Below are 57671 nucleotides of genomic sequence, written 5' to 3'. Positions count from 1 at the left end.
GCGTCAGCTACACCACCGACCTGCCGGCCAACGCCAAGCGCAAAGTGTTGCGCCGCAGCCTGCCCAAGTTATTGCGCGCCGACAGCGTACCCGGCCCCTTGAGTCTGGACGACTTCTGCGCCCGCCCCCATGCGCTGGTGTCGTTCGCCGGTGACCTCAGCGGCTTCATCGACGAGGAACTGGAAAAACTCGGGCGCAAACGCCATGTCGTGCTGGCCGTGCCCCAGTTCAACGGCCTGGGCACCCTGCTAACCGGCACCGATATCGTCGCCACCGTGCCGGACTACACCGCCGAAGCCCTGACTGCAGCGGGCGGCCTGCGCGCCGAAGACCCGCCATTGCCGACCCGCAGCTTTGAACTGCACATGGCGTGGCGGGGTTCGCAGGACAACGATCCTGGGGAGCGCTGGTTGAGGTCGCGGATTCAGATGTTTTTTGGGGATCCGGACAGCCTCTGACATCCTGTATGCCCCGATCCAAAGCCATCTGTATCTTTCGGCAGAGACCTCAGGTCGGTAGGCTTCGGTTCCCCCTGAATGACTGAGGCGGTCATGGAACTGACAGCGATTCCCTTTGGTACTACCGACTGGTCAAAAATCGACCCCATCGCTCATCCGGGAGAAACCGGTACGGCCTACTGGCGTACCTGCCAGTTCGGGACAATCCGGGTTCGTATGGTGGAGTACACGCCGGGTTATCTGGCCGATCATTGGTGCCGCAAGGGCCATATCCTGCTCTGCCTAGAAGGTCAACTGGAGACCGAGCTGGAAGATGGCCGTGTATTCACCCTGCAGGCAGGCATGAGCTATCAGGTAGGCGACAATGCGGAGGCACATCGTTCATCAACGGTTGTCGGGGCCAGATTGTTCATCGTGGACTGACTCGCTGGAGCGGACTTGTCCCGGGCGGCGTTCCGACGATGGTTGTTAACGATGACGTTCGCGGCCAGACACCAGCGGTGTCTGGCTAATTCTCGCGGGCAAGCTCGCTCCTGCAAGGTGTGGCGGCGCGTGGTCAACGTCCGTTCATTTGCGGGTCGTCATCCGGGTCATCGGCAGCGCCGGTCGTGCCGGCCTCGGGGTGTTCAGTCGACACCGAGTCAGCGGCTTCGACATCCGACATGTCTTCCTCAACGCCCGCATCGTCATCGGCCTCCAGCGGGATCTCGTACTCATTGAGTAAAGGATCATGACCGGTCTCGTTATCGGTCGTGCGGGTCACCTCTTGCTGAGAGCGATTGCCCGGTGCGTTTTCGTCAATGTCCATGGGGTTCTCCTTATCGATAGTTATCGTCTGTCGTCAGACAGCGGTGTCTGCTCGTCGGCCTCGGGAGTCACGCGCTCGGCGGGATCTCGCCGATCCTCCGGACGATCACTCGACGGACTCTTCAACGGGTCGTATTTATCGGGATCGTCCGGATCAAGCGTCGGCTCATCCGTGCCGGGTTCAGGCTTGGATGGCACGGAGCCTTGCGGCTGGTCCTGGAAACTCGAATCGGTAGACATAACCACCTCACCTCTAAGCCCGGACGATCCGGGTCGTACTGTTTTGAAGGCGGCCAACGCGCAAGGTGCGTTCGAATGGATGAACGGACATGAACGCCTGGCCGGCTCAGGCCCCCGGGTTCGTCACTTGAATAAACACCGCCCAAACGCCCAGCAACACCCAGAACGTGGCAAAGATCCAGGGCGTGCGCACCGAAAACAGCAAGGCCTTCTTGTACCCCTTGTGCGTGGATTCGCGCTCCGTGAACAGCGGTGATTCGTCATACGCCAGGCCCATCACCGGCTCGCTGCGCAGCAATTCGCTCTGCTTGAAATACCAATGGTCGATGATGTCGTAGGCCGCACGTATGCCCGGCCAGGCGTTGAGCGAACTGAGCACGCCCAGCAGCGCGAGAAACGGCGGCACGACGAGCGTGAACAGCTTGCCCCATTCCGGATTGAGGTTGGCCATGCAGGACGCGAACGCAATCACCAGAAAGGATTGAGCGGCAAGATAGGCATCCGTGCGGTTGGCCAGGATGGTGGTTTCGTAGTGAATTTCCTTTCTGTAGAAATCCAGGCGTTCCTTGGGCGAGCCGAACATGCGGGCGTTCTGTTCGGTCAATTCGCTATCGCTGGTTTGCGAAGTCAGTATTCTGGGCACGACAGGGACCTCCTGCGGTGCGGACACTCGATATTCATGGCGCTGCGGTGCATGTCACCCTCCTCTGTCAACAGAATTTAGGTGGGTGACGTCGCCACAGGTTCAATGATTTGGATGGTTGACCGATAGCGCCGTTGCTGCTGCCGCAGTGATCGTCATCCCGCGTGGCTCCCGCACCTCAGTCGCCAACGAACGCCGCGATATGCCGGGCGGCAGCCACGGGGTATTGCATATGGGGACCATGGCCGGTACGCGGGAATGTCACCAGTTGCAGTGTGGGCAACTGACCGCTGAGGGCGTACCAGTTCTCCACCGGAAAGGCGATGTCGTGGTCGGCCCCCAGGTGCAGGATGGGGATGCTCGTGCTTTTGAGCACCTGCAAGACCGCGTCTGCCGGGAACATCGGATTCTTCGGCCCCTGGCCCAGTTGCTGCCCCGCCCACTGCACCGGTACTTCGGGGCTGCGCCCCTGCTTGCGCAACGCCAGCCGAAGGCCAGCCTGTTCAGCGCTGCTGCGGCTTTGCGCCTGCGAAGGCTCGAAGAACAGGCTGACGAAGTCGTCGAAGTCGTTCTCGCGGTGGGCCAGTTCGTGGAACAGCGGATCTCCGGTCTTGACCAGTTGGCCCGGCGGTGTGGTTGCCAGGAGGATCGCGTGACTGACCAACTGAGGAGCCATGGCCAGTACCACCTGTGCCGCCATGCCGCCCAGGGACCAGCCGCCAATGACCACCCGACCAAGGCCCAGCGCCTGGATCAGATCGATCGCGTCCTTGGCCAATGACGCCGGGTTGTAACTCGGCTCGCCGGTTGAATGCCCCAAACCGCTATAGTCGAACACCGTCACCTGAAAGCCCCGGCTTGCCAGGTTATCCAGAAACAGCGGGTCCCAGTCGTCCATGGTGCCGCGAAAGCGCACCATCAGCAGCAATGGGCGCCCATTGCCAAAGGTGCGATAGGCCAGGGTTCGCCCCGCGCTTTCGATGAATTGCGTAGTGGCGGCAAGGCTGAGCGAAGAATCGGTCATGGCGGTGATTTCCTGGTGAGCGGCAGGCCATCATCGTGCCGCCCGTTGACCGCAAAACAAACGACATATAGGGTCGTGATTCCAGACATCAGGCGATATGCGGACATGCATCGAATTGGCTACCTGCTGACAGAAGGCTTCCAGGTGATGGCACTGGGCACCCAGACGGTGTTCGAGTTCGCCAATGTGGTCGCCAAGGAGCAGGTCTATCACCTGACCAACTACTCCATCGAAGGTGGCCAGGTACGTTCCTCGGTCGGCGCCATCGTCGAGACCGAGCGGGCCGACGAGCATGCCAGCGCCGATACCTGGATGGTTTCCGGCGTGGTCAACCCGCTGGTAAAGAGCGCCAGCGAGGCACAGTTGCAATTCCTGCGCAGCATTGCCGGGCGCAGCCGACGCACCGTCGGCCTGTGTACTGGCTCGTTCGTGCTGGCCGAGGCCGGGCTGCTCGATGGTCGGCACGTGACGACCCACTGGGCCTACGCCGAAGCCATGCGCGAGCAATTTCCCACCGCGCGGGTGGATGTGGACAGAATCTTCATCGAGGACCGGGGTGTCTGGACATCGGCGGGGCTCACGGCAGCGATGGACCTGGCCCTGGGGATCGTCGAAAGCGACCTTGGCCCGGAACTGGCGAACAAGGTCGCCAGGGTGCTGGTGATGTATCACCGGCGCAGCGGCGGTCAATCGTAGCATTCGCAGATGCTGGCACTGGCCCCCAAGTCGGACCGGGTACAAACCGCCCTCGAATACGCCCGCGCCCACCTGACCGGCGACCTGACCGTGGAAACCCTGGCCGCCATCGTGCACTTGAGCCCCCGTCAATTCACCCGCGTCTTTCTTGCCGAAACCGGCCTGTCGCCGGCCAAGGCCGTTGAACAACTGCGCGTGGAGTCCGCCAGGTACATGATCGAACGTGGGCGACATTCCCTGGAAGTGGTTTCCAGGGAGACCGGTTTTCGTGATCGACGGCACCTGCGCGAAGTCTTCATTCGCACCCTCGGCGTGTCGCCACAGTCACTGCGCCAGGACGCCCGCAAAGACGCTCGCGGTGCTGAAGAGGATTCGCCAGTCTAAGGTGCAGTGGCACCCACATCGCCAGCGCGGAGAAAAGCCTTGGTGTGCATCCCGCCTCCAGATCAAAAAAGAACGGCACACCGGTTCAAGCCGGCGTGCCGAAGGAAGTCATGCTCAATCGCCGTAAATGTCGAAGTCGAAGTACTTCTGGCGAATTCTGTCGTAGGTGCCATCGGCCCGGATCGCCGCCAGGGCCTGGCTGAAGCGGCCCGCGAGCGGATCGTTCTTGCGCACGGCAATGCCGATGCCGGTGCCGAAGAATTGCTCTTCGGTGAAGTTGGGGCCGACGAACTCGTAATCCTTGCCTTCCGGGCGCTTGAGCAGGCTTTCATCGATCACCACCGAACTGGCCATGGTCGCGTCGAGGCGCCCGCCCAAAAGGTCGAGGAAGATTTCGTTCTGCGAGCCGTAGCGCACCACTTCAGCACCCGCCGGGGCGAATTTCTCGGTGACGTAGCGATCGAAGTTGGTCGCGCGCTGCACGCCAATGCGCTTGCCCTTGAGTTGCGCCGGAATGTCGCTGATGCCGCTGCCCTTCTTGAACACCAGGCGTGCCGGAATCCGGTAGTAGCGATCGCTGAAGTCCACCGATTTGAGGCGTTCCGGAGTCATGGACATCGAAGAGATCACCGCGTCGACTTTCTTCACCTTGAGCGCCGGAATCAGGCCGTCGAATTCTTGCTCCTTCCACTCGCACTGGACTTTCATTTGCGCGCACAAGGCCTGGCCGATGTCGTAGTCGAAACCGACGATCTGGTTATCGGGGGTTTTCGACGCGAACGGCGGATAAGCCGCTTCGATGCCCAGGCGCAGCGGCTGCTCTGCCGCGTGCAGGTGGCCGGCCAATGCCAGCAGTGAGATGAAACCCGCCTTCAATACAGCATTTTTCACGTTCATTCATGGCTCCAGATGCGATGTTGTTTGTGTCGGGCGCTCCGCAAAGGAAGGCGCCCGTTATGGCAGCGGCAATGTGAACAAACGGAGATGGCGGCTCTGATGGCCCCCTGCTCCGTCGTTGCGCCAGGCAGGGCCCGGCGCAACGGGGTCGAGCAAAATCAGACGGCGGCGGTGACAATCAACTCCAACAGAATCTCGGGGTCATCGAACATCACCTGGGCGGTGGCGCGGGCCGGCGTCTGCGCGGCATCGACCCAGGCACTCCAGGTTTCATTCATACCTGCGAAATCGGCGCTCATGTCTTTCATCCAGATCTGCACGCTGAGCAGGCGGCTCTTGTCACTGCCGGACAACGCCAGCAATTGGTCCACCCGCTGCAGCACCTGGCGCGTCTGGCCACGGATGTCCTGGCTGCAATCGGCGGCGACGATGCCGCTCAGCCAGGCGACGCCGTTGTGCACGACGCTGCGGCTCAGGCGTGGGTTGCTTTCGATGCGTTGGATAAGGCTCATACAGGCTCCTGGTTCAAAGGTGTCTCGGTGGACAGTTCGGCAAGGGTGATGGGTTTGAGAGGGGATCGAATGCGGTAGTAGCCGACGTCTGCGGCCGGCACCTGGCGCTGCGCGGCAATGATTTCGGTGACGCTCAAACCACACTGGCGACCCTGGCAAGGTCCCATGCCGCAGCGCCCGAAGGCCTTGGCCTGATTGGGCCCCAGGCACCCGAGTTCGACGTATTGGCGAATCGAACCGGCGCTGACTTCTTCGCAGCGGCAGACAATCACCTCGTCGGCCGGTACGCGGTTTTGCCGCTGTGGGCGGTACAAGGCATCGATCAGCGGCCGGGCTGCTCGCTGGCGGCGCAACGCCTGGCGATGAGGTGCAGCCAGTTGCCGCGCCTGTCTCGCGTCGAGCTTTCCCGAGCGGGCGGCGATCGCCAGCCCGACCAACCGGCCTTCGATTCTCGCCACCTGTGCCCCGCCGATGGCACCGCCGTCACCGGCGATGTAAATGCCTGGCAGGCTGGTTTCACCCTGGCGGTCACGGCGGGCGATCCAGCACAATTGCTGTTTACACCAATCGTGCTCCAGGCGCAGCGACCAACTGATTTGCGTATTGGGCACCACGCCTTGATGCAGCAGAATCAGCGATGCGGGCAGGGTCCAGTCGCGGCCGCCCGTGACGAAACTCAATGCGTTCGCCTTCGCCTGCCCCTCGATGCGCAAATCCCGCGCAGCCCGAAAATGCCTCACGCCGGCGCGCTTCAGTTCGGCCAGCAGTTGCAAGCCCTTGAGCATGTCGCGCCAGCCGCGCAAGGCGCCCGGAAGAGTGCGCCAGGCATGCAGAAGATCGCCGTGGCTGCTGGTGTCCACCAGCGCTTCTATTGCAACGCCGGCGCGCAGGTATTGCACCGCCAACAGGTAAAGCAACGGTCCGCATCCGGCCAGCACCACCGGGCCTTGCGGCACCAGCGCAGCGTTTTTCAAAAGGATCTGTCCGGCACCGGCGGTCATCACGCCCGGCAAGGTCCAGCCTGGAATCGGCATCGGACGCTCGAACGCTCCGGTGGCGATCAATACCTGCCGGCCCTCGAGGATGCGTGCACGGCCCTCGATGAGAAAATGCACCTGGCGCTGCGCGGTCACCTGCCAGACGGCCGCGCCGGGCAGGTATCGGGCCGAGCTTTGCAGAAATTCCCCGACCAGAGCCGCACCCGCTGCATAGTCGTCACCCAATACCAGGCGAGTGCGTGCGTCCGCCTGCTGGATGTTGCGATAGATCTGCCCGCCCGGGCTGCCCTGTTCATCGAGGACCACCACTGACAGACCGCACTCCGCCGCCTCAAGGGCCGCACTCAGGCCCGCCGGCCCGGCGCCGATCACGATGAGATCGACCCTTTGCTCATTCATCAGTCACCTCCACATCTGCGCCCAGCACATCGCGGGCTCCGCGCTGACGCTGCACGCGCATGCCCGCTCGAACCGGCAGCAGGCAGGCCTGGCAGTTGGCTTGCCCATCGACCTCGACCAGGCACTCGAAGCACACGCCCATCATGCAAAAGGGTGCGCCGGGCCGGCCGGTGACCGCGCTTTCGCGGGTATGGGTGACGCCGCTGCCGAGCAATGCGGCCGCCAGTGACACATTGGCAGGCACTGATAACGACACGCCTTCGAATTCGATTTGCACGGTGTCGTGCGCAGGGCGAAGGGTCCGGAACAAAGGGTCAGCCAGCATGACGCACCTCCTGTTTGCCGTTGAAACGTGCCAGGCTGAACGCCGCCAGCGCCGGGTCGTCGAACTCTTCGTCAATCCACGGCGCCAGGCGCAAGGCGTGGATCGCGGCCAGGGTCACGCCGCTGTGGCAACTGACCACCACGGCCCCGGAACAGGCGGATGAGGTTTCATAAATGGGATAGCCGTCAGCGCTCATCACCCGCAGCGCCCCCCAGGCCCGAACCAGCCGCACCTGCCCCAACCGTGGGAAACAACGCACCGCACGCGCGGCGATGGTCGCCATCACCTCGCTGCCGGTACCGTCATCCAACCCGCTGGATTCATGGGAGTCCCCCAGTTGCACCGTGCCTTCGTCGGTCTGGCGCACATAGGTGGTGGGGTAATGCAGAAAAGGCTTGAGGCGTTCGGTGACCAGGATTTGTCCGCGATTGGGACTGACCGGCACCCCGATCCCCAATTGCGCGCCCAACTCGCGATTGCCGAGGCCGGCGGCCAGCACCAGGCGCCCGGCGTACCAGCGTTGGTCACCCGCGTGCAACTCGAAACCGGAGGCACGCTGGCCAATGGCGCTGACCCGATGACCGTTGATGATCCTGACCCCGCGCGCCCGGCAGGCGACGTACAGCGAACGCAGCAGCTTGAGCGGATTGACATGCCCGTCCATGGGCGAATAGCAGCCGCCCACCACGGTCGGTCCCACGCCCGGCAGACGCGCCCGCAGTTGCTCGCCATCGAGCAATTCGAAGGGATAGTCACCGTGCAGGGCGTCGCGCAACCAGAACAGCCGACGGCTTTCCTCGGCCATTTCCTCGTTACTCAGACACAGCTGGAAACCACCGGGTTGGCGCAGATGCAGGTCGATGCCGGTGTCGGCTTGCAACGCAGCGGCAAAGCGTGGCCACAACGCCACCGCTTCACGGGTCCATTGCGCATAGGGACTCATGCCGTAGCCCTTGCCCTGAACCCAGAGCAGACCGAAGTTGCCGCGGGCCGCGCGCAAGGCATCGTCGCCTTCGTCGAGGACACTGACCTGGCGACCCTGCAAAGCCAGCCCATACGCAATGGACAACCCGACCAGGCCACCGCCAACGATCATGACATCAGTTTTTTGCATGAGCTCCACTGTCGCCCTTTCAACGCCAAGCATTCCGCCACGGCGCAGGCATTTCGCCTGGATGATCTTGATGCGGTCGATGCTAAAGAGCTGACAGGTGCTTGAAAAATGCTTTATTTTGGCAAGGCCATGTCTTTTTGTTATGGCTTTTCCCGAAGGACATCACCATGAATCTTCGCCAGCTGGAGGCCTTCCGCGCCGTCATTCTTGGCCAGACCGTCACCCGCGCCGCCGAAATGCTGCACATTTCCCAACCGGCGGCGACGCGCTTGATTGCCAGTCTCGAGGAAGACATCGGCTTCAGCCTGTTCGTGCGCGCCAAGGGCCGTCTGCAACCCACCGCCGAGGCGATGACGCTGTATCAGGAAGTGCAGCGGTCACTGCTCGGCGTCGAACGCATCGCGCGTACGGCCCAGGAAATCCGCAGCCTCAAGCGCGGCTCATTGCTCATCGCCTGCGCGCCGGCCATGGGTCTTTCGTTCCTGCCCCGGGCCATCGCGGCCTTCATGGCCGAACATGAACAGGTGCAGATATCGCTGCTGGTGCTGGCATCCCGCGAAGTGGTCGACCTGGTGGTCGGCCAGCGCTGCGACCTGGGCATCATCGTCCTGCCCAACACCTACCCCAGTCCGCGAGCGGAGAAACTGCTGGCCACGCGCATGCTCTGCGCCCTGCCGGCCAACCATCGCCTGCGGAAAAAGACCACGATCCGCCCGGAAGACCTGGAAGGCGAGGCATTCATTTCCTACCCGCAATCCATCGGTTCGCGCCAGCACATCGACTCGATCTTCGCCGCTTACGGCGTGGAGCGCGAACTGCGTCTGGAAACCCAACTCTCCCTGCCCATGTGCGCCTTCGTCGAACAAGGCCTTGGCGTGGCGCTGGTCGACGCCATCAGCGCAGTCGAGTACCGAGGCAGCGGCGTGGTGTTCAGGGCGTTCGAACCGGCGATTGAAATGGATTTCAGCATGCTGCTGCCCGTCCAGGGGCCGGCGTCGAAGCTCCAGCTGGCATTTCTTGAGCACATGCAGGACTTCATCGCCCGAGAGGTGCCGCAGGACTATCGTTTCTAACTGTCTCATCGGTGGCTGAACTAGAATCAGACTTTCGCGCGCACGTCGGTCCAGTCACACGCGTGTGCGGTCAGTCGCAAAGGGAACCCAGATGCTCGGACGCAGCAAACCAGAGCCCGGAACGGATGTTTTCACCGAAGGCTCACCGTTGGAATCCGTGAGAGCCGGAGCGACCTTCCGCCTCATTGTCAGCTTCATGCTCGCGGTCATCCTGGCGTTCCTGGCCGTAGAAGGCTGGCGGACATGGCGTGACTATCGCTCGGCGTTCGCCTCCGCCCGCGACTCCGTGACCAACCTGGCGCGCGCCACGGCGCAGCATGCCGAGGACGCCATACGCCAGGTCGACGTGCTGACCACAGCGCTGGCTGAACGCGTGGAAGGCGACGGCCTGCAGAGTCTCGATGCGGCGCGCATCCACAAGTTGCTGGTCCAGCAATCGAAGATCATGCCGCAGTTGCACGGCCTGTTCATTTACGGCCCGGATGGCCAGTGGATCGTCACGGACAAGGAGGTCACGCCAGACCCGGCGAACAACGCCGACCGCGATTATTTCCAGTATCACCGCACCCACGACGATCGTAACGTGCGCGTCGGCGATGTGGTCAGGAGCCGGTCGACCCAGGACTTGATCATCCCGATTTCCCGGCGGCTGAATAACCCCGACGGTTCTTTCGCCGGCGTCCTGCTGGGCACGATCAAGGTCAGCTACTTCGTCGACTATTACGGTGACTTCAAGATCGACGACAAGGGCGCGCTGGTTCTGGCAACGCGCAGCGGGACCATCCTGGTACGCCGCCCTTTCATTGCCTCGGTCGTGGGTCAAAGCCTGGCGAACAGCGAGATCTACAAACGCTATTTACCCAACTCCGATGAAGGCATCGCCGAAGTCAGGGCTATCGTGGACGACACCGAACGCCTTTACGGCTATCGGGCATTGACCACCTACCCACTGGTGGTGGAGGCCGGGCTGTCCAGGGAGTCGATCATCGCGCCCTGGCGCCGGGACCTGATCAAAACCGGTTTGGTGCTGTTTTCGCTGATGGCGGTGTTCACCGTTTTCGGCTTGATCGTCTTGAGTCAGCTGCGTCAACGGATGGTCATTTCCAGGGAGCTGCGCCAAGCCCATCAGTCCATGCGCGAGATGGCACTGACCGACAGCCTCACGGGCTTGGGCAACCGGCGACGCCTGGACACTGCGCTGCCACATGAAATCCGCCTGGCGCAACGACAAGGGTTACCGATTTCGCTGATCATGATCGATGTCGATTACTTCAAGCGCTACAACGACCGATACGGCCATGCCGGCGGCGACGACTGCCTGAGCGCGGTCGGCGGCGCCATTCAGCAGGCAGTCAAACGACCCGGCGACCTGGCGGTCAGGTACGGCGGTGAGGAATTCACCGTGCTGCTTCCCAATACCGGAAGCGCCGGTGCCGCCCAGGTCGCTGAAGATATCTTGCGCGCCATACGATCCCTGAACATCGAGCATTCCGAGCATCCATTGGGCAAGGTCACGGCCAGTGCCGGTATCGCCACCCAGTTTCCGGGCATCGAGGATGTCACGTCGGCCAGCTTGCTCAAATCGGCAGACGCTTCCCTTTACGCCGCCAAACAAAGCGGACGCAATTGCTGGCATGCCACGGATGACGCGTACTTGCCGACTTAGAAATACCTCACATGACTTTGGTCGGCCTGAACATCGATTTCAACTTCAGCGCCCATGATCAGCGGGTAATGGTCGGGAATATGCCCTGCAGGAAAAGCGAATACCCGGGGAATGTCATATTTGGATAACACTTGACTGATCACACGATAAGCCGACTCGTCAAAGTCAGACTTGATACCGCCTATATCGCGCATGGAACCCACAATGACGCCTTTTAATTTCGCCAGGGCCCCTGCCGTTTCCAATGTCTGCATCTGCCGATCGATTCGGTAATAAGCATTTTCACCAATATCCTCGATAAACAGAATGGCGCCTTCATAGTCGAAGTCGTAGCGCGTCCCAGAGAGGGCCCCGACAATGGTTTGATTACCGCCAACCAATCGTCCCCTGGCCTTGCCCGTTTTATTCAGGGCATGGGAATTAATGGAATAGGTTGGCATTCGACCTTGCAAAATATCGAACACCTTGTCGTAGCTGGACGGAGGCGGTGCAACGCCGTTACTCAGGGTTCGCACGACATTGGGCCCATGGATCGTGGCGATGGAATGACGATTGAACAAGCTGTGCAGGTAAGTAATGTCGGAATAACCAATCAGCCACTTCGGCCTTTGGCAAATGGCATTCATCTTCAGCCCGTCCAGCAACTGCACACTTCCATACCCGCCACGAGTGGCCCAGATCGCGTCGATATCCGGGTCATCGCAGGCCCATTGCAGGTCTTCCAGTCTCTGCGCGGGTGTTCCCGCGTATGCATAATGATTGTCAAACTTTTCAAAACAGTTTCTCGACAATACAGGCACATAGCCCTGCGCTTTGATCATGGGAATAACGTGATCCAGAAAGGCTGGATTGGTCAAGTAACCTGCTGGCGACAAGATGGCTATCTTACTTCCGCGCTCAAGGGCTTTTGGCAGTTTAAAACAACTCATGGGGATTCTCTTGAAGAACAAAAAATCACCCTACCAGAACTATTAAATCTGGCACTGCCGCTTTAATAACAGGTCATTACCAGACGATTCCAAAGTTGTCTGTGTCTCTCAGGCCACCTCATTCAGATTAGCCACTTGCCCGGCAATCCAGGCCTTGCAGTGTGCAATCTGCATGGCGGTGTGTTCCGGATTGCGCAGCAGGCTGTCCAACCGGATGACCTGGATATTGGTCAGGCCGATGGTCGGCAAGACGTACTCCAGGTACGGCGTCAGGAAATCCTGCTGGGCGTAGGGACCGCTCACCGGGCCTCCGCTGGTGACGATGATGAACACGGGCCGGTCCGCCAGCAGCCCCTGCTTGCCGGTGCTGGATCGCGCGAAGGTACGCTGCGGCCGAAGAATCTGGTCGATCCACGCCTTGAGCACGGCCGGCACGCCAAAATTGTGCATGGGTGTCGAGATGACCAGCACTTTGGCCGCTTCCAGCTCTTCGATGTAGGCGTCCGACTCCCCACTGGCCGAGCGCGAATCGAGAGGCAGCAGGTTGTCCGCTGCGAACCGAGAATCGGGCACCGGCGGTGCATGGCGTCCAATATCCCGCTCGACCACCGAGAGATGACTGAATTTATGGGTGATCTGCTCGGTCAGGGCACGTCCCATGGCGGTGCTGGTCGACAATTCGGCCCGCGGGCTTGCCGTGACGTGCAACAGGTACTCAGGCGCCTTCATGCGTGATCTCCCAGCGGTTTGATAAAACGGGTAGCCAGGTTGGTCATCCCGCAGCGCGTGTAGAACCGTTGTGCATCGTGATTCACCAGGGCAGTGTCGAGCACCAGGTGGTCGCACTGCGAATCCCGCGCTATCCCCGTCAATGCGTCCAGCAATCGCTTGCCCAAACCGGCGCCGCGCAGCGTTGCATCCGTCACCAGGTCGTCCACGTAGAGAAACCTGCCGTGAATCAGGTTTTCCTGAAGGCGAAACCCGGCCAGGCCCTGAGGGACATCGTCATGCACGAGCAGCAGTACGCGGTATCCACCCGCAGCCTGGCGCTTGTAGGCGTCCAGCCATTGCCCGGGGTCAGTCAGGCGCGGCCGCAGTTGCCGAATCAAGTCGTAGGCCGCGAGTATGGCGGCGTCATTCGAGCATTCCCTGACACCCTCGACTCCATCAAAACCAGTCATGGTTCGCGTCATCTTTCAAGCCTCGGTACGTGGAAGAGGCTTTATTCTTGCCTTGAACTGGACCAAAGTATTGATCCATTTCTGCACTATCATATTGATCCACCTTCGAGTGCCGCCCGTGAAGAAAACGTCCTCCGCTCAAGTCACCTGGTCACTGACACTCGCCGCTCGCAAACCTGACGAGACATTGCAGGACTGGCTGTACAGAACCCTGAGGCAGGACATTCTCGACGGCCGTCTGGCACGCGACTTCGTCCTGCCCAGCACGCGCTTTCTTGCCGCGCAATATGGCCTGGCCCGGGGCACGGTGCAGGCGGCCTACGCCCAACTGCTAAGCGAGGGTTATCTGGTCACCTCCCAGGGCAGCGGCACCAAGGTCAGCCTGAGCTTGCCCGACGATCTGTTGGTCAAGGCCAGCCCCGCGCCGGCAGACACTGCCGCTTCCCCTGCTCCACCCCCGGTGCCGCTGACCCGTTGGGCGGCGCAACTTGTCGAACAGGAACCGGCATTTCCCCTGTCCGCGCCCTCGATCAAACCGGCGTTCGCGCCCCACACCTGCGATGTCGCGCAATTTCCTGTCGACACCTGGCGGCGCCTGCACATGCGGCACCTGGGGTCGGTGCTGCCAACGGTCCTGTCCGCTCGGCCCGCACAAGGGTTGCCCGCGTTGCGCCAAGCGATTGTCGAGCACCTGGCGATCGCCCGGGGCGTCGCCACTTCGCCGGACAATATCGTGATCGTCAGCAGCGTCCAGCAGGCACTGGATATCTGCTTGCGCCTGATCATCAATCCGGGTGACTCGGTGTGGATGGAAAACCCCGGTTACCCGGGGGCCCGGCAGATCATGCAAGGCGTTGGTGCCAACATCATCGACGTGGCGGTCGATGATGCCGGAATGGATGTGAGCGGAGGCATGCGCCTGGCGCCAGACGCGCGGCTGGCGTACGTGACACCCTGCCGCCAGGCACCCACGGGCGTGGCCTTGTCGGCGGAACGACGCCTCACGTTGCTGAGCTGGGCCAGGGAGCATGGCGCCTATCTCTTCGAGGATGACTACGACAGCGAATATCGGTTTATCGCCAAGCCGATCCCCGCGCTCAGGAGCATGCCCCAGGCAGACAGTCACGTCATCATGACCGGCACCTTCAGCAAGTTGTTGTTCCCCGCCATGGGCCTGGCATATGTCGTTCTGCCACCGCAGCTGGTTCAGGCCTTCACCCGGGCACTGTCGTTGACCTCACGCAGTGCGAACGGCCTGGCGCAGGCGGTGTTGGCGGACTTCATCTCGGAGGGGCACTTCGGCCGGCATATCCGCCGGATGCGCAAGGTGTACACCACCCGCGCCAAGGTATTCGAGGATATGGCGAAGCAGCACCTGCATGACTTTATCGAGGTCCCGCCGATTCTCGCCGGGCTGGATGTCACGGCGCGATTGAAATCCCTGTCCGAAGCGCAGGCGCTCTCTGTGCTCGACGCGGCGAACGTCGCCGCGTTTGCGCTGAGCCGCTATGGCCAGGGCCCGCACGTGCCGCCGGGGCTGGTGATGGGGTTCGCGGCCTACACGCCAGAGCAGATCACCGCGCAGATGATCGCGATTGCCCGGCAGTTGGAGAGTTGATCTCAGGCACCCCAGATTCCAGTGTGGGAGCAAGTCTGCTCCCACAGGGGCTTCAGCGAGCATGGCAATTGCCGTCACTCGAAATGAATACGCAGCCCCGCCATGGCCAGGATGATCGTCACGGCCAGCAATGCCGAGAACACGATGCCTGCGACCAATACCCGAGTGGCCGTCGTTTCATTGACCCGGTGCGCAATCATCACCCCACGCAACCCGCAGAACGCATGGGCGATGACAAAGAACACCGCCAGCAGGTAGTACGGCAGCAGGCGTATGTTCCAGGCATCGTGCAACAGGCCGGCCGGCGCGCCCACCGCAAAACCCCAGTCGGTTTCGATATTGAAGTAGCTGCGCGCGAGGTAGAGCACGGCATTCACATGACTGATCACCGCAAAGATCAGGAAAACCCCGCCAGCGATCTGAAACGAGCGAATGGCATCCGCCGGGCGCCGGGTCATGCGCCAGGCCATGTAGCCGCCGCTGATCACCAGGAACAGGAAGCTGGCGATGAGCAGTGGCTCGATCAATGTCGAGCGATAGACCACCCGCAGGACTTTCATCACCGCCAGATGAGCGTCTGGCCCAATCAGCCCGACCAGGTGGTTACTGAAGTGGAAGCACAGATACACCACCGCCAACGCTGCCGCCACGCCGTGCCAGCGCCGCATGTTGGCGTGGGACGTTTGCGATTCGGGCTGACGCCGCAACGGCGTGCGATCGGCGAACGCAATCATCACCATCAACGCCGCCCACACGAACGTGAGAAAGCCAACATCCCAGGTCGGATGCCCCAATAAAAGAAACAGCACGCCGGTCAGGGTGAACATGGGCGCAACGGCCACCGAGAGGAAGGCAACCCGGCGAGCCAGCACCTCGGCGGCACTGGGCTGGATCAGCTTGCCCAATCGAGTGGCGGTCAATAAACCCCACAGCGGCAACACAATGGCGACCAGCAACATCAGTCCGGCACCCAGCCAGCTCCCAAAGCCGCCCCCCTGGGAAATCGAGACACGCATCGCGTCGTAGCCCATCAACAGGTACGGGTACAAAAGCGCGACAATGGGCCCCACAAACCAATCGGTGCGGGCGCTGACTTGCTCCAGTGTGTATGCCGGCAGGTCTTTGGAGGACTGGGCCATCGGATAATCCTTGAACGTTGGAAGAATCCGCATGATCCCCACTGACTGGACCAAAGTATTGATCCATTACGCCGATATCGCACTGGTCCACTTCCCCAGCGCGCTCAGAGCGGCCAGGGCCGACTGATGCGTTCTGCGCAATACTGAATTTCCATCGACCGCATTGATGTCGCCACCCCTGACGTGCATGCTAGAGGGCTGAGCGCAGGCTTATATCATTCCGAATGATAGTTACCTTCGCTTCGTTCGATTCGTGCGACAGCCCTCCCGCCACTCATCATCCGCCCATTCTCAATACATTGGCGGATGCATCCATGGAACAATCACTCAAACATTTGCGCTTCCCCCTGGCCGTCCTGGCCGTGCTGGTGATGAGCGCCTGCGGCAAGGCCCCCGAAACTGCGGCGACCATGCCTGCAGCCAAGGTCAGCGTTGCCAAGGTGCTGGAACAACCGGTCAATGAGTGGGATGAATTCACCGGGCGCCTCGAAGCGCCGGAAACCGTCGAGATCCGTCCACGGGTTTCCGGTCAGATCGACGATGTCGCGTTCACCGAAGGCGCACTGGTCAAGAAAGGCGACCTGCTGTTCCAGATCGACCCACGCCCCTTCCAGGCTGAGGTCCGCCGCCTCGAAGCACTGGTTGCCCAATCCCGCGCCAACGCCACCCGCAGTGAAAACGAAGCCCAGCGCGGTGAGCGCCTGCGCACCAGCAACGCAATCTCTGCCGAGTTGGCCGATTCCCGTACCAGTGCCGCCCAGGAAGCCCGCGCTGCCGTTGGCGCCCTGCAAGCGCAATTGGACCTGGCCAAGCTGAACCTGAGTTTCACCCGCGTCACCGCGCCGATCAGTGGCCGCGTCAGCCGTGCGGAAATCACCGCCGGCAACCTGGTCACCGCCGACACCACGGCCCTGACCAGCGTGGTCTCCACCGACAAGGTCTATGCCTACTTCGACGCTGACGAGCGTGTATTCCTCAAGTACACCCAGCTCGCTCGCCAGGGCAAACGTGGTGCGACCACCCCGGTTTACCTCGGACTGTCCAACGAAGACGGCAACCCGCACCTGGGCCAGATGAACTTCGTCGACAACCAGGTCAACCCGAAAACCGGCACCATCCGGGGTCGTGCGGTGTTCGACAACAGCGACGGCAACTACACCCCGGGCCTCTATGCACGCCTGAAACTGGTGGGCAGCGGCACCTACAATGCCATGCTGATCAACGACGAAGCGGTCGGCACCGACTTGGGCAAGAAGTTCGTGCTGGTGATCGATGGCAACAACAATACGGCTTACCGCCCGGTTGAACTGGGTCCGAAAATAGAAGGCCTGCGTATCGTGCGCAGCGGCCTGAACAAGGACGACACCATTATCGTCAAGGGCTTGCAGCGGGTCCGTCCGGGTTCGCCGGTCACCCCGGAAGTGATCCCGATGGCCAGCGAACAAACCCTCGCGGCCCTCGCTCAACAACGACAAGCGCTGGAAGCCAGCAACCTGCCCCAGGTCGCGCCTGCCAAGGCCGCGCCGGGTTCGGCTGTGAAGCTGGCTGCTGCGTCTCCACGCGGTTAAGGGATAACGACTCCGATGAATTTTTCCAAGTTCTTCATTACTCGGCCGATCTTCGCAGCGGTGTTGTCGCTGCTGATCCTGATCGCCGGTGCCATCTCGCTGTTCCAGTTGCCGATCAGCGAATACCCGGAAGTCGTGCCGCCCACAGTGGTCGTCCGTGCCAACTTCCCCGGCGCCAACCCAAAAGTCATCGGTGAAACCGTGGCCGCTCCCCTGGAGCAAGCCATCACCGGGGTCGAGAACATGCTGTACATGTCTTCGCAATCCACCGCTGACGGCAAGATCACCCTGACCATCACCTTCGCCCTGGGCACCGACCTGGACAACGCGCAGGTTCAGGTGCAGAACCGTGTGACCCGGACCGAGCCCAAGCTTCCCGAAGAAGTGACACGTATCGGTATCACCGTGGACAAGGCATCGCCCGACCTGACCATGGTCGTGCACTTGACCTCGCCGGACAAACGCTACGACATGCTCTACCTGTCCAACTATGCCCTGCTCAACATCAAGGATGAGCTGGCGCGCCTGGGCGGTGTCGGCGATGTGCAACTGTTCGGCATGGGTGATTACTCGCTGCGGGTCTGGCTCGACCCGAACAAGACCGCTTCGCGCAACCTGACCGCCACCGACGTGGTCACCGCCATCCGCGAGCAGAACCGCCAGGTGGCTGCCGGCCAACTGGGCGCGCCCCCTGCCCCGAATGCCCAGAGCTTCCAGCTGTCGATCAACACCCAGGGCCGTCTGGTCTCTGAGGAAGAGTTCGAGAACATCATCATTCGTGCAGGCGACAACGGCGAGATCACCCGCCTCAAGGACATCGCCCGCGTCGAGCTGGGGTCCAGCCAATACGCCCTGCGTTCGCTGCTGAACAATCAGCCGGCAGTGGCGATCCCGATCTTCCAGCGCCCAGGTTCGAACGCGATCGATATTTCGAACCAGGTCCGCGGAAAAATGGACGAGTTGAAGAAGAACTTCCCGCAAGGCATGGACTACAGCATCGTCTATGACCCGACGATCTTCGTGCGCGGCTCCATCGAAGCGGTGGTTCACACCCTCTTCGAAGCGCTGATCCTCGTGGTCCTGGTGGTGATCCTGTTCCTGCAAACCTGGCGCGCCTCGATCATTCCGTTGGTGGCGGTGCCGGTATCGTTGATCGGTACCTTTGCGGTGATGCACCTGTTCGGCTTCTCGCTCAATGCCCTGTCGCTCTTCGGTTTGGTACTGGCCATCGGTATCGTGGTGGACGACGCCATCGTGGTGGTGGAGAACGTCGAACGTAATATCGAGCTGGGCCTGGAACCGTTCGAGGCCACCAAAAAAGCCATGAGCGAAGTGACCGGTCCGATCATTGCCACGGCACTGGTGCTGTGCGCCGTGTTCGTCCCTGCCGCGTTCATCTCCGGCCTCACCGGGCAGTTCTACAAGCAGTTCGCCTTGACCATCGCGATCTCCACCGTGATTTCGGCCTTCAACTCGCTGACCCTGTCGCCAGCGCTGGCCGCCGTGCTGCTCAAGGGGCATGACGCACCCAAGGACCGCTTCTCCCGGATTCTGGACAAGTTGTTCGGTGGCTGGTTGTTCCGCCCCTTCAACCGATTCTTCGAAAAAGCCAGCCATGGTTACGTTGGCACAGTGGCCCGCGTGATTCGCAGCAGCGGCATCGCCCTGTTGCTGTACGCAGGCCTGATGGTGCTGACCTTCTTCGGTTTCTCCAGCACCCCGACCGGTTTCGTACCCGGCCAGGACAAGCAATACCTGGTGGCCTTCGCCCAACTGCCGGACGCCGCGAGCCTGGACCGTACCGAAGACGTGATCAAGCGCATGTCCGACCTGGCCCTGAAACAGCCAGGCGTGGAAAGCGCCGTGGCCTTCCCGGGCCTGTCGATCAACGGCTTCACCAACAGCCCGAACGCCGGCATCGTGTTCGTGACCCTCAAACCCTTCGACGAGCGTAAAGACCCGAGCATGTCCGCCGGTGCCATCGCCGGCGCCCTGAACGGCCAATACGCCGGTATCCAGGAAGCCTACATGGCGATCTTCCCGCCACCGCCGGTCCAGGGCCTGGGCACCATTGGTGGGTTCCGCCTGCAGATCGAAGACCGGGGCAACCTGGGCTACGAAGAACTGTACAAGCAGACCATGAACGTCATCGCCAAGAGCCATAACGTTCCGGAACTGGCCGGCCTGTTCACCAGCTACACCGTGAACGTGCCCCAGGTCGATGCCGCCATCGACCGTGAAAAAGCCAAGACCCACGGCGTGGCCGTCAGCGACATCTTCGACACCCTGCAGATCTACCTGGGTTCGCTGTATGCCAACGACTTCAACCGCTTCGGTCGTACCTATCAGGTCAACGTTCAGGCCGAGCAACAGTTCCGCCTTGAAGCCGACCAGATCGGCCAGTTGAAAGTGCGCAACAACAGAGGCGAGATGATCCCGCTGGCGACCTTCATCAAGGTCACCGATACCTCGGGTCCGGACCGCGTGATGCACTACAACGGTTTCATCACCGCTGAAATCAACGGCGCCGCCGCCCCTGGCTACAGCTCCGGCCAGGCCGAAGCCGCGATCGAGAAACTGCTCAAGGAAGAACTGCCCAACGGCATGACTTACGAGTGGACCGACCTGACCTACCAGCAGATTCTGTCCGGCAACACCGCGCTGTTCGTGTTCCCGCTCTGCGTACTGCTGGCGTTCCTGGTACTCGCCGCGCAATACGAAAGCTGGAGCCTGCCGCTGGCGGTGATCCTGATCGTACCGATGACCCTGCTGTCGGCCATCACCGGTGTGATTGCGTCGGGCGGCGACAACAACATCTTCACCCAGATCGGCTTGATCGTACTGGTGGGGCTTGCGTGCAAGAACGCGATCCTGATCGTCGAGTTCGCCAAGGACAAACAGCTCGAAGGCCTGAACCCGCTGGCTGCGGTGCTGGAAGCTTGCCGCCTGCGTCTGCGTCCGATCCTGATGACCTCCTTCGCGTTCATCATGGGTGTGGTGCCTCTGGTGTTCTCCAGCGGTGCCGGTGCCGAAATGCGTCATGCCATGGGCGTGGCGGTGTTCTCCGGAATGCTCGGGGTGACCTTCTTCGGTCTGTTGCTGACGCCGGTGTTCTATGTGTTGATCCGTAACTTCGTGGAGCGTGGCGAAGCCCGCAAAGCGGCCAAGGCGCAAAAAGTGCCATCGCAACTGGAGGCGCATTGATGAGCCTGAAAGCCTTCCTGCCGAGTCTGCTGGTACTGGCGCTGAGCGCCTGTGCCGTCGGCCCGGACTACAAGACCCCGGCCACTGACCCGGCCAACATCACCACCGCGACCGACGGCGCGGCCGGTCAGAAGAACTTCGACCGCTCGCGGTTCGAAGGCATCTGGTGGCAGCAGTTCGACGACCCGACCCTCAACCAGTTGGTGACGCAGTCCCTGCAAGGCAACCGTGACCTGCGCGTCGCCTTCGCCCGCTGGAAAGCGGCCCGGGCGATTCGCGATGACGTCAGCAACGACGCCATGCCGACCATCACCAGCCGCGCCAGCAGCGACCTGGGCAAAGGTCAGATTCCTGGCCAGACGACAAGCCGGGTCAACAGCGAACGCTATGACCTGGGGCTGGACATGGCCTGGGAACTGGACCTGTTCGGACGCATCCAGCGCAACCTGGAGTCCAGCGACGCCGAGCAGCAGGCTGCCGAAGCCGATCTGTACCAACTGCAAGTCACCATGATTGCCGAACTGGTGGACGCCTACGGTCAACTGCGCGGTGCGCAACTGCGCGAAAAGATCGCCCTGGCCAACCTGAACAACCAGCAGGAATCGCGCAAGATCACCATCAGCCTGCGTGACGCCGGTGTCGGTGATCAACTGGATGTCGAGCGCGCCGATGCGCGCCTGGCAGCGGTCGAAGCCAGCGTGCCGCAATTGCAGGCGGAACAGGTTCGGCAGAAAAACCGGATCGCCACCCTGCTGGGTGAACGCCCGAACACGCTGAGCGTCGACCTCGGTCCGAAAGACCTGCCGGCGATTGCCAAGGCCTTGCCGATCGGTGATCCGGGCGAACTGCTGCAACGTCGCCCGGACATCCTCAGCGCCGAACGCAGACTGGCCTCGGCCACCGCGCGCATCGGCGTCGCCAAGGCCGACCTGTTCCCCCGGGTCAGCCTCAGCGGCTTCCTCGGCTGGACCGCCGGACGCGGTTCGCAGATCGGCTCTTCGGCCGCCAATGCCTGGGCCCTCGGCCCGAGCATCACCTGGGCCGCGTTCGACCTGGGCAGCGTGCGCGCGCGTTTGCGTGGAGCCGATGCCGAGGCCGAAGGCGCCCTGGCGACCTATGAACAGCAAGTGCTGCTGGCGCTGGAAGAATCGGAAAATGCGTTCAGCGACTACGGCAAACGCCAGCAACGCCTGATTTCGCTGATTCGTCAAAGCGAATCCAGCCGCGCGGCAGCCGACCTGGCGCAGATTCGCTATCGCGAAGGCACGGCCGACTTCCTCGTCCTGCTCGACGCACAACGCGAGCGCCTGGCGGCTGAAGACAGCCAGGCCCAGGCGGAAATCGACTTGTATCGCGGCATCGTAGCGATCTACAAGGCCCTTGGCGGCGGTTGGCAACCGGAGACGGTCGCCAGCAAGTAACCGAGCTCTTTTGGTTGGCAGCAATCAACCAAATTTTGGCCCCGCACCTCATTCGGTCGCGGGGCTTTTTTGTCTCACGGAATGCTCCGCGATGGTCGTCAATGATGACGCGGGTTGTCTGACAGCCAGCGGTGTTTGTGCCTCCATCGCGAGCAAGCTCGCTCCTACAGGGGGGTCAGTTTTCCTCGACGCTGACGGTGGCGGTTGTTCCGGCCCGCAACTGGTCCTTGCCGGCGTAGTCGGCATCGATGCGAATCCGCACCGGCACCCGTTGCGCCAGTTTGACCCAGGTGTAGCTGGGGTTGATGTTGGCCAGCAGGCGGCCGCCGGGCAGGTTTTCTCGGTCGGCGATGGCGAAGGCGATGCTTTGTACGCTGCCGCCGAAACGTTCGCCGCTCATCAGTTGGATATCGACCCGGTCACCTACGGCGATCCGCGGCAACTTGGTTTCCTCGAAATAACCGCTGACGTAGAACGAATCGCTGTCCACCAGCGCGACCAACGGACCGCCCGCCGTGGCGTAGTCGCCCTGACGGGTCAACAGGTTGGTGACATAGCCGCTGACCGGCGACTCCACTCGGGTGCGCTCCAGGTCGTGTTCGGCCTCGGCCAGCGCGGCGATGGCCAGTTGCACGTTGGCCTGGGCGAAGCTCAGGTTGGCCTGATTACGCAGCAGATCCGCCTGGGCCACCGAGACGTCGGTATTGGACTTTTCCCACTCTTCGCCGGAGATCGCCGCGCCCTCCTTGAGCGTTCGACGCCGACGCTCTTCGCTTTGACGCTGCTTGAGCAAGGCCTGGCTCGCCACGATGGCGGCGTCCGACTGGCCCAACGAAGCCTTCGCCACCTCCACCGAACGTTTGGCATGCTCCACCGCCAGGGCATAACGTGATGGATCGATTTCCAGCAATAGCTGCCCCTTCTGCACATGCTGGTTGTCCTGCACCGCCAGGTTGACGATGCGACCCGCCACATCCGCAGACAAGGTCACCACGTCGGCCCGCACCCGCGCATCACGGGTCCAGGGTGCCCGGGTGTAATGCTCCCAGGCGAACCAGCCGAGTACAAAGGCCAACACCACAATGACCACTGTCGTGAGTCGGGCAAGGATCTTGTTCAATGCATCACGCTCCCATCAACAGAATCAGAGTGGCACACACACAGGCGTACAACGCCCCTTCGAACAGGGCTTCATGCCAGACGAACTGCAACACCCCCAGGCGCCGAAGAATCCAGTCCAATAGCAGGAAAAGCGGCAGGCCGAGCAACAGCGCCTGGGCAATCGGCGGCAGGTAGACCCCACCTATTTCCAGATCAATGGGCAAGAGCAGGTACTCCTTGCGGCGAGGCCGATTCGAAATGACGACGGTGGCGTTGCAGGAACGACACCACGATCAACAGCGCGACGCGCATGCGGAACACCGACCACAGTTGTTCGTGGACGCTGCAATGCAGCGCGTCCAGCTCATCGCCCAGGGCCTGCAGGCTGGCGAGCACAACGTCGACGTTGACGTCCGGACGGCCGGCAATCAACCGACCGGTCTGCCGAATCGTGGCGAACAACCGCCCCTGCATTTCAGCACTCAGCAAGGCATTGTTCTGCGCCTGCTGGCGCAACTGGTTCAGCGCAATACCCACGGCCATGCAGCCCAGACTGACGTCGAACAGCGCGCGCGCGGACTTGTCCTGGATGGCCGGCAACAGCCCCAGCATGGCGGTCAGGCGGTCGACCATGCGACTCTCGAAGGCAAACTGGTTTTCGTCGGTGGCGGGGATTTTCATCAAGGCATGCACCTGCTCACGGTTCTCCCGGTGCAAGCGCTGGATACGCAGCACCGGCCTGAAGGGAAAGATCAGCGCATACACACTCAAGGCCAGGGCGGTGGCGCAGACATAGGCACCGGCAAACTCGAACCACTGGGTCGCGGTGTTCTGCCCGAGCCCGGTGTTCTGCGGCCCCAGCATCAACAGCGTGATCAGCCCCAGGGCAATCCCGGTGCCTGTGGTCGGCGGGCTCGACAAGCCCACCGCTACCGCATAGAGCACCGGCGCGAGCACCAGTGCCAACAGTTCGAACGTGCTGATCATCGGCACCAGGGCAAATTGCAGCACCGCCGACACCACCAGCGCGAGCCCCATCCCCCTGGCGAAGCCCTGAGCCGCCAGGAGCGGCCTGGGAAACGTCGCCATCAGCGAACAGAGAATGCCGGTGACGATCATGCCGCCCCGGGCACCGTCCCAACCGGTTTCGATCCAGATCAGGCCGGCCACCATCAGCGCAAAAAAGGCGCGGACCGCGTTCATCGCCGCCAGCGTGTAGTCCATGTGCAGGGTGTTTTTCTGCCCGCGATAAAGGCTGCTGGCACGGCGTCCACTCTGGATCGCATCGCTTAACTCCAGAATGGTTTCAAATTGCTGAACCAGCCGCGCCTGCTCCCAGCGCAACGACCACGACAAGGAGCGCAGCGTCGCTTGGAGTGGCTCGACCAGTTGCTCGGAACGGTAGGCCAGCTCGTCGAAACGCTTTTGCAGCGCAGAGAACTGACGCTTTTGCTCAGCCGGCATCGTCCGGCCCAGACGAGCCAACTCATCGAGCAGTTGTACTTCATCGGCGAGCAACTGCTGGATGTCCACCGGAATGTCGCCCTCCCAACGCTCCAGCAACAACTCGCGCTGGTGACGCAACGCGGTCAGCCGCGCGGTCAGCAGCACCAGTTGATTGCCGAGCAACTGCACCAGGTCGTCGGCACTGCGCAGGCGCGGTGCGTCGTAATACAGGTGCCGGCGCACGCCCTCCAGCGCGCCGATCTGCCCGAGCAGCTGCATTTGCCGTTGCTGGAAATCAGCCTCGCTCTCCTCGGTGCGGATCACCGCGCTGGCATGGGTGGCGAGTAGCCGAATGATCTGATCGATCTTGTTGAAGTAGTCACGGGCGACGTTTTCCGGACGCGCCGTCAGCAGGCTGACCACGCACACGCAGGCCACCGCCAGCAGCGTTTCCGTGACGCGGGTCACGGCCAGCATGAAGGTGCCGTCCTGGTCGGGCACCGCCAGCAGTCCGACCACCACCGCCGTGTAGCCGCTGAGCACAAATGCGCCGGAACTGGTGTAGCGCAACAGGGTACCGCCCGCTGTACACAGGGCCAGCCAAAGGGCCAGGGTGACCAGAAATGGCAGCGGCGCCTGGGGGAATAACGCCATGATGATCACCGCCACCACCGCCCCGACGGTGGTGCCAATGACCTGGCCAAAGCTGCGCGCCAGGGTCATGCCGGCCGACGGCTGGCTGACGATGACCACGGCCATGATCGACCATTTGGGCTGGTCCAGGTCGAACACGAATGCGAGGTACAGGGTCAACAGCCCGGCAGCGATGGTTCTCAAGCCAAACAGCACAACGCCGGGGCCTGGGTGCACGATCGCCTTGAAGTACTGCAGCAGCGCTGGCATGGGGGTGCTCTTCAGGGATTCTCAAGCAAGCGTAGACACAGGTTGGGGGTTTGGCTGTGGGAGCTGGCTTGCCAGCGATGGGGCCGTCACTGTCAACCTCTTCCTCAAGTGAACGATTTCTGCCGCTGCTAATCCATCAACCCCCACTCCCCCGTCGACGGCTTGGCCCCGGCCGTCGATTCGGCGTGCAGCTTCAGGCGCAGGCGCAGATTGTTCACCGAGTCGGCGTATTTCAGCGCCTCTTCCTCACTGATCGCCCCTTCCACCACCAGGTCGAACAGCGCGCCGTCGTAGGTCTGCATGCCCGCCTCCGAAGATTTCTCCATGATGCCCTTGAGCTCGGCGATTTCATTGCGGCGGATCAGGTCACCGATGGTCGGCGTGCCGATCATCACTTCCACCGCCGCCCTGCGCTGACCGTCGCGGGTGCGCACCAGGCGCTGGGATACACAGGCCTTGAGGTTGTTGCCCAGGTCATGCAGCAGTTGCGTGTGCCGCTCCTCTGGAAAGAAATTGACGATGCGATCCAGTGCCTGATGGGCGTTGTGGGCATGCAAGGTGGAGATCACCAGGTGCCCGGTATCGGCGAACGCCAGTGCATGCTCCATGGTTTCGCGGTCGCGGATTTCACCGATCAGCACCACGTCCGGGGCCTGGCGCAGGGTGTTTTTCAGCGCCGCATGGAAACTGCGGGTGTCGACACCCACCTCACGCTGGTTGATGATCGATTTGCGGTGGCGATGGATGAATTCAACCGGGTCTTCAATGGTGATGATGTGCCCGCTGCTGTGCCGGTTGCGATAATCGATCAACGCCGCCAGTGAGGTCGATTTGCCCGACCCCGTGGCGCCGACGACCAGCATCAGCCCTTGCTTGAGCATGATCATGTCCAGCAGCACCGATGGCAGGTTGAGGTCTTCGAAACGCGGAATGTCGAGTTTGATGTTGCGCGCGACGATCGACACATCGTTGCGTTGCTTGAACACGTTGACCCGAAAGCGCCCAATACCGGCCAACGAGATCGCCAGGTTCATTTCCAGTTCCCGATCGAACTCCAGCCGTTGCTCGGCGTCCATGATGGACAGGGCGATCGCGGCAATTTCACCGGGTTTGAAGGGCTGGTGATTCAAGGGTTTGAGCACGCCATCGAACCGCGCGCAGGGAGGCGCGCCCGTGGACAGGTACAGATCGGATCCATCCTGGCTGGCCAGGACCTTCAATAGCGCATCGATTTCCATGGCAAAGCGCACCCGCGAAACATTCAATGAAAAAAATGACCGGATAATCGGTCATGCAGCATGTACCGCACTAGGATAGTAGACTGCGCCACCCTGGCAGACGTGCAGGAAATTTTGATGAATCCATCCCCCATAGGCAGCGATACCCAGGCCTTGATTGCCAGACTGGACTGGTCGAGCACCCCGTTGGGCGCCGCCAGCACCTGGCCGCAGAGCCTGCGAACCGCCGTGGACATCGTTATTCACTCCCCCATGCCGATGCTGCTGCTGTGGGGGCCGGAGCTCACGCAGATCTACAACGACGGGTTCGCCCTGCTCGTCGGCAACCAGCACCCCCGGGCATTCGGACAACCGACCTATCAGATGTGGCCGGAGCTTCGGGACTTCACCGGGCCGATCTACAGCGCCGTCCTGCAGGGTCAGGTGCGAACCTACAGCGAACAACGCTTTACCCTGCACCGGGATGGCAAGGACGCCGACCTCTGGCTGGATTTGACCTACAGCCCGATCCGCGATGAAAACGCCGAGGTCGCCGGCATCCTGGTGACCGCCATCCAGACCAACGAACGCCGGCGCATCGCCCTCGAGCTCGAACAGCGCTCGGCGGCAAGCCTCAAGGCCCAGCGCGAAACCGAGGAACGCCTGCAACTGGCACTGGCGGCCACCAACGCGGTCGGCACATGGGACTGGGATATCAGCGAAGATCGCTTCATCGTCGACAGCCATTTCGCCCAGTTGCACGGCGTCGATCCGCAACTCGCCAGCCAGTTGCCCATCAGCGCCTACCTCGAGGGCGTGCACCCCGAAGACCGGGCGATGATCACCCGCAGCATCAAGCAGTGCATCACCCAAGGCAGTGAATACGCCGTGGAGTATCGCCTGTTGCAAGTCGACGGCCAGTTACGCTGGGTGTTCGCCCGGGGCCGCTGCTACAAGGATCACCATGGCCGGCCGATGCGGTTCCTGGGCGCCGCCCTCGACCTGACCGAGCGCAAGCAGACCGAGCAGGCCCTGCGTCAGAGCCAGACCGAATTGCAACTGATCATCAACGCCATGCCGATCCTGATCAGCTATGTCGACAGCGAGGAGCGTTTTCGCCTGAACAATTCGGCGTACCTGAACTGGTACGGCCTGACCCCGCAGGAGCTTTACGGCCGGACCATTCGCGAGGTACTGGGCGAGGAGGCCTACGCACTGCGCGCCCAATACATCGCCCAAGCCCTGGCGGGCAAGGCCTGCTGTTTCAGTATCCGCACGCCACACGGTGACGGCACTACCCGCCAGGCGCTGATGAACTACCTGCCCCGGCACGGCGCCGATGGCGCGGTCAACGGCTTCTACATTTTCGTGATCGACGAAACCGAACGCAAACAGACCGAAGAAGCCCTGCGCAACCTCAATGAAACCCTGGAAGAGCGCGTCGCGTCCCGCACCCAGCAACTGGCGGATGCCAACCAGCGCCTGCAGAACGAGATGTTCGAACGCGAGCGCGCCGAGGACGCCTTGCGCCATGCGCAGAAGATGGAAGCGGTAGGCCAGCTCACCGGCGGCATCGCCCACGACTTCAACAACATGCTCACCGGGATCATTGGTAGCCTCGACATGATTCAGCGTTACATCGCCGAAGGTCGGGCCAGCGAAGTCGGTCGTTTCACCGAAGCGGCGGTGTCCTCGGCCAACCGCGCCGCAGCCCTCACCCATCGCCTGCTCGCCTTCTCCCGGCGCCAGTCGCTGGACCGCAAACCGTTGATCGCCAACACGCTGATTCATTCGCTGGAGGATCTGTTCAGTCGCACCAAGGGCGATCACATTGAACTGACGCTGGACCTGGCCGACGACATCTGGCCGGTCAGCACCGACGTCAGCCAACTGGAAAACGCCCTGCTCAACCTGGTGATCAACGCCCGCGACGCCATGCCCGACGGTGGTGAGCTGTTGGTCAAGACCGCCAACGTTCATCTGGACGGCCAGGACATCGGGCCGCTGGAGCCGGTCAAGGCCGGTGAGTACGTGATGATCGCCGTCAGCGACAACGGCACCGGGATGACGCCCTCCGTGCGCGCCAAGGCATTTGATCCGTTCTTCACCACCAAACCCATCGGCCAGGGCACTGGCCTGGGGCTTTCGATGATCTACGGCTTTGCCCAGCAGTCCGGTGGCCACGTCAGCCTCGACAGCCAGCCAGGCCAAGGCACTTGCGTGCGCCTGTACCTGCCGCGTTTGCAGGACCCGGTAGTGGAAAACACCTTGCTGCCGTTCAGCGGGGCGGCACCGGCGGCGATTGCCGGCGAAACCGTGGTGCTGGTCGAGGACGACCCGGCGGTGCGCATGCTGGTGTTCGATCTGCTGAGGGAGCTGGGTTACCACGCCCACGAAGCCGCCGATGCGAAGACCGTCCTGCCCTTGCTGGAGTCCGATTTGCGCATCGACCTGCTGGTGACCGATGTCGGGCTGCCGGGCATGAACGGCCGGCAGCTGGCAGAAATCGCCCGCCAGCACCGGCCGCAATTGAAAGTGCTGTTCATGACCGGTTACGCAGAGAAAGCCGCCGAACGCCAGGGCTTCCTCGAAGAAGGCATGGACATGGTGGCCAAGCCGTTTTCCGTCGATCTGCTGGCCAACAAGATACGCACGATGATCGGCTAAGCCGACGGCGTTAGGGCATAATCCCCCGCCCTCGCCGTCACGCACACAGCCATCACCGTTACAAGGTACTGCCGATGAAAGCTCAAGCCCGCCATATTCTGGTGAAAACCTCGGAAGAAGCCGAGCAGCTCAAACAACGCATCGCCAAGGGTGAAGCCTTCGATGTGCTGGCCAAGAAGTATTCGACCTGCCCGTCGGGCAAGCGCGGCGGCGATCTGGGCGAAGTCCGACCGGGGCAGATGGTCGGGGCGATCGATGCGGTCATCTTCAAGAAACCGCTGCGGGTGGTGCATGGGCCGATCAAGAGCAAGTTCGGGTATCACCTGGTGCAGGTGTTTTATCGGGATTGAGGCTGGGGCCAAGACCGAATCGTCGGAACGCCGCCTGGAGCAGGCGGCCATCCACTGATTTACCTGGGAATCAACGCCCCCGGCACCTGAATCACCCGACTTGCCAACCCATGCCCCGCCTCGGCCGCCTCGACCGGGCTTGCCCCCATCAACCGACTCGCCAGATACGCCGCACTGAACGAGTCCCCCGCCGCCGTCGTATCCACCACCCGCGCAACCTTCTGCGCCGGCACCTCGAACGACTCGCCACCACAGCTAATCAGACACGCCTCGGCGCCGCGCTTTAGCACCACTTCGGGCGTGCCGATCTGTTCATAAGCGGCAAACACCGCGTCGCAATCGGCAAAGTGGAACAACGCCTGTTCGTCGTCGACGGTCAGCAACGCCAGGTCAATGTACGGCAGCACGCTGCGATACGCGGCCCGCGCCTCCTCGACCGACGCCCACAGGCGAGGCCGGTAATTGTTGTCGAAGACGATCCGCGCATCGCGCAGCCGCGCATCGATCAGCACCTCCAGCAATTTCGCCCGCCCTTGTGCGCCGAGCACTGCCAGGGTGATGCCGCTGAAATACAGCACGTCGTAATCCGGTAGCGCCTTGAGGATCGGTGCGGCCGCCGGGGTGGTGAAGCAGTCGCGCACCGCCGCTTCATTGCGCCAGTAGAGAAAGCGCCGCTCGCCGCTGGCATCGGTCTGGATGCAATACAGCCCCGGTAGACGACCCGGCAGTCGCTGAACCCTGTCCAGGCCGATGTTTTCCTCGGCCCAGCTGCGGCACATGGCGTCGCTGAAACTGTCATCGCCCAGGGCGGTGACGTAATCCACCGCGCCGCGCGCGCCCAGTTCCCGTGACAGGTAGATCGCCGTGTTCAGGGTATCGCCACCGAAGCTCTGGTGCAGACTGCCATCGGCGCGGTGTTGCAGTTCGATCATGCATTCGCCAATGAGGGCGATGCGGGGGGTGTGGGGGGTGTTCATGGGTGCACATGTTCCTGTTGCTGCGTTGTCTGGTCTGGCCCTATCGCGAGCAGGCTCGCTCCCACAGGTTTCCATACGACCCTGTGGGAGCGAGCTTGCTCCGGGCGGCGTTCCGACGATGGCCTCACTGCGGTTTCAAGGCTTCAGAAACAGGTTTCCATGGTCTCGATCACGGTCAGTTGTTCATCCACCAGACACCCCACCCGCCACTTGTCGAACGTCAGGCACGGGTGCGAGGTGCCGAACGAGACGATGTCCCCCACGCGCAACTCCACCCCCGGCGCCACGGTCATGAACGCATGCTGGTCCATCACCGCCGTCACCTTGCAGGCGCTGACATCATCGCCCTTGGCCGGCACCACGCCGGCCTTGTAGCGCAGCAGCGGCACCGGTAACCCGGCGTCATACGCCACGTCGCGCTTGCCCAGGGCAACCACGGCAAATCCCGGTTCCGGCAACGATTGCACGTGCGCCCAGATCTCCAGCGCCGGGCGCAGGCCCTCGTGCAAATCGCTGCGCCGGTCGAGCACGCAGCATTGCGCTTCCTTGTAGATGCCATGGTCGTGCGCCACGTAGCTGCCGGGACGCAACACGCTGAGGAATCGCCCGCCAGCGTTCTGCGCTTCGAAGGACTCGGCGATCAGGTCGTACCAGGCCGAACCCGACGCGGTGATGATCGGCTTGGCAATGGCGAAAGCGCCGCTGTCCTGCAACTGCACCGCCAGACGCACCAGTGACGCGGCAAATTGACGAATGCCGCTGACAGCGTGATCGCCATGAATCACCCCTTCGTAGCCTTCGATCCCGGTCAGCGCCAGTGCCGGCTGGGCGTCGATGGCCTTGGCCAGGTCGAGGACTTCCTGTTCGGTGCGGCACCCGCAACGACCGCCGACCACGCCGTACTCGATCATCACGTTCAGGCGCACGCCACGGGAAGCGAAATACGCCCCCAGGTCCGCGACGTTGTCCGGGTGATCGACCATGCAGTAGAAATCGAAGTCGCCGGCCTGCAGCAGGTCGGCAATCAGCGCCATGTTCGGTGTGCCGACCAGTTGATTGGCCATCAACACCCGACGCACGCCATGGGCATAGGCCGCACGGGTTTGCGTGGCGCTGGCCAGGGTAATGCCCCAGGCTCCGGCGTCGAGTTGGCGGCGAAACAGCGCCGGGGTCATGCTGGTCTTGCCATGGGGTGCCAGCTCGGCACCGCTGTTGCTGACGAAGGTTTGCATCCAGCGAATGTTGTGTTCCAGCGCTTCACGGTGCAGCACCAGCACCGGCAGGCTGACGTCGCGAACCAGATGATCGCCGGTGTGGGCAAAACCCTTTTCCACGGCAGCGGTATGACGGGCAGTAGACATGATCGAGCTCCTCGCGGCCGCAGGCAGCCGCTGTTATTCGTTGATACGCCGGGCGAGGCTGTTGGCGCTGTCGATCAGCACCCGGCGATAGTCGTTGTAGTTGTTTTTGGCATCGGCCCGTGGCGCGACGATGCACAGGGTCGCGATGGCGACGCCGTTGGCATCCTTGACCGGCGCGGCAAAGCAATGGGTGAAGGTGTCGGCGACGCTGTCGAAGGAGAAAAAGCCATCGATGCCGGCCTGGCGGATTTCACCGAGGAACTGCTCCAGCGGCAGGCGCTCGCCGTCCGGCAGGATGAAGTCGTCGGGGTCGATCAGGTCGACGATGGCCTGGTCGCTCAGGTGCGCCAGCAGTAACCGGCCGGAGGCCGTCCAGGGAATCGGTGCGTTTTCGCCGATGTCCGAGGAAATGCGAAAATGCCGCTCACCCTCCTTCATCAGCGCCACCGTGTATTTGCGCCCGTTGAGCAGGCACATCTGCGCGGTTTCGCGGGTCTGGCTGACGATCTCCTGCAAGGCATGGTCGGCCTCGCGGGTCAGGTCGAAGTGCCGCAGATGCGCCTGCCCGAGAAAATACAGCTGACGGCCGAGGTAGACGTGACCTTCCTTGCCCACGGGCTCGAGAATGCGCCGCTCCAGCAGCGAGGCCACCAGTTCATAGACCGTGGACTTGGGGCTGCCGATGCCGCTGGCGATGTCATTCGGGCGCAGCGGCTGGCCGATCTCCTTGAGGAAATCGAGAATATCGAACGCCCGGTCCAGACCCCGGGCCCGGCGTTTGATGGTGTCTTCGGTCATGTCAGTGGTTCCCATTGAAAATGCCGGGAGTTTACCTAGAGTTCAGCGGTGGCTGTGAGGCCGCCATCGCGAGCAGGCTCGCTCCCACATGGACATGCAACTCCGCTGTGGGAGCGAGCCTGCTCGCGATGGGCGCGACTCGGTATCAAGCCTTCTTCCTGTACGCAATACAGTCGATCTCGACCTTGCAGTCCACCATCATGCTCGCCTGTACACAGGCTCGCGCCGGGGCGTGCTCGGGCTTGAAGTACTCGGCGAAGACCTTGTTGAAACTGGTGAAGTCCCGCGGGTCATCCAGCCACACGCCTGCGCGCACCACGTCTTCCAGACCGTAACCGGCCTCTTCGAGAATCGCGATCAGGTTCTTCATGGTCTGGTGAGTCTGCTCGACGATGCCACCACTGATGATCTCGCCATCCAGCGCCGGCACCTGCCCGGAAACGTGCAGCCAGCCATCGGCCTCAACGGCGCGCGCGAACGGCCGAGGCGTGCCGCCTGCCGCGCTGCTGCCGGTGCCGTAACGAGTAATGCTCATGTCTGTTTCTCCTGATTGAAATTGAGTGTTTAAAACCGCGTGTTCTTGAGAAACTCGGCCAGACGCGGGGATTGCGGGCGTTCGAACAGCTCCTTGGGTGGGCCCTGCTCTTCGATACGCCCCTGATTCATGAACACGATCTTGTCCGAAACCTCGAACGCAAAACGCATCTCGTGGGTCACCAGCAGCATGGTCATGCCTTCATCGGCCAGGCCCTTGATCACGTTCAGCACTTCGCCGACCAGTTCCGGGTCGAGGGCCGAGGTGACTTCGTCGAACAGCATCAGGCTGGGATTCATCGCAATGGCCCGGGCAATCGCCACGCGCTGCTGCTGACCGCCCGACAACTGCCCGGGAAAGTGATTGCGCCGCTCCAGCAGGCCGACGCGTTCCAGCCATTTTTCCGCCAGCGCCACGGCCTCGTCCTTGTGCAGCTTCTTCACCTTGAGCAAGCCCAGGGTGACGTTCTGCAACGCGGTGAGGTGCGGAAACAGGTTGAATTGCTGGAACGCCATGCCGGTCATGGCCCGATGACGGGCGATGACTTTTTCCGGGTGGCGGACGCGTTTGCCGTTGACTTCGTCATAGCCGATGGACTCGCCATCGAGCACGATCTGACCGCCCTGGAATTCTTCGAGCATGTTCACGCAACGCAGCAGCGTGGTCTTGCCCGAGCCGCTGGAGCCGATCAGCGTCACGACGTTGCCGCGCTGCATCGTCAGGTCCACGCCCTTGAGCACTTCGAGCTTGCCGTACTGCTTGTGCAGGCCACGGATGTCCAGCAACGGTTGGCCGTTTTGAGAGTTGGTTGAAGATTGAGTCATGGCAAGGCCACCCGTTTTTCAATGTGCCGGCCGAGTAATTCGATGGCGTAGTTGATGACGAAGAACAGAAATCCGGCGAACAGGTAGAACTCCAGGGTCATGAAGGTCCGGGCAATGATCTGCTGGGTGCTGAGCAGCAGTTCGGCGACGCCGATCACCGACAACAGGGTCGAGGCCTTGACGATCTCGGTCGAAGAGTTGACCCAGGTCGGCAGGATCTGCCGCAAGGCCTGGGGCAACAGCACGTAACCCAGGGCTTGATAGAACGTCAGGCCAATGGCCTTGCTCGCCTCCATCTGGCCGCTGGGCAAGGCCTGCAATGCACCGCGTACGATCTCGGCGACGTGGGAGCCGCAGAACAGCGTCAACCCCAGCGCCCCGGCCTGGAACGCACTGATCTTCCAGCCCAGTGCCGGCGCCATGTAGAAGCAGGCCAGCACCAGCACGAACACCGGCGTGCCGCGAATCAGGTCAACGTAGAAACGAAACGGTGCGCGCATCCAGAATTTGCCGTAGGTCAGCACCAGGCCGGCGACGATGCCGACCATCGTGCCCAGCAAAATCGCCAGGGCCGAGACCTGCACACTGGTCAGAAAACCTTGCCATAACGGCTCGCGGGCAACCCATAACTCATGCAACCAACTGGGTGATTCGTACATGGGGCCTCCTAACGGCGGATCGCCAGACGCTGCTCGAGGTAACGCAGCAGCATGGCAATGAGGTAACAGGCCGCAACATAGAGCGCTGTGGTCACCAGCCAGGTTTCAATCACCCGGTAGCTCTCGACATTGATCTTGCGCGCGTAATAGGTCAGTTCCGGCACGGCAATCGCCGCCGCCAGGGAAGTGTCCTTGAACAGCGAAATGAAGTTGTTCGACAGCGCCGGCAACACATTGCGCAGCATCACCGGCACGGTAACGTAAGCCTTGACCTGCCACTCTCCCAGGCCGATGGCCAGGCCGGCTTCACGCTGGCCTTTGGGAATGCTCAGCAAACCGCCGCGAAACACCTCGGTCAGGTACGCCCCGGCATACAGCGACAAGGTGATGATGAACGACGGAATCTTGTCCAGGCGAATGCCCAGGCTCGGCAAGGCGAAGTAGATCAACAGGATCAGCACCAGAATCGGCGTATTGCGGATCACCGTGACGTACACCGACGCCAGCACCCGCAGCACGCGATGCCTGGACAGCAAGGCGAACGCCATCATCAGGCCGATCACGCAGCCGATGGCGATCGACAGCAGCGCCAGTTGCAAGCCCAGTCCGAGCCCCACCAGCAAGGTGTCGAAATCGCGCCACACGGCGGCAAAGTTCAACTGATAGTTCATGGTCAGCAGTACCTTGAGCGGGGCGGCTGGTCACCGCCCCACTGTCATGGGGTCATTTATATTCGACGGGGAAACCAATGGCTGGGGTCGGCAATTCGACACCGAACCACTTCTTGAAGGACTCGGCGTACATCGGGAACTCGACGCCGGTCATGGCTTCATGCAGCGCGGTGTTGACGAAGTTCAGCCAGTCCTGGTCGCCGCGCTTGACCGCACAGGCATAGGTCTGCGGGCTCCAGGCGTAGGCCGGGCTGCGATAACGGCCAGGGTTCTGCACCATCAGGTACTTGACCGATGACTGGTCGGTGGCCGCCGCGTCGGCACGGCCGGAGTTCACCGCCTGGTACATCAGGTCAACGCTGTCGTACTGGTCGACCTTGGCCTTGGGCAGCGCCTGATGCACCAGCTCTTCGGCGTAGACGTTCTGCAGCACGGCCACGGTGACGCTGTCTCCGGCGGCTTTCAGGTCTTCGATTTCCTTGTACTTGCTGTTCGCCGGCAGGAGCAGGCCGACCCCTTCGCGGTAGTACGGCAGCGTGAACGCCACCTGCTGGGCACGGCTGGCGGTGACAGTGATGAACTGGCAACTGATGTCGACCTTGTCGGTCAGCAGGTTGGGAATCCGTGCATCGGACGACTGCACCACGTACTCGACCTTGTCCGGATCGTTGAACAGGCCCTTGGCGATGATGTGCCCGATGTCGATATCAAAACCCTGCAACTTGCCATCCGCCCCCTGGAAGTGCCACGGCGCGTTGGTGCTGCCGGTCCCGACGATCAACTTGCCGCGGGCCAGCACACTGTCCAGCTTGCCGTCCGCCGCCTGGGCCACGCCCATGGCAGCAGCCGAAGCTGCAAAAAGAAAAACACACGCTTTGAACAAGGAAGGTCGGCGACGCATGGCAAGCACTCCTGATGATGTGTATTCCGCTATACCGGAACATGGTATGTAACAGCGGAATAGACAGCAGAAAGTGTGCCACAGGTTGCAGCGTGCCGGGAGGGCATTTGAAAAGTGTTTGGAATCAGGGAGATGGGCGGACAAGAAAAATCGGTGTTACCCGAGGCAGCGATGGCGTAGCGCTACCGTTGGCTACAGAGGACGGGTATTTGCACCACAATGGACCTTGTGGGAGCGGGCTTGCTCGCGAAAGCGGAGTGTCAGGCGCTGCAGATATTGAATGTACGGCCTCTTCGCGAGCAAGCCCTTTCCCACAGTGGATCTGTGTCGTTCACAAATTCCCTGCAGGAGCGAGCTTGCTCGCGATGGCGGTGTGTCAGGCGTCCACTCGCGCCAGTAACACCCGCGTCACCCGGCGCTCCTCCACCGACAGCACGGTCATCCGCCAGCCTTCCCATTCATGGCTGTCGCCGATCATCGGCAAGCGGTCCAGCAGGCTCACCACCAGCCCGGCGAGGGTCTGGTAGTCGTCGGTCGGTTCGGCAGCGAATCCGGTGCGCTGGCGTACGCGTGCCAGGTTGAGTGCGCCGCTGACCACGAAACCGCCCTGCTCTTCGACCACGTCCGGGCCCTCGATTTCGCTGGCGTCCGGCAGCTCGCCGGCAATCGATTCGAGGATGTCGGTCATGGTCAGTACCCCGACGAAGTCGCCGAATTCATTGACCACGAAGGCGATGTGGGTCGAGGCCTTGCGCATCTGCTCCAGGGCATTGAGGATCGAATAACTGTCCAGCAGGTTGATGGCCTGGCGCGCCAGGTGTGCCAGGTCCGGTTCGTTGCCGGCCAGGTACTCCTTGAGCAACTCCTTCTTGTGCACGAAGCCCAGTGGCTCATCCACCGCACCCGCGCGGATCAGCGGCAAGCGCGAATAGGACGAATGCATCAAGCGGGTACGAATTGCTTCCGCATCATCGGCCAGATCAATGTGATCGACATCCGCGCGCACGGTCATCAAGGTGCGGATCGGTCGTTCGGCCAATTGCAGCACGCCACTGATCATCACCCGTTCGCGACGGTCGAACAGTTCCTCACTCGGTGCCTCGCCGTTATCGAGCATGTCGGCGATGTCCTCACCCACGTCCTCCACCGCCAGCTTGCGCCCGCCGAGCAAGCGCATCACGGCATGGGCGGTGCGCTCTCGCATCGGTCGCAAACCCTGCATCGAGCGCTTGCGCTTGGCCCGGGCAATCTGGTTGAACACCTCGATCAGGATCGAGAAGCCAATGGCCGCGTACAGGTAGCCTTTGGGAATGTGGAAACCCAGGCCTTCGGCGGTCAGCGCAAAGCCGATCATCATCAAAAAGCCCAGGCACAACATGATCACCGTCGGGTGGGCGTTGACGAAGCGCGTCAGCGGCTTGCTGGCGACGATCATCAGGCCGATGGAGATGATCACGGCGATCATCATCACCGCCAGTTCATCGACCATGCCCACGGCGGTGATCACCGCATCCAGGGAGAACACCGCATCGAGCACCACAATCTGCGCCACGATGGGCCAGAACAATGCATAGGTGGTGCTGGCCGAGCGCTCGCCGACATGGCCCTCGAGGCGTTCGTGCAATTCCATCGTGGCCTTGAACAACAGGAACACACCGCCGAACAGCATGATCAGGTCACGGCCCGAGAAGCTCTTGTCGAACACCTCGAACAGCGGCTGGGTCAGGGTCACCAGCCAGGAAATACTCGCCAGCAGGCCCAGGCGCATGATCAGCGCCAGGGACAGTCCGATGATGCGCGCACGGTCGCGCTGCTCGGGCGGCAGTTTGTCCGCCAGGATGGCGATAAACACCAGGTTGTCGATGCCGAGCACCAGCTCCAGCACAATCAAGGTCAACAAGCCCAGCCAGGCGGTGGGGTCAGCTATCCATTCCATAAAACGGTCTCGATCTCTTCGTTAATTCAGAATGCCGGGCACGACAAAGCGCGGCGCAGAGGCCGTGGGATTGCAATGACAAAGCTGTTCAGGCGTCGAAAGACCGGATGTTTCGCGTGCGTGAAGCGCGCGCGATGGCGCGGGGAGGAAGGATAACTGGGGGGCTCCGAGAGGGTGTTCATGCAGATCCAGAAAGGGAAAAGGCCTTGAAGCGTACAGCGCAAGAGGACTTTTCCCACAGAGGGAAATCATTACAAAATCTGTAAACCCGCCCTCACCCGCTCGATATACCGCACCACCGCCGCCGACTTCTCGAACCGCCGATGAATCAGCGACAGCCACGAACTGGCCTCGCTGCCCTTGATCGGCCGGTACACCACACCGGGCAAGCCCACGTGCCCGACCACCGATTCGGGCACCACCGCCACCCCCTGCCCCAGGGACACCAACGCCAGCACCGCCACCAGCCCGCCCGGTTGCGCCCCCAGCTTCGGTGCAAACCCTCCCAGCGCGGCCACGTGCAGGGTACCGCTGATCTGCTCCGGCAGGATGAAGGTCTCACCTTGCAGATGCTCCGGTCCGATTTCGCTCAAACGGCACAACCAGGAATCGCCAGGCAGCGCCAATACGAAGCCTTCGGCATCCAGGCGGATGGCTTCCAGTCCTTCGGGCAAGGTCATGGGCGAACGGACATAACCAATGTCGAAACGTCCCTCTAGCACCATCGCCGGTAGCGACGCCATGGGGTATTCGCGCACGTTCAGGCTGACGTCCGGGCATTCGCGGGTGAACAACTGCACCTGCTTTTGCAGCAGCCCTGAATACACCGCCGAGGCCACATAGCCCAATTCGATATGCCCGATCTCCCCCCGTCCGGCGCGCTGGGCGTTTTGCTGGGCATATTCGAATTGACGCACGGTCGCCTCGGCTTCGACCATCAGCGCCGCGCCGGCCTCGGTCAGGCTCACTTCACGGGTCTGACGCACGAACAGCCGGGTGCCAAGTTCGTTTTCCATGTCCTGGATCTGCCGGGTCAGGGTGGGCGGCGCAATACCCAGTTGCTCGGCGGCGCGGGTGAAGTTGCCCTGCCGCGCAACGGCCAGAAAATAGCGGAAATGGCGGATGTCCATGGTTGCATTAGCTCAAAGGTAATGAAGTGCCCAGACGAGGCTAACGAAGCCGTTGCCAGGCCGCGATAAGCTTCAACTGCAAACACAGTAGAGAGCCCACGCCATGTACGTCAAACTCATTCACCCGGCCATCGCCTGCGCCCTTGCCCAAAAGGCAATTACCTCATGAGCCGGGTCAATCCGCGCCTGACCTTGCTGACCGCGTCTGGGGTCTGCTCGCTGATCGTCCTGGACACCAACATCGTCGCCGTCACCCTGCCGACCATCGCCCGCGACCTGGGCGCCAACTTTGCCGACATCGAATGGGTGGTCAGCGCCTACATGCTGGCGTTCGCCGCCCTGCTGTTGCCGGCCGGCAGCATCGCCGACCGCTTTGGCCGCCAGAAAACCCTGCTGTGCGGCCTGGGGCTGTTCATCCTGGCATCCATTGGCTGCGGGGCGGCGCCCAATGCGCTGTTCCTCGACATTGCCCGGGCGATCAAGGGCGTGGGTGCTGCTCTGCTGCTGACGTCGGCTCTGGCCTCCATCGGCCACACCTTTCACGATGAAGTGGAGCGCGCCAAGGCCTGGGCGTTCTGGGGCGCCTGCATGGGTGTGGCGATGACCGCCGCACCAACCCTCGGTGGGTTAATCACCGAATACATCGGCTGGCGCTGGATTTTCTACCTCAATCTGCCGGTGGGGCTGCTGCTGATGGCCATGGTCTGGCGCGCGGTACCCGAATCCCGCGACCCGCAATCCGCTCGCCTCGATCCATGGGGCAGCCTGGCGTTCAGTGGCAGTCTGTTATGCCTGATCTGGGGCCTGATCGAAGCCAACCGGATTGGCTGGAGCAACCCGACCACCTACGCCAGACTGATCGGCGGCGGCCTGTTGCTCGGCCTGTTCGTGGTCATCGAACGCCTGCAACAACGGCCTATGGTGGATTTGAAGTTGTTCCGCCACCCACGCTTCATTGGCGCATTGCTGGGCATGTTCGCCTACGCCGGTTGCGCCCAGGTGATGATGACGCTGCTGCCGTTCTACCTGCAGAACGGGTTGGGGTTTTCCGCCATCGCTTCAGGTCTGGGCATGCTGCCGTTTGCCCTGACCATGCTGATCTGCCCACGCATTGGCGTGCGCCTGTCCCGCCGATTCGCGCCGGCGACCATGATGGCCAGCGGCTTGGCCCTGGTCGGCTGTGGCAATCTGCTCAGCGCCTGGGCGGTCGGCGCTGGGGGCTACGTGCCCTTCGCCCTGGCGATTGCCGTCACTGGCGCGGGGGCCGGCCTGCTCAATGGCGACACACAAAAGAACATCATGGCTTGTGTGCCGCGTGAGCGGACCGGCATGGCATCGGGCATGAGCACCACCATGCGCTTCAGTGCGATCGTCCTGGCTATCGGCGTGTACGGAGCGCTGCTGTCCAGCCACACCGAGCACTTGCTGCGCGGCAGCCTGGGGCAAGCCTGGCTCGACCACAGCCAGGGCATCGCCTCTCGCGTGGTCGCCGGCGATATGGCGGCGGCCATGAGCCTGCTGCCGGAAAGTGCCCACGCGCTGGTCGAACCGCTGGCGCGCCAGGCGTTCGTCGGAGGATTCAGTTGGCTGCTGACGGTCGCCGGTGTGCTGGGATTGCTGGGTGCGCTGGTGGTGGGTACGTTGATGCGCCACCCGATCCCTGCTCAGGTGGTCATCCACCCTCTCCCGCAATAGCACAACCCTCTACTGTAGGAACGAGCATGTCGAGGCGTCGAACCGTCGCGATGGACGAGAGAGCAATGCGGGGTGTCAGGTTTTCCGCGTCATCGTTGACGACCATCGCGACGGTTCGACGCCTCGACATGCTCGATCCTACGGGGGGGTGGGGTCGTCGATATGGCGGTATTCGGTTTGTAATTGGGCTGCCAATAACTGGCTGCGGCCGAGGCGAATCGGGCCGCGTTCGATGTCGATCAGCAATCCCGGGCAGTCCAGTGGGGGTAACGCCGGCCAGTCTTTCACTCGCCCGTCGGTGACCACCAGCAAGCGCTGCCGTTCGGCGGGAAAGCGTTTGCGCCGAACCCCCAGCCAACGCCCCGCTTCGCTCAACGCTGCGATCAAGGGCGTGCCGCCGCCCGCACCGAGGCCATCGAGCCAGTGACGCAAGCCACTGGACGCTTTAAGCCCCTGCACCTGCCAATTCGGCGCTGCACCGCTGGCCGTCAGCAACGCCAGGCGCGCACGTTGCCGGTAAGCGTCGTCGAACAACTGGGCCAACAACCCCTTGGCATCGCTCAGGGCCTGATGCCGACGGGTCGATGCCGAGGCGTCGACGATCACCAGCCATAACTCGTGGGGCGAGCGGGTACGCAACTGGAACTGCAAGTCCTGACGCTGACGCGGCCGACCGTTGAGCAGCGTACCGGGCCAGTTGACCGAACCGTCGCGCGCGGCTCGGCGTTTTCCCTGCTTGCCATGCTCCAGGCGTCCGGCGCGGGGTTTGGCATTCGCCCCCGCAGCAGAACGAGGGCGAATGCCTAGGGCTTTTTTGGCCAGCTCGGCACTTCACGACGATTACCGACCGGCAAGGCCTGTGCAGGCAACTCGCCCCACTGACCCTGACCTTCGCCGGGGTTGGTCGTGTGCGCGGCGGGCGACTGCGCAGGCTGCGGCGGATTAGACGGTGATGGTTCGCGACGGCGATGGCGCAAGGCGAAATCGGCCACCGCGTCGATATCCTCCTCGGCAATCGCGCTCGCGCCCCGCCAGGCGGCATGGGCTCGGGCCGCACGGAACCAGACCAGATCCGCGCGCAGGCCATCGACGCCAGCGGCATAGCAGCGCTCGGTGATCTGCGCCAAGGCTGCATCGTCCAGCGGGATGTTCGGCAAGGTACGCCGAGCCTGCTCACAGCGTTCGCGCAACGCCTGTTGCCGCTGCTCCCATTCGGCGCAGAAGCCTTGCGGGTCGCTGTCGAAGTCCAGGCGTCGGCGAATGATCTGGCCGCGTTGTTCCGGCGCGGTGTGGCCACTCAGGGCAACGTTCAGGCCAAAACGGTCGAGCAATTGCGGGCGCAACTCGCCCTCTTCCGGGTTCATGGTGCCGATCAGCACGAACCTTGCCGAGTGGCGATGGGAAATGCCGTCGCGCTCGATCAGGTTGGTGCCGCTGGCGGCGACGTCGAGCAGCAGGTCCACCAGGTGATCGGCAAGCAAATTGACTTCGTCGACATAGAGGACGCCGCCGTCTGCTTTGGCCAGCACACCCGGGGAAAACTGCGCGCGTCCTTCACTCAGGGCCGCGTCCAGGTCGAGGGTGCCGACCAGCCGCTCTTCCGTGGCGCCCAAAGGCAAGGTGACGAACTGCCCGCTGGCCAGCAGGTCCGCCAGGCCACGGGCCAAGGTCGACTTGGCCATGCCCCGTGGACCTTCGATCAACACCCCGCCGATCTTCGGGTCGATCGCGGTGAGGTACAGCGCCAGCTTCAAGTCGTCGGCGCCGACCACGGCGGAAAGCGGGAAATGCGGGGTGTCGGTCATTATTCAATCTCGGTCATGGTCGGTGGCAGGCCAATCCAGTCATTGTGCAAGCGCCAGGGTGCTCAGCCATTTTCTTCGATATCCAGCAACAGGTTTTCCAGCGCCTCGCGGTACTCCCCGGGGTCTTTCCACATTCCCCGCTGCTGCGCTTCGAGCATGCGTTCGGTCATGTCGCGCAAGGCGTGCGGGTTGTGTTCGCGGACGAAATCACGGGTCACCGGGTCGAGCAGATAGGCATCGGCGAGCAATGCGTACTGGTGATCGTCGATCAACTGCGTGGTCGCATCGAACGCGAACAGGTTATCGACCGTCGCCGCCATTTCGAACGCGCCTTTATAGCCGTGGCGCTTGACGCCCTCGAGCCACTTCGGATTTGCCGCCCGGGAGCGGATGACCCGGTTCAGTTCTTCCTTCAGCGTGCGGATCTTCGGCAGGTCCGGCTGGCTGTGATCGCCATGGTAGCTGGCCGCTGCAACGCCGCCGAGGCTTTCCACGGCAGCCAGCATGCCCCCTTGGAACTGGTAATAATCATTGGAATCGAGCAAGTCATGCTCGCGATTGTCCTGGTTTTGCAGCACCGCCTGAACCTGGCTCAGGCGCCGCGCGAACGGTTCGCGGGCGGCGGTGCCTTCGTCGGAACCGCCGTAGGCGTAGCCACCCCAGTTCAGGTACACCTCGGCCAGGTCCTCGCGGCTTTGCCACAGACGGCCGTCGATGGCGCCCTGCACGCCGGCACCATAGGCACCGGGCTTGGCCCCGAAAATGCGCCAGCCGGCCTGGCGCCGGGCTGCGTCCTCGTCCAGCCCTGCCTGCAACAGGCTGGCCTGTTCAGCGCGGACTTTGGCGGCCAGGGGGTTGAGATCGTCCGGCTCGTCGAGCGCGGCCACCGCTTGCACGGCCGCGTCGAACAGGCGAATCAGGTTGGCAAACGCGTCACGAAAGAACCCGGACACGCGCAGGGTCACGTCCACGCGCGGACGGTCGAGCAGGCTCAGCGGCAGGATCTCGAAATCGTCGACCCGCTGACTGCCCGTCGCCCACACCGGCCGCACTCCCATCAGCGCCATGGCCTGGGCGATGTCGTCACCGCCCGTGCGCATGGTCGCGGTGCCCCAGACGGACAGGCCAAGCTGACGCAGGTGGTCGCCGTGATCTTGCAAGTGCCGTTCGAGAATCAGGGTGGCGGACTGGAAACCGATGCGCCACGCCGTGATGGTGGGCAGGTTGCGAACGTCCACCGAGTAGAAGTTGCGCCCGGTGGGCAGCACGTCCAGGCGACCGCGACTCGGTGCGCCGCTTGGCCCGGCCGGAACGAAACGGCCACCGAGGGCGTCGAGCAACCCGCGCATTTCAGCCGGGCCGCAGGCGTCGAGACGTGGGGCAACCACTTCGCGCAGGTGGTCGAGGATGACGCGGACGTCATCCCACCGTGCCCCCTCCTGTAGGAGCGAGCATGCTCGCGATGGAGTATCAGACACAGAGGGGTCGACTGACACACCATCGCGAGCATGCTCGCTCCTACAGGGGATCGCGTTCAATGATTGGGAAATGAGCTGCGCGGCGAACAGCTCCAGGCGCTCACGGGTGTCGCCGACAGTGCGCCAGCGATCATCGCTCACCGCTTGCAACGCCTCGGGACGCAGGCCGGTCCGCGGCTCGGCCAACGCGCAATCCAGCGGATCGAACCCCAGTTCGAACGCCTTGGCCAGCGCCCGCAACAAGCTCGACTGCGCGCCGCGCCCGTCGCCACGGGGAATACGCAGCAGAGCCAGCAGCGTGTCGGTGCGCAAACGCCCGCTCGGCGATTCGCCGAAGATGTGCAGGCCATCGCGGATCTGCGATTCCTTGAGGTCACACAGGTAGGTGTCCAGGCGCGGCAGCCAGATCGCCGCATCCGCGTCGCTGTCGAGATGTTCGTCCAACTGCAATTCACGGTCGATGTGGGTATCGCGCACCAGTTGCAGGATGTCGCGCTGCAACTCCCGCGCTCGGCGTGGATCGAGCAACTGCGCTTCGTAATATTCGTCTGCCAGCAGTTCCAGATTACGCAGCGGACCGTAGGTCTCAGCCCGGGTCAGTGGCGGCATCAGGTGGTCGATGATCACCGCCTGAGTCCGTCGCTTGGCCTGGGCGCCCTCACCCGGATCGTTGACGATGAAGGGATAGATGTTCGGCAGTGGCCCGAGCAGCGCATCCGGCCAGCAATTTTCCGACAGGCCGACACCCTTTCCCGGCAGCCATTCGAGGTTGCCGTGCTTGCCGACGTGGATCACAGCGTGGCTGCCATATGCGTGGCGCAGCCAGAAATAGAACGCCAGATAAGCGTGTGGCGGCACCAGGTCCGGGTCGTGATACACGGCACTCGGGTCCACTTGATACCCACGCGCCGGCTGGATGCCGACGAAGGTCAGGCCAAAACGCAGGCCGGCGATCATCATCCGCCCGTCACGGCACATCGGGTCGTTGTGCGGCGACCCCCAGCGCTCCAGCACCGCCTGGCGATTGGCCTCGGGCAAGGCGCTGAACAGGTGATGGTAGTCTTCCATGGCCAGGCTTTGATGGCACGGACGCTGGTCGAGGCTGTCGAGGTCATTGCTGACGCCACCCAGCAATTGCTGGATAAGCGCGGTGCCGCTGTCGGGCAGAGGCTCCGAGAGCGGATAACCCTGTTGCTGCAACGCGCGCAGGATATTCAGCGCGGCGGCGGGCGTGTCCAGGCCGACACCGTTGCCAATGCGTCCGTCACGGGTCGGGTAATTGGCAAGGACCAGAGCGATGCGTTTTTCGGCGTTGGGCACCCGCGCCAGATCGACCCAGCGCCGGGCCAGTTCGGCCACGAAATCCATGCGCTCCGGTGCCGCCCGGTAACACACGACATCGGACTGACTGCGTTCGCTGCGCCACGCCAGGTCCTTGAAGCTGATCGGCCGGCTGATGATCCGGCCGTCCAGTTCCGGCAGCGCAATGTGCATCGCCAGGTCCCTCGGCCCCAGGCCCTGCTCGCTGGCTCGCCAGCCCGGTTCGTTGTCCTGGGCGCAGATCGCCTGGATCACCGGGATGTTGCGGCGAAACGGCCGCAGGTGCGGCGCTTCCGGGCTGGACTGGGCGAAGCCGGTGGTGTTGAGGATCACCGAGGCGTCGACCTCGTCCAGCCAGTCCTCGACCACCGACAGGCAGCCGGGCTCCTTCAGGCTGGCCACCGCCACCGGCAAGGGATTGAGCCCCGCCGCTTGCAGACGCTGACAGAACACATCGATGAACGCCGTGTTCGCCGCCTGCAGGTGCGAGCGGTAAAACAGCACCGCCGCCACGGGCTGGCCCGCCTGCCAATCGGCCTGCCAGTCGGTCAATAGCGCCGGATGCTTGTGCGGATGATAAATCGCGGTACGCGGCAGGGTTTGCGGCTCGGCCCAGGCGTAGTCGCGATCCAGCCAGCGGTTGGCCAGGCAACGGAACAGATCCAGGGCGTTGGCCATGCCGCCTTGACGCAAGTAGTGCCAGAGCCGGTCACGATCATCGGCTGCCACCGTGCTCAGGTCGCTGAGCTCCGGGTCCGGGCGATCGTCACCTGGGACCAGAATCAGCTGCACGCCACGGAGGGACAGTTCGATCAGTTGCTCGACGCCATAACGCCAATAGGCGATGCCGCCATGCAGCGACACCAGAATCACTTTGGCATGACGCAGGACTTCATCGACATACAGATCGACCGACGCATGGTTCTGCACCTGCATCGGGTTGGCCAGGCGCACGCTAGGGTAATCGTCGGGCAACTGCTGCGCCGCTTCGGCGAGCAATGCCAGGCTGGAATCACCGCTGCACAGGACCACCAGCTCGGCGGGGGTTTGTCCAAGGTCGGCAATGTTGTCATCCGACACGAAACCGCCGGGCTGGGTCCTGAGCAGGTGCATGGGTCAGACGCTGAGCGCGGCGCGCAGTTGGGCTTCGAGTTGCACAGCGTCCAGTTCCTGGCCGATCAGTACCAGGCGCGTGGTGCGCGCTTCATCGGCGCCCCACTGGCGGTCGAAGTGTTTGTCGAATCGCGTCCCCACGCCCTGGATCAGCAGGCGCATCGGTTTGTTCGGGATCGCCGCGAAACCCTTGACCCGCAGGATGTCGTGCTTGACCACCAACTGGGTCAGCGCATCCAGCAACAGGCTTTCGTCGGCTTGAGGCAATTCGATGGAAATGGAGTCGAAGGCATCGTGGTCGTGATCGTCCTCACCTTCATGGTGGTGATCGTGGTGGCTGTGACGGCTGTCGATGTGTTCCTCGGAACCGGCACCCAGGCCGATCAGCACGTCGAGTGGCACCCGACCGCTGCTGGCCTCGATCACCTTGACCGCTGGCGGCAGTTCTTCAGCCACTTCCAGGCGCACGCGGGCCAGGTCTTCAGGGCTGATCAGGTCGGCCTTGTTGAGGATCACCAGGTCAGCGCTGGCCAATTGGTCGGCGAACAGTTCGTGCAGGGGCGATTCGTGGTCCAGGTTCGGGTCGAGTTTGCGCTGGGCATCGACTTGGTCCGGGAACGCGGCAAAGGTGCCGGCGGCAACGGCCGGGCTGTCGACGACGGTGATGACGGCATCGACCGTGCAGGCACTGCGGATTTCCGGCCACTGAAACGCTTGCACCAAGGGTTTAGGCAGTGCCAGGCCGGAGGTTTCGATGAGGATGTGGTCGAGGTCGCCACGGCGCGCAACCAGTTCGCGCATGACCGGGAAGAACTCTTCCTGAACCGTGCAGCACAGGCAGCCACTGGCCAGTTCGAAAACGCGCCCGACCGCTTCTTCCTCGGTGCAACCGATGGAGCACTGCTTGAGGATTTCGCCATCGATGCCCAGCTCGCCGAACTCGTTGACGATCACGGCGATGCGGCGGCCCTGGGCGTTGTCGAGCATGTGGCGCAACAAGGTGGTCTTACCCGAGCCGAGAAAGCCGGTGACGATGGTGACGGGAAGTTTGGCCAGTGTTTTCATCGGATGCCCTTTGGCAAGGTGGCGGGCATACGGGACGGCACGCGCTGCGACAGGTGCGCGCGCAAGCGTTTCGCCACCGGATCACCCCGCCCGGTTGTAGTGAGATTCTGGTTCGAGGCAGGTCTCCTGGCTGACGGTGTGCGGGGCGCCAGGCCCGGCATCCGCTGCGCCTTCCCGCGAACCCGGTGCAGCGGGTTTGCAGTGGCGTGGCAGCGAACATCACCGTTCACAGTTGCGGGGGCAGCCGCGGCATCGACCGCGTTCCCTTCTTAGCTTCGACAATGGCGAAGAACCTCGAAGGGACAAGGCTACGCATGGTCTGTGGACGGGTCAAATTCTTGTAGCGGCTGTCAGGACGCCATCGCGGTCTCGATTGACGGCAAAGCCGCCCCATGCTCTCCTACACACCTTGTTACGGGTGCCCTTCACAGGGTGAAACGGGAAACCGGTGAATCATGTGCTTTACTCAAGGCCATGTCAGTCCGGTGCTGCCCCCGCAACGGTAAGCGAGCGAAGAATCACAGCCACTGTGCCGGCCATTCGGCATGGGAAGGCGATTCTTGCAGGTTTGAGCATCGCCCAAGCCCCTCGTGAGCCCGGAGACCGGCCCGCGACACAAAGTGACGATACGTTCACTGAAATGACAAACCCGCGGTGGGCGGGCGCTGTTCGGACTTCTGCGTGCCCGATGCGCAGGAGGCTTGCATGCGCTGCCTTCACCCGTTGACAGAACAGAGGGAAGCGCCATGTCGATCATCAGCAGCACCAATCCCAGCTCCGCCAGCACCACCACGACCACCCTGAGTCAACGCCTGACCGCTGCTGTCTGTGCCTCGATCCTGGGCGCCTGCCTGGTCTACTTCGCCGGTTTCTCGCACATCGAAGCGGTGCACAACGCCGCGCACGATACCCGCCACAGCGCCGCCTTCCCGTGCCATTGAGACCTGCCGACATGATCAAGCGTATCGCGCAAACCGCAGGTTTCTCCGGGCTGCTGGCCGCCCTGCTCCTCACCCTGCTGCAAAGCTTCTGGGTTTCGCCGCTGATTCTGCAGGCGGAAACCTACGAAAAGGCCGAACCGGCTGCCGTTGAAGTGCACGAACATGCCGCCGGCACCGCCGCGCACACCCACGATGCCGAAGCCTGGGAGCCGGAAGATGGCTGGCAGCGCATCGTGTCGACGACCGGTGGCAACCTGGTCGTGGCAGTGGGTTTCGCCTTGATGCTGGCCGGCCTCTACACGCTGCGGGCGCCGACCAAAACCTCCCAGGGCCTGCTCTGGGGCCTGGCCGGTTACGCCACCTTCGTTCTGGCGCCGACTCTGGGCCTGCCGCCCGAGCTGCCGGGTACGGCGGCGGCAGATCTGGCACAACGGCAGCTCTGGTGGATCGGCACGGCGGCGTCCACTGCCGTGGGCATCGCCCTGATCGCGTTCAGCCGCCACTGGCTGATGAAAGTGCTGGGCGTGGCGATTCTCGCCGTTCCTCACGTGATCGGCGCACCGCAGCCCGAAGTGCACTCGATGCTCGCTCCAGAGGCACTGGAAGCTCAATTCAAGATCGCTTCGCAGTTGACCAACGTCGCATTCTGGCTGGCCCTGGGCTTGATCAGCGCCTGGTTGTTTCGCCGCAAGAACGACGGTCAATACCCCGCATGACCGTTGATGGCACAGCGCCGACCCTGGTGGTCGGCCTGGGCTGTCAGCGCGACTGCCCCGTCAGCACGCTGCGAGCCCTGCTCGACCAAGTGCTGCAGGCCCATCAAATCGAATTGCATCAGATCAAGGCGCTGGCCAGCATCGACCTGAAACGCGAAGAGCCGGGCCTGCTCGAACTGGCCGCACAGCTGGGACTTGCGTTGACGTTTTTCAGCAGTGAACAACTGACCGGTTATCAAGCGCGACTCAGTCACCGCTCGCAGATCGCTTTCGAGCGTACCGGTTGCTACGGCGTGGCGGAAAGCGCCGCCCTCGCCCTCGCCGAACAACTGGCCCGGACGCCTGCCACCTTGCTGATTTGCCGTCAGAAATATGCCCAGGCCACCCTGGCGTTGGCGCGCTCGACCTGAAATCCCCGATAATCCCCACCCTTGATCATGAGCGATCTTCATCTGAAGGTTGGCCCAGCCCCCCTTTTCACAGGAAACGACTATGACCGTGTACTTCATCGGCGCAGGCCCCGGTGACCCGGAACTGATCACCGTCAAGGGCCAGCGCCTGATCCGCAGTTGCCCGGTGATCATCTACGCCGGCTCTCTGGTGCCCGCCGCCGTGCTGCAAGGTCACAGCGCCGAACAGGTGATCAACAGCGCAGAACTGCACCTGGAACAGATCATCGAGCTGATCAAGGCCGCCCATTTGAACGGCCAGGACGTGGCCCGGGTGCATTCCGGCGATCCGGGGCTTTATGGGGCCATCGGCGAACAGATCCGCTATCTGCGTGAGCTGCAGATCCCGTTCGAGATCATCCCGGGTGTCACGGCCACGGCGGCCTGCGCCGCGTTACTGGGTGCCGAACTGACGCTGCCCGACGTGTCTCAGAGCGTGATCCTGACCCGTTACGCTGACAAGACTGCGATGCCGGCCGGTGAAGAACTGGGCAGCCTGGCCCAACACGGGGCAACCATGGCGATTCACCTGGGGGTCAACCATTTGCAGAAGATCCTCGCCGAATTGCTGCCACACTACGGCGCGGACTGCCCGATTGCGGTGATTCACCGGGCGACCTGGCCGGATCAGGACTGGGTGGTGGGGACGATTGAAGACATTGCCGGTAAGGTCGAGGCCAAGGGGTTTCGGCGCACGGCGCTGATTCTGGTGGGTCGGGTGCTGGGCAGTGATCAGTTCAGCGAGTCATCGCTGTACCGGGCCGGGCACGCGCATCTTTACAGGCCTTGAGGACGCCTTCGCGAGCAAGTCCGCTCCCACATTGAATTTGTGGATTCAGATCTATTGTGGGAGCGGGCTTGCTCGCGAAAGGGCCCTCGAATTTCACCCATAAAAAAACGGCGCTCACGGGGCGCCGTTTTTTCATGCCGCAGCGAACACCTTAGTAGTAGGCGTTTTCTTTCTGCGTGTGGTCGGTCACGTCGCGGACGCCCTTGAGCTCGGGAATGCGCTCGAGCAAGGTACGCTCGATGCCTTCCTTCAGGGTCACGTCCGCCTGGCCACAACCCTGGCAACCGCCGCCGAATTGCAGCACGGCGATACCGTCTTCAACCACGTCGATCAGGCTGACCTGACCGCCGTGGCTGGCCAGCCCCGGGTTGATCTCGGTTTGCAGGTAGTAGTTGATGCGCTCGTTGATCGGGCTGTCGGCGTTGACCATCGGCACCTTGGCATTCGGCGCCTTGATGGTCAGTTGGCCGCCCATGCGGTCGGTGGCGTAGTCGACCACCGCGTCATCGAGGAACGCTTCGCTGAACGAGTCGATGTAAGCGGTGAAGCTCTTGAGCCCCAGCGCGGTGTCTTCGGGTTTCTCTTCGCCCGGCTTGCAGTAGGCAATGCAGGTTTCGGCGTACTGGGTGCCAGGCTGGGTGATGAAAACGCGGATGCCGATGCCCGGGGTGTTCTGCTTGGAGAGCAGATCGGCCAGGTAATCGTGGGCGGCGTCGGTGATAGTAATAGCAGTCATGGAAACTCCTCACAGGCTTGGGCGCAGTTTACGCCAATCAACGCGCCGTACAAAGTCCTAGTATTTTTGTCGGGAAAGCACGGACTCACGTTCAACGCTGGAATCGCCGTCAAACCTTTGCTTTAGCCACCGATAGCTGAATTTTTCAACCCATTCGTAACTGGCCCACGCCCCGACGGCAATGGCCAGCACGCAAACGACGAACATCAGGTAGGGATTGATGCCATAGCGTTGCGCCACGAATCCGCCCGTCGACAATACCAATACGTGCATCAAGTACACCGAGTAGGAACAATCGCCGAGCCACTTCAGCAGTCGACGGTTCTCGAAAAAGCGCTCCAGCGACATCCCGGCCATTACCAATACCGCGCTGGGCAGCCCCCAGGCGAAAAATCGCGGTTGCGGCGGCAACAGGTAAATGGCCAGCAGCGCCACAGCGACCCCCAGCAAAGGCAGGCACAAGCCGGGCCTGATCCAGCCTTTTTGATACAGCATGCCGATGGCCATGCCGAGCAGGAACTCGTAAACGATGTCCGAGCGGTAGAATTCGCTGATCCAGCCGTAGCCGGTCCAGGCCTGGCACACCGCAAACAGCAGCGCCGCGACGACCAGCAACCGCAGTTGCAGGCGGAACAACAACGCCCAGGCGAACAGCAGGTAGAACAACACTTCGTAGTTGAGGGTCCAGCCAACATTCAGCGTCGGATAAATCCCGTAGCCACCGGGGTTCTGAGTCGGGATGAACAGCAGGGACAGCAACAGGTGTGACCAGTCGACCGTCTGATCCGGCAACACCGGCTGGGCGAACACCACGATCAGCGCCATCAGTAGCGTATACAGCCAATACGCCGGCACGATGCGAAACAGCCGGTACAGCAGAAAGCGCCCCGGTGGCAGCGACTTGCCTTCGGTGGAGAGGAAGATCACCAGGCCACTGATGACAAAAAACACATCGACCCCCACCGCGCCCTTGTCGATGAACAACTGGCCGATCGGACCACGGGCCTGGAAGTCGAAGAAAATCTGCATGAAGTGGTGGCAAACCACCAACCAGGCCGCCAGCGCGCGCAGGGCCTGTACTGAAATCAACATCGACGACCCTCCAGACAGTGAGTATCTGTAGGAGCATGCTCGCTCCTACAGGTGAGACATCACTGCCCGGTCAAAAGTCGATCAAAGATTCTCGTAGCGGTTCATGTCCAGCACGCCCTCTTCCACCGGATCAGTCTCGTGGATGTACCGGCTCAGGTCATGGAAGTAGAACCAGAACTGCGGGTGGCTGCGGCGGATCCCCCAACGCTCGACGATCTTCTCGAAGCGGTTGGCGTCCTTGGCGTTCTCCATGGCCTCGACGAAGGCCGGAACCTGCCCCGCGGGTACGTTGAAGATGAAGTTCGGGTAGCTGCTGAGCACCCCGGGGAAAATCGTCAGCGTGTCGAGCCCCGGCTGATAACGCAGGGACTCACCGAGCAGAAACGCCACGTTGCTGTGGGCGCGGTTGCGCAGCAGGCTGTAGACCTCACGCTTGCCACTGGTCGTCTCGACCCGCAGCATCGTCGCCTCCGGCAACTGATCGATCACTTTCAGCCCGGCGGCAGGACGCGACGTCAGGCGGCTCAAGACCTGCTCGGCACTCTGCAGGTCGGGGTCGATGTTGGGGCGCGAGCAATACGCGCCGTCGCAGCGATTGATCGGGTCCGGCTTGGCATTCAGCTCGCCATAACGCACCAGCAACTGCATGGCGAAATCGTATTTCGGGTCTTTTTCATCGAGTTTCAGCGCTGTGGGCTTGTCGTCATCGATGTCTTCATAGTCCATCCACATCTTGAACTTGCCGCTGTCCTGGTACCAGTCATCCAGGAACCCTTCCCGCGAGTCGGCGGGCATCAGGCGCAGGAAGTTGAGTTCGGCGCCATTGCGGATCAGGTCGAAGTACAGGCGTGTCTGGGCCTGGTGGGACACGTTGCCGAACACGTCGAAGTTGACGGCCAACTGATAATAGGTGCGTTCCAGCAGCGGATAGTCGAACAACCAAATTGTTTGCGGCACTTCACCGATCAGGCCCTTGGTCACGGCGGCGCTGTCGAAATGGCGGAAGATGCTCAGCAGCGCGTTGTCGTTGCCCGCCCACAGCGTCGACCAGCTCGGGGCCGGCAAGTCGGCGTAGCTGTCACGGCGCAAGGCTTCGTACTCGTTGCGCTTGTCGCGGTAGTTGCGCCACAGGCTGAGAACGCTGCCAACGTCGTCGTTCTGCCCCGGCATGGCCAGCAACGGTGTGGCCTGGCCCCGATAGTTGGGGTCGGTGATATAGAGGTCGTGTTCCGGGGCCTGGAACAATGCCCAGAAGTTGTCACGGATCACGTCCGTGGCAATCTGCCCACGGCACACCGGGCCACGGATGAAGGTGCGCACGAAGTATTCGGCGTTATCGAGCATGAACTGATAACGCGCCTGGGCGGGGATGGCCTCGAACGTCGAGAAGGGATTGGCCCGCCGCTCCGGGCCATAACCCGGCAGTGCGCTGACCTGCCAGTTGCCGCTGTAGAACAGGCTTTTGACCCGCGCCATTTTCGCCGCGCTCAGCGGGTAGGTGATGTGGGTCTTGTGCACGATCACGCCCTGCACCGGCCACAGGCGGTAGTAGAACTCGGTGCCTGGGTCATCGTTCGGGCGACGGGTGTTGATCACGTCGATCGGCTGGCCCGTCGGCGTGCGCGAGCGCACCCACTGGAAGAAATGTCCCGGCTCGCCGTCCTTGAAATAGATGTGCGCCAGGAACCAGTGCTCGAACAGCCAGCGCCCCACCAGACTTTGTCGGGCGCCCGGGGCGTTGAGCAGGTTTTCCCACTGCACCACCTGCAAGGCCTCTTTCGCGCTCGGCACCAGTCCCTTCTCGTCAATTGGTGCACCGGAAGCCAGCCAGCGTTGCAGCGTCTGGTATTGCTGATCGGTCAGGCCGGTCACCGCCAGGGGCATGCCCTGCTTCGGATGGGAGCTGGCATAGGTGTCGAACTCCGCCGGCATCGCGCAGGTGTTCTCACGGTTGAGGCCCAGGACGATGTCGTCCGGCAACTTCGCATTGGGTTGCAACGGCGTGCGGTGGCCGAACTCAAGCATCCGCGCCATCAATGCCGCCTGGCTCCCTTGGGCGTCGAGCACTGAATAAAAGCCCTTCTGCTGCCAGGCACGCTTGCCGCTGGCGTCGTAGAACAGCCGCGTAGGCATCGCGGCCTGGGTGCGCTCGCCGTCATACACCGGCGACTTGCTCGCGCCCCGCGCCGCGCCTTCGCCGCTGCCCAGGTTGAGCTGGCAAGCCGAGTCGTAACAGGCATGGCAGGCGACGCACTTCTCGGTGAAGATCGGCTGGATATCGCGCGTATAGGAAATGTCGGGAGCTGTCGCGAGGCCTTGCGCTCCGGCGCCCCCACTTAAAAGCAGCAAGACACTGCTGATGACGACGCGATACGACATGGTCCTGGTCCCGATCCTTGAAAAAACGCCGCGATTGTACAGGCGCGGCGATATCGCCAACATGAGCGATATTCATGCAAAACCCTCACATGCTCTGAAAGCACGCAGGTTTGTTATGATTCCGTCCCTTCGTAATGGTCTTTTCCGAGTAGTCCACATGTCCGATCGCAGCCTTCGCCTTCAAGCTCTCAAGCACGCTCTCAAGGAGCGCATCCTGATTCTCGATGGCGGCATGGGCACGATGATCCAGAGCTACAAGCTCGAGGAACAGGATTACCGTGGCAAGCGCTTCGCCGACTGGCCGAGCGACGTCAAAGGCAACAACGACCTGCTGGTGCTGACGCGCCCGGACGTGATCGGCGGCATCGAGAAAGCCTACCTGGATGCCGGTGCCGACATCCTCGAAACCAACACCTTCAACGCCACCCGGATTTCCATGGCCGACTATGGCATGGAAGCCTTGACCTACGAACTGAACGTAGAAGGCGCTCGCCTCGCGCGCAAGGTCGCCGATGCGAAAACCCTCGAGACCCCGGACAAGCCACGTTTCGTTGCCGGCGTACTGGGCCCGACCAGCCGCACCTGCTCGCTGTCCCCGGACGTGAACAACCCGGGCTACCGCAACGTGACCTTCGACGAACTGGTGGAGAACTACACCGAATCGACCAAGGGTCTGATCGAAGGCGGCGCCGACCTGATCCTGATCGAAACCATCTTCGACACCCTCAACGCGAAGGCGGCGATCTTCGCGGTGCAAGGGGTATTCGAAGAGCTGGGCATCGAGCTGCCGATCATGATTTCCGGCACCATCACCGATGCCTCCGGCCGGACCCTTTCCGGCCAGACCACCGAAGCGTTCTGGAACTCGGTGGCCCACGCCAAGCCGATCTCGGTCGGCCTGAACTGCGCCCTCGGCGCCAGTGAGTTGCGCCCGTACCTGGAAGAGCTGTCGAACAAGGCCAGCACCCACGTTTCGGCGCACCCTAACGCCGGCCTGCCCAACGAGTTCGGCGAGTACGACGAACTGCCATCGCAAACCGCCAAGGTCATCGAAGAGTTCGCCCAGAGCGGCTTCCTCAACATCGTCGGCGGTTGCTGCGGTACCACGCCGGGCCACATCGAAGCCATCGCCAAGGCCGTGGCCGGTTATGCGCCGCGCGAGATTCCGGACATCCCCAAGGCCTGCCGCCTCTCGGGCCTGGAACCGTTCACCATTGATCGCAGCTCGCTGTTCGTCAACGTCGGCGAGCGTACCAACATCACCGGCTCCGCCAAGTTCGCCCGGCTGATCCGTGAAGACAACTACACCGAGGCCCTGGAAGTCGCCTTGCAGCAGGTCGAAGCCGGCGCCCAGGTGATCGACATCAACATGGACGAGGGCATGCTCGATTCGAAGAAGGCGATGGTGACCTTCCTCAATCTGATTGCCGGCGAGCCGGACATCTCCCGCGTGCCGATCATGATCGACTCCTCGAAATGGGACGTGATCGAAGCCGGCCTCAAGTGCATCCAGGGCAAGGGCATCGTCAACTCGATCAGCATGAAGGAAGGCGTCGAGCAGTTCATTCATCACGCCAAACTGTGCAAGCGCTATGGCGCAGCCGTGGTGGTCATGGCGTTCGACGAAGCCGGCCAGGCCGACACCGAGGCACGCAAGAAAGAGATCTGCAAGCGTTCCTACGACATTCTGGTCAACGAAGTCGGCTTCCCGCCGGAAGACATCATCTTCGACCCGAACATCTTCGCCGTGGCCACCGGTATCGAAGAGCACAACAACTATGCCGTGGACTTCATCAACGCCTGTGCCTACATCCGCGATGAGCTGCCCTATGCGCTGACCTCCGGCGGCGTGTCCAACGTGTCGTTCTCGTTCCGTGGCAACAACCCGGTGCGCGAGGCGATTCACTCGGTGTTCCTGCTGTATGCGATCCGCAATGGCCTGTCCATGGGTATCGTCAACGCCGGCCAGCTGGAGATCTACGACCAGATCCCGGCGGAGCTGCGCGACGCCGTGGAAGACGTGATCCTCAACCGCACCCCGGAAGGCACCGACGCCCTCCTCGCCATCGCCGACAAGTACAAGGGTGACGGCAGCGTCAAGGAAGCGGAGACCGAGGAATGGCGCAACTGGGACGTCAACAAGCGCCTGGAACACGCGCTGGTCAAGGGCATCACCACCCACATCGTCGAAGACACCGAAGAGTCGCGCCAGTCGTTCGCCCGCCCGATCGAAGTGATCGAAGGCCCGCTGATGTCCGGCATGAACATCGTCGGCGACCTGTTCGGCGCCGGCAAAATGTTCCTGCCGCAAGTGGTGAAA

At 62.4% G+C, this 57671-nt stretch carries 49 protein-coding genes, 2 pseudogenes and 2 riboswitches (2 of these 53 cut by a window edge); of the genes and pseudogenes, 17 read left to right on the top strand and 34 right to left on the bottom strand.

Annotated elements, in window-relative coordinates; translation table 11 throughout:
- Positions 1–458, top strand: the 3' portion of a protein-coding gene (locus QIW53_RS18495) for a LysR family transcriptional regulator (RefSeq protein WP_371051067.1). 457 nt of this gene lie to the left of the window's left edge; only the last 458 of its 915 coding nucleotides appear in the window; the start codon falls outside the window, past its left edge; it ends in the stop codon at positions 456–458.
- A gap of 93 nt (positions 459–551) precedes the next feature.
- Positions 552–881, top strand: coding sequence for a DHCW motif cupin fold protein (locus QIW53_RS18490; RefSeq protein WP_371051066.1), 330 nt, complete (start codon positions 552–554; stop codon positions 879–881).
- A gap of 193 nt (positions 882–1074) precedes the next feature.
- Here QIW53_RS18490 and QIW53_RS18485 read toward each other — a convergent pair.
- From QIW53_RS18485 to QIW53_RS18470, 4 genes and pseudogenes are all read right to left on the bottom strand, one after another.
- A pseudogene (locus tag QIW53_RS18485) lies at positions 1075–1266 on the bottom strand (hypothetical protein); the annotation flags it as partial.
- 20 nt (positions 1267–1286) lie between these two features.
- Positions 1287–1505, bottom strand: a complete 219-nt coding sequence (locus QIW53_RS18480; protein WP_371051065.1) for a hypothetical protein — start codon at positions 1503–1505, stop codon at positions 1287–1289.
- 106 nt (positions 1506–1611) lie between these two features.
- Positions 1612–2148: a hypothetical protein gene (locus QIW53_RS18475; RefSeq protein ID WP_371051064.1), complete on the bottom strand. Its 537-nt coding sequence runs from the start codon at positions 2146–2148 to the stop codon at positions 1612–1614.
- A gap of 178 nt (positions 2149–2326) precedes the next feature.
- Complete coding sequence (locus QIW53_RS18470; RefSeq protein ID WP_371051063.1) at positions 2327–3172, bottom strand: alpha/beta fold hydrolase; 846 nt, start codon at positions 3170–3172, stop codon at positions 2327–2329.
- A gap of 105 nt (positions 3173–3277) precedes the next feature.
- Between QIW53_RS18470 and QIW53_RS18465 the strand changes: the two are divergent.
- Positions 3278–4252 (top strand): annotated as a pseudogene (locus QIW53_RS18465) (GlxA family transcriptional regulator).
- Positions 4253–4366: 114 nt separating this feature from the next.
- Here QIW53_RS18465 and QIW53_RS18460 read toward each other — a convergent pair.
- The 5 genes from QIW53_RS18460 to QIW53_RS18440 form a co-directional block, all read right to left on the bottom strand.
- Positions 4367–5149 (bottom strand): ABC transporter substrate-binding protein, encoded by a 783-nt coding sequence (locus QIW53_RS18460; protein WP_371051062.1) that lies wholly within the window; start codon positions 5147–5149, stop codon positions 4367–4369.
- 158 nt (positions 5150–5307) lie between these two features.
- On the bottom strand, positions 5308–5661 hold the full coding sequence (locus QIW53_RS18455; RefSeq protein WP_371051061.1) for a RidA family protein: 354 nt from the start codon (positions 5659–5661) through the stop codon (positions 5308–5310).
- A complete protein-coding gene (locus QIW53_RS18450; protein ID WP_371051059.1) occupies positions 5658–7058 on the bottom strand; it encodes an FAD-dependent oxidoreductase in 1401 nt (466 codons plus the stop codon). Before QIW53_RS18450 ends, QIW53_RS18455 begins: the two co-directional genes overlap by 4 nt.
- On the bottom strand, positions 7051–7383 hold the full coding sequence (locus tag QIW53_RS18445) for a (2Fe-2S)-binding protein (protein ID WP_371051057.1): 333 nt from the start codon (positions 7381–7383) through the stop codon (positions 7051–7053). Before QIW53_RS18445 ends, QIW53_RS18450 begins: the two co-directional genes overlap by 8 nt.
- Positions 7373–8497 (bottom strand): NAD(P)/FAD-dependent oxidoreductase, encoded by a 1125-nt coding sequence (locus QIW53_RS18440; RefSeq protein WP_371051056.1) that lies wholly within the window; start codon positions 8495–8497, stop codon positions 7373–7375. Before QIW53_RS18440 ends, QIW53_RS18445 begins: the two co-directional genes overlap by 11 nt.
- Positions 8498–8664: 167 nt before the next feature.
- On the opposite strand from QIW53_RS18440, the gene QIW53_RS18435 reads away from it, so the two are divergent.
- Positions 8665–9570 (top strand): LysR substrate-binding domain-containing protein, encoded by a 906-nt coding sequence (locus tag QIW53_RS18435; RefSeq protein WP_371051055.1) that lies wholly within the window; start codon positions 8665–8667, stop codon positions 9568–9570.
- Between the two features lie 91 nt (positions 9571–9661).
- Entirely contained in the window at positions 9662–11236 is a 1575-nt protein-coding gene (locus tag QIW53_RS18430; RefSeq protein WP_371051054.1) for a sensor domain-containing diguanylate cyclase, read from the top strand.
- Here QIW53_RS18430 and QIW53_RS18425 read toward each other — a convergent pair.
- The 3 genes from QIW53_RS18425 to QIW53_RS18415 all read right to left on the bottom strand — a co-directional run bounded on the left by QIW53_RS18425 (position 11233) and on the right by QIW53_RS18415 (position 13346).
- Entirely contained in the window at positions 11233–12165 is a 933-nt protein-coding gene (locus tag QIW53_RS18425) for a S66 peptidase family protein (protein ID WP_371051053.1), read from the bottom strand. The two genes, QIW53_RS18430 and QIW53_RS18425, sit on opposite strands and share 4 nt — an antisense overlap.
- 108 nt (positions 12166–12273) lie before the next feature.
- Positions 12274–12894 (bottom strand): FMN-dependent NADH-azoreductase, encoded by a 621-nt coding sequence (locus QIW53_RS18420; protein ID WP_371051052.1) that lies wholly within the window; start codon positions 12892–12894, stop codon positions 12274–12276.
- Complete coding sequence (locus QIW53_RS18415; RefSeq protein ID WP_371051051.1) at positions 12891–13346, bottom strand: GNAT family N-acetyltransferase; 456 nt, start codon at positions 13344–13346, stop codon at positions 12891–12893. The genes QIW53_RS18420 and QIW53_RS18415 overlap by 4 nt, the downstream gene beginning before the upstream one ends.
- 118 nt (positions 13347–13464) lie before the next feature.
- On the opposite strand from QIW53_RS18415, the gene pdxR reads away from it, so the two are divergent.
- A complete protein-coding gene (pdxR, locus tag QIW53_RS18410; protein ID WP_371051050.1) occupies positions 13465–14964 on the top strand; it encodes a MocR-like pyridoxine biosynthesis transcription factor PdxR in 1500 nt (499 codons plus the stop codon).
- 74 nt (positions 14965–15038) lie between these two features.
- Here the strand turns inward: pdxR and QIW53_RS18405 are convergent, their stop codons facing one another.
- Entirely contained in the window at positions 15039–16103 is a 1065-nt protein-coding gene (locus QIW53_RS18405; protein ID WP_371051049.1) for a hypothetical protein, read from the bottom strand.
- Between the two features lie 314 nt (positions 16104–16417).
- Here QIW53_RS18405 and mexE point away from each other — a divergent pair, with 314 nt between their 5' ends.
- Genes mexE through QIW53_RS18390 form a run of 3 tightly spaced genes read left to right on the top strand, consistent with a single transcriptional unit; the run spans position 16418 to position 22296 of the window.
- Positions 16418–17671 carry a multidrug efflux RND transporter periplasmic adaptor subunit MexE gene (gene mexE, locus QIW53_RS18400; protein WP_371051047.1) on the top strand — a complete coding sequence of 418 codons (1254 nt, stop codon included), beginning with the start codon at positions 16418–16420 and terminating at the stop codon, positions 17669–17671.
- A 15-nt stretch (positions 17672–17686) separates the two neighbouring features.
- Positions 17687–20875, top strand: a complete 3189-nt coding sequence (locus QIW53_RS18395; RefSeq protein ID WP_371051045.1) for an efflux RND transporter permease subunit — start codon at positions 17687–17689, stop codon at positions 20873–20875.
- Complete coding sequence (locus QIW53_RS18390) at positions 20875–22296, top strand: efflux transporter outer membrane subunit (RefSeq protein WP_371051044.1); 1422 nt, start codon at positions 20875–20877, stop codon at positions 22294–22296. Before QIW53_RS18395 ends, QIW53_RS18390 begins: the two co-directional genes overlap by 1 nt.
- 175 nt (positions 22297–22471) lie before the next feature.
- On the opposite strand, the gene QIW53_RS18385 is transcribed toward QIW53_RS18390, so the two are convergent.
- The 4 genes from QIW53_RS18385 to QIW53_RS18370 form a co-directional block, all read right to left on the bottom strand.
- A complete protein-coding gene (locus QIW53_RS18385; protein WP_371051042.1) occupies positions 22472–23416 on the bottom strand; it encodes an HlyD family efflux transporter periplasmic adaptor subunit in 945 nt (314 codons plus the stop codon).
- Positions 23417–23420: 4 nt separating this feature from the next.
- On the bottom strand, positions 23421–23621 hold the full coding sequence (locus tag QIW53_RS18380; RefSeq protein ID WP_371051041.1) for a DUF1656 domain-containing protein: 201 nt from the start codon (positions 23619–23621) through the stop codon (positions 23421–23423).
- Positions 23611–25746, bottom strand: a complete 2136-nt coding sequence (locus QIW53_RS18375; RefSeq protein WP_371051040.1) for an FUSC family protein — start codon at positions 25744–25746, stop codon at positions 23611–23613. Before QIW53_RS18375 ends, QIW53_RS18380 begins: the two co-directional genes overlap by 11 nt.
- Positions 25747–25874: 128 nt before the next feature.
- Entirely contained in the window at positions 25875–26984 is a 1110-nt protein-coding gene (locus tag QIW53_RS18370) for a PilT/PilU family type 4a pilus ATPase (RefSeq protein WP_371051039.1), read from the bottom strand.
- A gap of 117 nt (positions 26985–27101) precedes the next feature.
- Here QIW53_RS18370 and QIW53_RS18365 point away from each other — a divergent pair, with 117 nt between their 5' ends.
- Positions 27102–29630, top strand: coding sequence for a PAS domain-containing hybrid sensor histidine kinase/response regulator (locus QIW53_RS18365; protein ID WP_371051037.1), 2529 nt, complete (start codon positions 27102–27104; stop codon positions 29628–29630).
- A 74-nt stretch (positions 29631–29704) separates the two neighbouring features.
- Positions 29705–29980, top strand: coding sequence for a peptidylprolyl isomerase (locus tag QIW53_RS18360; RefSeq protein WP_007933743.1), 276 nt, complete (start codon positions 29705–29707; stop codon positions 29978–29980).
- A 59-nt stretch (positions 29981–30039) separates the two neighbouring features.
- On the opposite strand, the gene QIW53_RS18355 is transcribed toward QIW53_RS18360, so the two are convergent.
- The 10 genes from QIW53_RS18355 to QIW53_RS18310 all read right to left on the bottom strand — a co-directional run bounded on the left by QIW53_RS18355 (position 30040) and on the right by QIW53_RS18310 (position 39772).
- Entirely contained in the window at positions 30040–30957 is a 918-nt protein-coding gene (locus QIW53_RS18355; RefSeq protein WP_371051036.1) for a sugar kinase, read from the bottom strand.
- A gap of 143 nt (positions 30958–31100) precedes the next feature.
- Positions 31101–32318, bottom strand: coding sequence for an amino acid deaminase (locus QIW53_RS18350; protein WP_371051035.1), 1218 nt, complete (start codon positions 32316–32318; stop codon positions 31101–31103).
- Positions 32319–32351: 33 nt separating this feature from the next.
- On the bottom strand, positions 32352–33116 hold the full coding sequence (locus tag QIW53_RS18345) for an IclR family transcriptional regulator (protein WP_371051034.1): 765 nt from the start codon (positions 33114–33116) through the stop codon (positions 32352–32354).
- Positions 33117–33261: 145 nt separating this feature from the next.
- Positions 33262–33651 (bottom strand): RidA family protein, encoded by a 390-nt coding sequence (locus QIW53_RS18340; protein WP_371051033.1) that lies wholly within the window; start codon positions 33649–33651, stop codon positions 33262–33264.
- Positions 33652–33680: 29 nt separating this feature from the next.
- Entirely contained in the window at positions 33681–34475 is a 795-nt protein-coding gene (locus QIW53_RS18335) for an amino acid ABC transporter ATP-binding protein (protein WP_371051031.1), read from the bottom strand.
- Positions 34472–35134, bottom strand: coding sequence for an amino acid ABC transporter permease (locus QIW53_RS18330; protein WP_192308128.1), 663 nt, complete (start codon positions 35132–35134; stop codon positions 34472–34474). The genes QIW53_RS18335 and QIW53_RS18330 overlap by 4 nt, the downstream gene beginning before the upstream one ends.
- 8 nt (positions 35135–35142) lie before the next feature.
- Positions 35143–35805 carry an amino acid ABC transporter permease gene (locus QIW53_RS18325; RefSeq protein WP_371051029.1) on the bottom strand — a complete coding sequence of 221 codons (663 nt, stop codon included), beginning with the start codon at positions 35803–35805 and terminating at the stop codon, positions 35143–35145.
- A gap of 52 nt (positions 35806–35857) precedes the next feature.
- The gene (locus tag QIW53_RS18320) at positions 35858–36706 is read right to left on the bottom strand and encodes a transporter substrate-binding domain-containing protein (protein ID WP_371051028.1); all 849 of its coding nucleotides are present in this window, start codon (positions 36704–36706) and stop codon (positions 35858–35860) included.
- A gap of 376 nt (positions 36707–37082) precedes the next feature.
- Positions 37083–38642 carry a TerC family protein gene (locus tag QIW53_RS18315; protein WP_371051026.1) on the bottom strand — a complete coding sequence of 520 codons (1560 nt, stop codon included), beginning with the start codon at positions 38640–38642 and terminating at the stop codon, positions 37083–37085.
- Between the two features lie 251 nt (positions 38643–38893).
- Entirely contained in the window at positions 38894–39772 is an 879-nt protein-coding gene (locus tag QIW53_RS18310; protein ID WP_371051025.1) for a LysR family transcriptional regulator, read from the bottom strand.
- Positions 39773–39937: 165 nt separating this feature from the next.
- On the opposite strand from QIW53_RS18310, the gene QIW53_RS18305 reads away from it, so the two are divergent.
- Positions 39938–41467 carry an MFS transporter gene (locus QIW53_RS18305; RefSeq protein ID WP_371051024.1) on the top strand — a complete coding sequence of 510 codons (1530 nt, stop codon included), beginning with the start codon at positions 39938–39940 and terminating at the stop codon, positions 41465–41467.
- 138 nt (positions 41468–41605) lie between these two features.
- Here QIW53_RS18305 and QIW53_RS18300 read toward each other — a convergent pair whose 3' ends face one another.
- The 4 genes from QIW53_RS18300 to cobW form a co-directional block, all read right to left on the bottom strand.
- Positions 41606–42268: a vWA domain-containing protein gene (locus QIW53_RS18300; protein ID WP_371051106.1), complete on the bottom strand. Its 663-nt coding sequence runs from the start codon at positions 42266–42268 to the stop codon at positions 41606–41608.
- Between the two features lie 2 nt (positions 42269–42270).
- Entirely contained in the window at positions 42271–43272 is a 1002-nt protein-coding gene (locus QIW53_RS18295) for an ATP-binding protein (protein ID WP_371051023.1), read from the bottom strand.
- Between the two features lie 62 nt (positions 43273–43334).
- The gene (gene cobN, locus QIW53_RS18290) at positions 43335–47183 is read right to left on the bottom strand and encodes a cobaltochelatase subunit CobN (RefSeq protein WP_371051022.1); all 3849 of its coding nucleotides are present in this window, start codon (positions 47181–47183) and stop codon (positions 43335–43337) included.
- Between the two features lie 3 nt (positions 47184–47186).
- A complete protein-coding gene (cobW, locus tag QIW53_RS18285; RefSeq protein WP_371051021.1) occupies positions 47187–48248 on the bottom strand; it encodes a cobalamin biosynthesis protein CobW in 1062 nt (353 codons plus the stop codon).
- Between the two features lie 99 nt (positions 48249–48347).
- Positions 48348–48560, bottom strand: a riboswitch (cobalamin riboswitch).
- A gap of 87 nt (positions 48561–48647) precedes the next feature.
- Positions 48648–48874: riboswitch (cobalamin riboswitch) on the top strand.
- Positions 48875–48994: 120 nt separating this feature from the next.
- Here cobW and QIW53_RS18280 point away from each other — a divergent pair.
- The 4 genes from QIW53_RS18280 to cobM all read left to right on the top strand — a co-directional run bounded on the left by QIW53_RS18280 (position 48995) and on the right by cobM (position 51144).
- Positions 48995–49189 carry a CbtB domain-containing protein gene (locus tag QIW53_RS18280; protein WP_371051019.1) on the top strand — a complete coding sequence of 65 codons (195 nt, stop codon included), beginning with the start codon at positions 48995–48997 and terminating at the stop codon, positions 49187–49189.
- 11 nt (positions 49190–49200) lie between these two features.
- Positions 49201–49905 (top strand): CbtA family protein, encoded by a 705-nt coding sequence (locus tag QIW53_RS18275; RefSeq protein WP_371051018.1) that lies wholly within the window; start codon positions 49201–49203, stop codon positions 49903–49905.
- Positions 49902–50315 (top strand): cobalamin biosynthesis protein, encoded by a 414-nt coding sequence (locus tag QIW53_RS18270; RefSeq protein WP_371051017.1) that lies wholly within the window; start codon positions 49902–49904, stop codon positions 50313–50315. The genes QIW53_RS18275 and QIW53_RS18270 overlap by 4 nt, the downstream gene beginning before the upstream one ends.
- An 82-nt stretch (positions 50316–50397) precedes the next feature.
- Positions 50398–51144: a precorrin-4 C(11)-methyltransferase gene (gene cobM, locus QIW53_RS18265; protein ID WP_371051016.1), complete on the top strand. Its 747-nt coding sequence runs from the start codon at positions 50398–50400 to the stop codon at positions 51142–51144.
- A gap of 151 nt (positions 51145–51295) precedes the next feature.
- Here the strand turns inward: cobM and nfuA are convergent, their stop codons facing one another.
- The 3 genes from nfuA to QIW53_RS18250 form a co-directional block, all read right to left on the bottom strand.
- Complete coding sequence (nfuA, locus tag QIW53_RS18260; protein ID WP_007959519.1) at positions 51296–51880, bottom strand: Fe-S biogenesis protein NfuA; 585 nt, start codon at positions 51878–51880, stop codon at positions 51296–51298.
- Positions 51881–51937: 57 nt separating this feature from the next.
- Positions 51938–52972 (bottom strand): acyltransferase family protein, encoded by a 1035-nt coding sequence (locus tag QIW53_RS18255; RefSeq protein ID WP_371051015.1) that lies wholly within the window; start codon positions 52970–52972, stop codon positions 51938–51940.
- An 81-nt stretch (positions 52973–53053) separates the two neighbouring features.
- On the bottom strand, positions 53054–55351 hold the full coding sequence (locus tag QIW53_RS18250) for a fatty acid cis/trans isomerase (RefSeq protein ID WP_371051014.1): 2298 nt from the start codon (positions 55349–55351) through the stop codon (positions 53054–53056).
- A 157-nt stretch (positions 55352–55508) separates the two neighbouring features.
- Between QIW53_RS18250 and metH the strand changes: the two genes are divergently transcribed.
- Positions 55509–57671 carry the 5' portion of a methionine synthase gene (gene metH / locus QIW53_RS18245; protein WP_371051013.1) on the top strand. 1548 nt of this gene lie beyond the right edge of the window, so 2163 of the gene's 3711 nt are visible here — the first part of the coding sequence; it begins with the start codon at positions 55509–55511; its stop codon lies off the right edge, out of view.

Source organism: Pseudomonas fluorescens (genome assembly GCF_041354075.1).
GTDB classification, from domain to species: Bacteria; Pseudomonadota; Gammaproteobacteria; order Pseudomonadales; family Pseudomonadaceae; genus Aquipseudomonas; species Aquipseudomonas fluorescens_CE.
Note: the sequence above shows the minus strand (reverse complement) of the source record. Positions and strands in the feature narration are given on the sequence as shown.

Coding starts and splice junctions, on each gene's coding strand:
- QIW53_RS18370 (WP_371051039.1), bottom strand. CDS start 26,984: ATGGAAATCGATGCGCTATTGAAGGTCCTGGCCAGCCAGGATGGATCC.
- QIW53_RS18375 (WP_371051040.1), bottom strand. CDS start 25,746: ATGCCAGCGCTGCTGCAGTACTTCAAGGCGATCGTGCACCCAGGCCCC.
- QIW53_RS18460 (WP_371051062.1), bottom strand. CDS start 5,149: ATGAACGTGAAAAATGCTGTATTGAAGGCGGGTTTCATCTCACTGCTG.
- QIW53_RS18280 (WP_371051019.1), top strand. CDS start 48,995: ATGTCGATCATCAGCAGCACCAATCCCAGCTCCGCCAGCACCACCACG.
- QIW53_RS18355 (WP_371051036.1), bottom strand. CDS start 30,957: ATGAACACCCCCCACACCCCCCGCATCGCCCTCATTGGCGAATGCATG.
- QIW53_RS18455 (WP_371051061.1), bottom strand. CDS start 5,661: ATGAGCCTTATCCAACGCATCGAAAGCAACCCACGCCTGAGCCGCAGC.
- QIW53_RS18345 (WP_371051034.1), bottom strand. CDS start 33,116: ATGACCGAAGACACCATCAAACGCCGGGCCCGGGGTCTGGACCGGGCG.
- QIW53_RS18305 (WP_371051024.1), top strand. CDS start 39,938: ATGAGCCGGGTCAATCCGCGCCTGACCTTGCTGACCGCGTCTGGGGTC.
- QIW53_RS18490 (WP_371051066.1), top strand. CDS start 552: ATGGAACTGACAGCGATTCCCTTTGGTACTACCGACTGGTCAAAAATC.
- QIW53_RS18350 (WP_371051035.1), bottom strand. CDS start 32,318: ATGTCTACTGCCCGTCATACCGCTGCCGTGGAAAAGGGTTTTGCCCAC.
- QIW53_RS18295 (WP_371051023.1), bottom strand. CDS start 43,272: ATGACCGACACCCCGCATTTCCCGCTTTCCGCCGTGGTCGGCGCCGAC.
- QIW53_RS18435 (WP_371051055.1), top strand. CDS start 8,665: ATGAATCTTCGCCAGCTGGAGGCCTTCCGCGCCGTCATTCTTGGCCAG.
- mexE (WP_371051047.1), top strand. CDS start 16,418: ATGGAACAATCACTCAAACATTTGCGCTTCCCCCTGGCCGTCCTGGCC.
- cobW (WP_371051021.1), bottom strand. CDS start 48,248: ATGAAAACACTGGCCAAACTTCCCGTCACCATCGTCACCGGCTTTCTC.
- QIW53_RS18390 (WP_371051044.1), top strand. CDS start 20,875: ATGAGCCTGAAAGCCTTCCTGCCGAGTCTGCTGGTACTGGCGCTGAGC.
- QIW53_RS18310 (WP_371051025.1), bottom strand. CDS start 39,772: ATGGACATCCGCCATTTCCGCTATTTTCTGGCCGTTGCGCGGCAGGGC.
- cobN (WP_371051022.1), bottom strand. CDS start 47,183: ATGCACCTGCTCAGGACCCAGCCCGGCGGTTTCGTGTCGGATGACAAC.
- QIW53_RS18255 (WP_371051015.1), bottom strand. CDS start 52,972: ATGTTGATTTCAGTACAGGCCCTGCGCGCGCTGGCGGCCTGGTTGGTG.
- QIW53_RS18315 (WP_371051026.1), bottom strand. CDS start 38,642: ATGGAATGGATAGCTGACCCCACCGCCTGGCTGGGCTTGTTGACCTTG.
- QIW53_RS18425 (WP_371051053.1), bottom strand. CDS start 12,165: ATGAGTTGTTTTAAACTGCCAAAAGCCCTTGAGCGCGGAAGTAAGATA.
- cobM (WP_371051016.1), top strand. CDS start 50,398: ATGACCGTGTACTTCATCGGCGCAGGCCCCGGTGACCCGGAACTGATC.
- QIW53_RS18450 (WP_371051059.1), bottom strand. CDS start 7,058: ATGAATGAGCAAAGGGTCGATCTCATCGTGATCGGCGCCGGGCCGGCG.
- QIW53_RS18330 (WP_192308128.1), bottom strand. CDS start 35,134: ATGTACGAATCACCCAGTTGGTTGCATGAGTTATGGGTTGCCCGCGAG.
- QIW53_RS18275 (WP_371051018.1), top strand. CDS start 49,201: ATGATCAAGCGTATCGCGCAAACCGCAGGTTTCTCCGGGCTGCTGGCC.
- QIW53_RS18480 (WP_371051065.1), bottom strand. CDS start 1,505: ATGTCTACCGATTCGAGTTTCCAGGACCAGCCGCAAGGCTCCGTGCCA.
- QIW53_RS18440 (WP_371051056.1), bottom strand. CDS start 8,497: ATGCAAAAAACTGATGTCATGATCGTTGGCGGTGGCCTGGTCGGGTTG.
- QIW53_RS18470 (WP_371051063.1), bottom strand. CDS start 3,172: ATGACCGATTCTTCGCTCAGCCTTGCCGCCACTACGCAATTCATCGAA.
- QIW53_RS18335 (WP_371051031.1), bottom strand. CDS start 34,475: ATGACTCAATCTTCAACCAACTCTCAAAACGGCCAACCGTTGCTGGAC.
- QIW53_RS18405 (WP_371051049.1), bottom strand. CDS start 16,103: ATGGCCCAGTCCTCCAAAGACCTGCCGGCATACACACTGGAGCAAGTC.
- nfuA (WP_007959519.1), bottom strand. CDS start 51,880: ATGACTGCTATTACTATCACCGACGCCGCCCACGATTACCTGGCCGAT.
- QIW53_RS18365 (WP_371051037.1), top strand. CDS start 27,102: ATGAATCCATCCCCCATAGGCAGCGATACCCAGGCCTTGATTGCCAGA.
- QIW53_RS18325 (WP_371051029.1), bottom strand. CDS start 35,805: ATGAACTATCAGTTGAACTTTGCCGCCGTGTGGCGCGATTTCGACACC.
- QIW53_RS18320 (WP_371051028.1), bottom strand. CDS start 36,706: ATGCGTCGCCGACCTTCCTTGTTCAAAGCGTGTGTTTTTCTTTTTGCA.
- QIW53_RS18360 (WP_007933743.1), top strand. CDS start 29,705: ATGAAAGCTCAAGCCCGCCATATTCTGGTGAAAACCTCGGAAGAAGCC.
- QIW53_RS18340 (WP_371051033.1), bottom strand. CDS start 33,651: ATGAGCATTACTCGTTACGGCACCGGCAGCAGCGCGGCAGGCGGCACG.
- QIW53_RS18250 (WP_371051014.1), bottom strand. CDS start 55,351: ATGTCGTATCGCGTCGTCATCAGCAGTGTCTTGCTGCTTTTAAGTGGG.
- QIW53_RS18445 (WP_371051057.1), bottom strand. CDS start 7,383: ATGCTGGCTGACCCTTTGTTCCGGACCCTTCGCCCTGCGCACGACACC.
- QIW53_RS18270 (WP_371051017.1), top strand. CDS start 49,902: ATGACCGTTGATGGCACAGCGCCGACCCTGGTGGTCGGCCTGGGCTGT.
- QIW53_RS18395 (WP_371051045.1), top strand. CDS start 17,687: ATGAATTTTTCCAAGTTCTTCATTACTCGGCCGATCTTCGCAGCGGTG.
- QIW53_RS18430 (WP_371051054.1), top strand. CDS start 9,662: ATGCTCGGACGCAGCAAACCAGAGCCCGGAACGGATGTTTTCACCGAA.
- QIW53_RS18415 (WP_371051051.1), bottom strand. CDS start 13,346: ATGACTGGTTTTGATGGAGTCGAGGGTGTCAGGGAATGCTCGAATGAC.
- QIW53_RS18420 (WP_371051052.1), bottom strand. CDS start 12,894: ATGAAGGCGCCTGAGTACCTGTTGCACGTCACGGCAAGCCCGCGGGCC.